This is a genomic window from Synechococcus sp. CS-197 (assembly GCF_025128215.1).
Lineage (GTDB): Bacteria > Cyanobacteriota > Cyanobacteriia > PCC-6307 > Cyanobiaceae > Synechococcus_C.
Genome location: NZ_JAHLZC010000021.1, coordinates 324,773 through 382,290 on the forward strand (window position 1 = coordinate 324,773; position 57,518 = coordinate 382,290).

Here is a 57,518-nt window from a genome sequence, read left to right on the forward strand (position 1 = left end):
TTTCCATGGGATTTCAACGAACAAGCCCTGACCAGAGCGCGTCTCATGCATCGCGATTGGGGCCAAGCCTGGGTCTTGCTCGGTGAATCAGGTGAGACAGTTGCGCTGTCTGATTTTGCAGATCTTGTTTATGGGTCTCAAGATCCCCTGCACTGTGCGTCCGCTTGGTTGAATCTCGAGTCAGGGCATGATCTTTTCCGCCTCAAGCAAGGCTTGGTCAGTGCGCGGCTGCTGGATGAGATCCGCTCCCGACGGCTCGAGAGGCGACGAGAGCAACTCGGGCAGGCCCGATTTCAACGTTGGCTGGATTACCTCGGCGCCAAAAAAGGTGTGGAACGGCAGGTGCTGGATCCACTCCATCTCGAATGGATTGAGCAACTGATTGGTTTCTGCGCTGGAAGCAACAGCTTCGACGACCTCACGGCTGGGCTTCGACAGTCGCTGACACAGTTGCGCTTCGATCAAAACCGTGGGGATGTTCGCGAGCGTCTCGTGACCCTGGGTCATCTCGATCCTCATCAGCTTTCATCCATCGCCGGAACGCCGTGGTCTTACGGATTCAGCGCGGAGCTCACAGCTGAAGCGGAACGCTTGATGCGTTGCAGCATGCAGGCTCAGCCTGGTGATTCCGAGCGTCGCGATCTCACCCACCTTGCCTGCGTCACGATCGATGACGCCGAAACAAAAGATATCGATGATGCCCTAGGGCTTGAACGACTGGCCAATGACCATCTCCGAATCTGGATTCACATTGCCGATCCCAGTCGGTTGATCACAGCAGGCTCTCCCCTCGATCTCGAGGCGCGCCGCAGGGGAAGCAGCTTGTATCTCTCCAGGGGACTCTTGCCCATGTTCCCTTCAAAGCTCTCAAGCGAAGTGTTCAGCCTGAAGGCAGGCCAGCGCAATCCAGCCTGGAGCACCTGGGTGGATCTTGATGCCTCCGGTGACGTCACAGCCAGTGGACTCTGCCGAAGCTGGGTCACCCCGCGCTATCGGCTCACCTACGACGATGCCGACGAATTGATTGATTTCGCGCCACCGGAAGAGGCCGATCTCTCGGATCTTCATGACTTGCTGACCACCAGACGTCAGTGGCGCGTGCAACGGGGAGCGTTGTTGATGGATTTGCCGGAAGGTCGCATTCGCTGTCGGGATGGTCAACCAACCATCGAGATCACCGAACCAAGTCCATCTCGGGACATGGTGGCCGAAGCCATGATCCTTTGCGGCAGCGTTGCGGCATCCCAGGGCATCGAGCACGACCTGCCTCTTCCCTTTCGAAGTCAGCTTCCTGCTGAACTTCCATCAGCGGCTCAACTGGAGGGCCTTGGTGATGGTGCCGTGCGTTTTGCAGCCATCAAGCGCTGTCTCAGTCGCGGGTTGATGGGCACCACTCCCGCAGCCCATTTCAGCCTTGGTCTTTCCGCGTATGCACAGGCCACATCCCCGATCAGGCGCTACAGCGATCTGGTGGTGCAGCGTCAGTTCGCAGCCCTGCTCTACCCACATGCAAATGAAGAGCCTCTGAACACCGAGTCATTGCAAACCCTTCTCCAGCAGATCGACACAGCCGTTCGTGAAGGCATTGCCGTCACCCGGGAAGATCAGCGCCACTGGCAGCAGGTTTGGTTCGAGCAACACGCCAACGCGCGTTGGCCGGTTGATTTTCTGCGCTGGCTGCGCCCTCAGGATCGCCTGGGGTTGGTGCGCCTCGAAGAGTTGGCCCTTGATCTTGCTGCTACCTGTCCAGCTGGCAGCGAACCCGGTGATGCCCTGGTGCTTGAGGTGGCAGGTGTTGACTCCATCCGCGACCAGTTGCATCTCGTCGCCAACGTCTCTAGCGGTCGTTGACCATTGCGTCAGGCCAGCAACGCTCGCAGCCGGCGAGCCAACGCTTCGAGCGAACCACCATCATTGGGGGCTGTGCACCGCTCACCTGTCTCCCCGTTCATCCACACAGGGTGCTGTCCGTGCCAAAGGATCGGTCGTGTGGGTTGATCGGCCCATGAAAGGGTCAGATTGAGATCGGATCCGCTCTGGTAGAGCTCCAGCTCGAGATCATTGCGTTCGAGACGAATCCCGTCAGCATCACGGCACTCGATCCTGCAGCAGTAATCCTCAGGGGTTGCATCCTCAGCGGAAACAACCGCATGAAGCCAAGGCTTGCAACACAGATCAGCTGCTGCTGCGATCAGGATTTCCAGGGGCGCACAGGACGCCATCTCAGAAGGCTTCGATGGAACGGATCAACAACGCAATCGATCCTGATCGGAAGCCGGGGTTGGCTTCGCCATCGTCGCCGAATCGGGAATGCAGCAGTTGAAGCCGCGTGATGCAGGTGGGATCAAAGCGGAGTGGCAACTTGATGGGGCTGGCCCTCACAACGGGCTTGAGCTGATCAAAAGGAATGTCAACCACGGTGGTGCCTTGCGATTGAGTCGGCACGGTGGACACCCATCGCAACCCGCCAGGGATGAGCTCTGTTAATCCGAGCACGCCATCGCGGCACGCCACTGCAAACTTGAAACTCCGTCCCTGCCCATCCAGGGACAGACGTAGCCCTCGGAACGCAGACAGATCCAAGGGCGGTTTGTAAACCGGAGAGCGGCAGCTGACAAAGCCGCCACCCTCGCTCACGACGTTGCCTTCCAGTCGAAGGCCCTCATCGGTGACGCGGCAGCCAGCCCTGCTCGACCCGCCCATGATCGTGTCATTAAGGCTGGCCCATCCATTGAAGGAGGCGCCGGAAGCAAGCACACGGATCTGGGGAGCGGGCTGGGATGGTGGCGTCGTCAAAGACCTTGGGAAGCAGCCTGATCAGCAAGCACAAGAATTTCCGTGCTCGGAGTCACCAGTTTGGCAGGGGTTCGTTCAGACGATTCTGAAGGGTCAATCAGGCGCGACAGTGCCTGATGCTTGCCTTCTCCACTCACAAGGAACAACACTTTCCTCGCGGCACTCAGAACCGGTGCTGTGAGTGTGATCCTGTCGAGTCCCTTGCCTCGACCGACCGTGCTCCATTGATCCTGCACCTTCGGAGCATCCGTTCCTGGGAACAGCGATGCGGTGTGACCGTCATCACCCAGACCGAGCAACATGAGATCAAACACCGGCGGATTTCCCTCACAGACCTTGGTCAGCAGGGAGGCGAAAGCCTCCGCACTGGCTTCTGCAGTGGGCAACTCCACGGTGGGAACGGGATGAAAGCAGGCGTGGGAGCCTGGTTGTCCTGCTTTAAGAAGCGTGTTGCGTAGCATCCGGGCATTGCTGGATTCATCATCAGCTGCAACCCAGCGTTCATCGCCAAGCACGACATCCACACGGTCCCAGGGAAGATGCTCTTGAGCGAGACGCTCGTAGGCACGGGCGGGTGTGCTTCCTCCTGAGAGGGCAATCTGGGCGCGATCGCGCTGATCAAGAGCCAAATCGATGGCAGCACCGATGTGCTCAGCGGCGAGGCGGGCCAGATCCTGAGGATCTGAGGCCCGCTCGATGCGATAGGAGGTCATCGTTCTGAGCTCAGTTCAACCATTCAGTGTGGAAGATTCCGTCCTTATCGACACGCTCATAGGTGTGTGAACCAAAGCAGTCGCGCATGGCTTGCACCAGGTTCTGAGGCAATCGCGCCGTGCGATAGCTGTTGATGTAGTCAAGCGTGCTGCTCAAGCAGGGGACAGGAATTCCAGCTTCGGCAGCTCCGGCGACCACCTTGGCCAGACCTGGAAGCCTGCGGTTCACCTGCTCCGCAAACCAAGGATCGATCAACAGGTTGGCCAGCTGAGGATCAGCATTGAATGCATCCTGAATGCGTTTCAGAAGCCGAGCACGGATGATGCAGCCACCCTTCCAGATCTGAGCGATCGAGGGCATGTTCAGGTTGTAATTGTGCTCAGCTGAAGCAATGCGCAACAGCTCCATTCCCTGGGCGTAGCTCGCCATACAAGCCAAAACCATGGCATCCATCAGTGGAGCCATTCCATCGGCTGGGGTCCCCATATCAAACGACTTGATCGCCGGGCCCTTGAGGATTGGCTCCGCCTTGATCCGCTGCTCCTTCATCGAACTCATCACTCGTCCGTTCAAGGAGGCATAGATCGTGGGGACAGAGGCCCCCATCTGCAGGGCACTCACAACGGTCCAGAGCCCTGTTCCCTTCTGCCCGGCCTTGTCTTGAATTTTTTCCACCAAATCGGCGCCATCGTCGGGATCCTTGGTGCGCAGGCACACTTCTGTGATTTCAACGAGGTAGGAGGACAGCTCTTCGGTGCTGTTCCAATGGGCGAAGACGTCGGCCATCTGGGTGCCGTTCATGCCACCCACGCGCTTCATGAGGTCGTAGCCCTCGGCAAGGATCTGCTCAATCCCGTATTCAATGCCGTTGTGGACGGTTTTCACGAAGTGGCCAGATCCCCCTGGACCGATGTAGGTCACGCAGGGGCCGTCCTCCACTTGGGCAGCCATTTTGCGAACCAGGCTCTCAATGGCGTCGTAGGACGCCTTGGTCCCGCCTGGCATCATGCTTGGCCCCTCGAGAGCACCTTTGGCGCCACCGGAGACGCCCATGCCGATAAAGCCGAAACTTTTGCTCTCCAGCTCAGCGACTCGGCGTTCGGTGTCGTGATACTCGGAATTTCCACCATCGATCAGCAAATCTCCCTCTTCCAGAAAAGGAGAGATCTGCTGAATCACCGCATCAACCGGTCCCCCAGCCTTCACCATCATCAGGATGCGGCGGGGGCGCTCCAGCTTGCTGACGAAGTCTTGAAGGTCGGTGGCACCCTGAATGTTTTTACCGGCTCCCCGTCCAGACAAGAACTCCTCTGTCTTGGCGTAGGTGCGGTTGTAGACGACGCTTGAAAAACCGTTGCTCTCTGCGTTGAGGACAAGGTTTTCCCCCATCACACCGAGCCCGATCAGACCGAAGTGGGCCTTAGACATGGTCACACAAACGACACTCTGGCGTCAGTGTGACCACGTAATCAAGGTTCGGCTGCAACCTGGATAACCTCTGTGAGGATTAGGGGATCAGATCACCGTTCCGTCGGGGATCGAGGCGTTTTTCACCACAACAACAATTCCGTTACGGATGTAGAAGCCGTGCTCGGGACGGTCGGCTTCTTCAACGTGGTCCTTGTTGACGATGGTGACGTTGCTGCCGATGCGGGCGTTCTTATCGAGGATTGCTCGCTTCACAGTGGTTCCTTTGCCCACACCCAGAGGGATTCCCCCACGCTCCCTCAAGACGGCTCGTTCGCTCGATGACTCGAAGAAGTCCGAACCCATCAGCAGCGAATCTTGAAGAACCACCTCGTCTTCAACACGGCTTCTCACCCCAAGCACTGAATGATGGATGCTGCAGGACTTGAGGATCGAGCCCTCACCGATGATTGAGTCGGTGATCTGAGAATCCACAAGCTTGCTGGGAGGCAAGTAACGAGGACGGGTGTAGATCGGAAACTCAGCGTCGTAAAAACTGAACGGCGGAGTTGGCTGCTGGGTCAACGCCAGGTTGGCTTCGTAAAACGCACCGATGGTGCCGATGTCTTCCCAGTAATCATCAAAGACATAGCTCTTGAGACGATCGCCACGCTGAAGCGCTTCAGGGATCACCTCTTTGCCGAAATCCTTGTGGGTTGGATTCTGGTGAAGGAGATCAAACAGGGTGTCACGACTGAACACATAGATCCCCATGGAGGCCAAGTAAGGGCGCTCTTTGGCTGACTCAGCACTGAGCCCGAACCGAGACGTGTCGACCGCCATCTCCAAGAGGGAATCACCCTTGGGCTTTTCCCTGAATTCCAGGATGCGGCCATCCTCGTCGGTGCGCATTAAACCGAATGCCTCAGCCTGCTTGGCGTCAACGGGGAGAGCCGCAACAGTCAAGTCTGCGCCAGTGCTGCGGTGGTGATTGATGAACAGGCTGTAGTCCATTCGGTACAGCTGATCACCCGAAAGGATCAGATACTCATCAACGTCCCACTCTTGGAAAAGCCATTGGTATTTGCGAACAGCATCCGCTGTCCCCTCGAACCAGGATGGACTTTCCGGGGTCTGTTGGGCAGCCAGGACCTCAACGAAACCCTGACCAAAACCCGCTGAAAGGTTATAGGTCTGGCTGAGGTGCCTGTTGAGTGAGGCGCTGTTGAACTGCGTCAACACATACATCTTGTTGATGTTGGAGTTGATGCAGTTACTGATCGGTATATCAATCAGTCGGTACTTACCAGCGAGTGGCACTGCGGGCTTGGCCCGCATCTTGGTGAGAGGGTAAAGGCGCGTTCCAGCGCCTCCCCCGAGAATGATGGCCAGAACGCGCTTCATGCCGCCCCCGCAGATCGGCGTTGCGGAGCAAACTTACCGGACTTTTCCCGATCTCAACCGGGGAATGGGCAAGATCCAGCAAGAATGGTGCGAATCAGTTCTGGACTGAGTCTTCGTCGGCTTGCAGATCAAACAAGCGCTCCACGACTGAAAGGGCGTTCTGACGATCGGAACGTGGCTGAGGGCTTCTCAGCGCCGTGACAGGAGTGTGCAGGATTTTATTGATGATGCCCTTGCTGAGAGCCTCCACCACCTTGCGTTCCCGCGCTGAAAAATCAGGACCCATGCGGCTCAGGGCTTTCATCAGCTCCTCCGAACGGATGGATTCCATGGAGGAACGCAAGCGATTGATTGTGGGGACAGCCTCCAGGGAGTCCCACCACTCAAGGAACTGCCGTGCTTCACCATCCAGAAGACCTTGGGCTTCCCGGGCCACCTGCTGACGGGCCTCTTGGTTGCGCTCAACCACCTCTTTGAGGTCATCAACGTCGTGGGCATCGACTCCGCCAATGCCCTCAACATCGGCTGCAATATTGCGGGGAACGCCGATGTCGATCAAACGCAGTGAACTGCGTCGATTCAGCTTGGATAGCCGCTCTGCATCAATGATCGGATCATCAGCAGCCGTGCTGGTGAAAATCAAGGAGCAAGTGCTCAGGCAGTGATCGAGATCCTTGAGCGGTCTGCATTGCACAGGCAGGGTTGGGAAGTCTGCAGCGAGAGCTTCCGCTCGCGCCACTGTGCGATTGAGCACAACCACCCCTGAAGCACCTTTGGCCTGCAGATGTTGCAACAGCAAACGACTCATCCGGCCTGCGCCGACAACGGCGACCTGCTCATCCTCGAGGGTGACAAGCTCGTCAAGACCACGGCTTTGGCCCAGCTTGAGTTGGGCCAGTTCAACAGCGGCAGAACTGATGGAGACGGCTCCAGTGCCGAGATTTGTTTCTGAACGGACGCGTTTGCCAGTGCTTACAGCCTGGGTCAGCAGACGATTCAGGATCGGGCCAAGGGACTTGTGTTCCTGCCCAAGGCGCATCATTTTTTTGACTTGGGAGAGGATCTGTCCTTCTCCAAGCACCAGACTGTCGAGGCCAGCAGCGACTCGCAGGAGATGCCCCACGGCATCTTCGTGGTGATAAGCAAACAGGTGGGGTTTCAGGTCCCCAGTTTCCAAACCGGAATGGCTGCTTAGGAATTCGCGAACAGCACTGATTCCAAGCTCGGGATTACGAACCAGTGTGTAAATCTCAAGACGGTTGCAGGTGCTGAGGATGGAAGCCTCAAGCACCTGATCATGACCGCGCAGGTTCTGAAGAGATTCCTCCATGGTCTGCTCAGGGATGCTGAGCTTTTCGCGCACTTCAACCGGTGCCGTTCGATGACTGAGGCCGACAACGGCGATGTGCATGGAGGAATCCCTTGTTGCGTGTACGAAAAAGTCAGCTCAGCGCGATGCTCTGAGCTCCGTCCTTGATGTGCACCGTGTTGGTGAAGCGGCAGGTGTTATCGAGATTGCTGATCACCAGGCTGCTTGTGCGCGTGCAGTCCGACTCGAACTTAACGCCATGGAAAAGCAACCCGTCAGTGATTCCACTGCCGGCGAACACCACGTGCTCCCCAGAGGCCAGTTCCTCGGCTTCATAGATCTTGTCGGGATCAGCGATACCCATTTCAGCCAAGCGGGCGAGATTGCCCTCTTTGGTGAGATCAGCCCATTCCTTGGTCTGCGCGACGGCGGGGTCGTAGACGAGCTGGCCTTGGAAGTGTCCGCCGAGAGCACGCATGGCAGCTGCGGAGATCACGCCCTCGGGAGCTGCGCCGATGCCCATCAGACAGTGGGTGCCAGTGCCAGCAAATCCGCAAGCGATTGCGGCCTGCACATCGCCATCGGAGATCGGTTGAACCCGAGCGCCTGTGGCACGGATCTCAGCGATCAAGTCCTTGTGGCGAGCACGGTCCATCACCACGATTGTGAGCTCACTCGCCGCCATTCCCAGACACTCGCTGAGAATCTTGATGTTTTCGGTGGCCGACTTGCGGATATCCACCTTGCCCTTGGCAGCCGGAGGTGCAGCCAGCTTCTTCATATAAAAGTCTGGAGCGTTGAAGAGACCACCGCGATCGGAGGCAGCCAGAACGGCCATGGAGCCTCTCTGGTTGTTGGCGCACAGATTCGTGCCTTCGCAGGGGTCGACTGCGAAGTCAACGCCCGCACCTGATCCACTGCCGACTTCCTCACCGATGTAAAGCATGGGAGCTTCATCACGCTCGCCTTCACCGATCACGATGCGGCCCTGCATTTCGATCTGACCCATGCGCTGACGCATGGCCTCGACAGCGGCAGCATCGGCTTCATCCTTCTTGCCGAGACCAGTGAGGCGGGCTGAGGCGATAGCCGCCTGCTCAACGACCTCGAGAATTTCCTGGATGAGAGTGCGGTCCACGGGAGTGCGGCGGGGGGGACGGATGCGATGAGTGTCAGCTCACTGGGCTTGGTGCCACTGGGCTTTTCACTCAAAAGCGCGGCTAACTGTATCAGCGACTTCCGCACTCTTTACAATCTCCTGGTCTCAGCAGTCTTCCCGTCATGAGCACCAAGTCCCTGGTGGTCTCTCCATCCATCCTTTCTGCGGATTTCTCACGACTCGGCGAGGAGGTCAAAGCTGTTGACCAAGCCGGCGCTGATTGGATCCACGTCGACGTGATGGACGGTCGCTTCGTTCCCAACATCACGATCGGTCCTCTGATCGTTGAAGCACTGCGACCAGTCACGACCAAGCCCTTGGACGTGCACCTGATGATCGTTGAACCCGAAAAGTACGTTCCCGATTTCGCCAAAGCCGGTGCCGACATCATTTCGGTTCAGGTTGAGGCCTGCCCCCACCTGCATCGGAATCTTGCTCAGATCAAGGACCTCGGCAAACAGGCCGGTGCCGTTCTGAATCCCAGCACGTCCTTGAGCACCCTGGAGTATTGCCTGGAGTTGTGTGATCTCGTGTTGATCATGAGCGTCAACCCCGGGTTTGGCGGTCAAAGCTTCATCGAAAACCAGGTTCAGAAAATTCGCGATCTCCGTCGCATGTGCGATGAAAAAGGTCTTGATCCCTGGATCGAAGTGGATGGCGGCGTGAAGGGTGGCAATGCTTGGAAAGTGATCGAGGCTGGAGCCAACGCCATTGTGAGCGGCTCAGGAGTGTTCAACCAACCCGATTACGCGGCTGCCATCCAAGGCATCCGTGACAGCAAGCGTCCTGAGGCCGTCCTGGTCTGAGATTGACGTCCGGACACCCTTGGCGGGCCGATCGCTCAAACGCTGTCGGCCCCAGCAAGGTGTTGTCTGCGGGATGTTTAAAGAAAATCGCAGTGATCGTTATCACTTTCAGCTTCTCTTGCCTGAATCGCCAATGCGGAGAGGGGTAAGAGCATGGCCAATCCGATGAACAATTCCATGGTGCGGATGCATCAACAACAGCAATGATCGACGCGTGAGATTCTGAAGTCTGAATCAATCATTACCGTTCTAAACTATGTTTTGAAGCGAACACCTGAATCTGGGTTGTATTATTCATTTTCCATCGGTTGTAATTGATACATTCAATCAATAAAAGCTTGCTTACGTTTAAATGAGATGATTTGGTCTTGTGCCCTGGAATCCTAATTTGATCTTCAGAATCTCTGAATCGGACAGCATGCGGATGTCAGGAGGTGACTACCGGCACTGTGATGAACATCATCAATGCAGAGTCGTAAGCGTACAAAGGTTGACAGGTGCTTTTGAAGACTTTCAAAACAGCAGTCATTACAGTGCCTATCCCAGTGATTGATGTTGTCATGCCTGCAAAAGGTTGATAGCGCAAGACGTTGTTCTTGCTACGCATCAAAAAACCAGCCATAGCTATGCAGTCCGATACCCAGCAAGTTGACGCCGATATAGCAAACCACAATCACGACCAAACCCAATGATGCAACCATTGCTGGTCTCCGCCCTTGCCAGCCGCGACTAAGGCGCGTGTGCAGGTAAGCCGCATAAACCAACCAACAGATCAGAGCCCAGGTCTCCTTGGGATCCCAGCTCCACCAACTTCCCCAAGCCTCGTTGGCCCAAACGGCTCCACTGATAATTCCCACTGTCAACAACAGGAAACCCACAGTGATGGTTCGATAACTGAGACTGTCGAGCTGTTCACTCCGACTGAAATCGATCGATGACAACTGCAGTTCGGGCGCAGCTTGCACTCCAACGGCACTTGTCTCACCTGTGATCGACACGGCTTTTCGGAATGCTCCGCTTCCAATGGAACTGCTGCGAAGCTCCAGTTGCTGACCACGATCCGTCATCAGAACAGCAACCGAGAGCAGAGAGCCCACCAGAAGTGCCGCATAACTCACCATGATCACACTCACATGCATCACCAGCCAGCTGCTGCGCAAAGCAGGAACCAAGGGCGATGCTTGCTGCAATTGATCCGGCAAAGCGAAACTGGCAAAGGCAATACACCCGAGCCCCATGGGTGTGGCGGAGGCCGCCACAAGTGGTGAAGGCCACTGACGTTCCACTAAGAGCTGGGTCAGGGTGCACGCCCAAGCCAGGAAGCACAGTGATTCGTAGAGATTGCTGATCGGGAAATGCCCTGATTGCCACCAACGCAACACCAGCTGTGCGGTTAGCAGCAGATTCGATAAGCCCAAAAGAGAGCGAACCCCACTGGAGCTGCGGCCGTTGGACACGGCCCAGAAGCACCACGGAAGGGCTGTGAGCAGCAAAGCAAACGCTGCCAATCCCAACAGCAGCACCGGTTCTGAAGTGATGGATTGCAGGTCGAAACTCCCCAAAGCAGCCAATAGACGATCAAGTGTGTCTTGATTCTGCCGGGAAGGAACAGCGCCTGGCTAGATCAGATGAGAATCCAGTCGTTAACGGTGCTCGCAAGCGTGGTTCAAGAGCGACGATCAATCCTTAACAGGAATCCCTTTGCCTTGGAAAACAGAAAGAAATCTTAAGCTTGTTAGAGGCGCGTGGTTTGACACACGTGTAAATCGCAGAACCATCTTTAGGAAATGTGTAAAAACCAGTTGACTGCCATATCGCCGTAGGGCAATCAGAATAGGCCTGGATTCTATGGTCTGTACATGTTGTTCAACTTGCCACAGAAACTTCAGAGCCTGAAAATGGTCGCTGCGGTGTCCAATTTTTTGGAGAAGCCGGATCTCGATAATGTTTATGGGGTAGGGGCCAGCCTCCAAGGTTCAGAAATGTCGCGCCAGATGGGCCGACACTTAATGGACAACTCTCGCTTCCGTGCACTTGTTGAAGAAAATTGGAGACCGCCTGCGGTTCAGCTCAACGAATTATTAGCGATGCCAGCGGGCAGCTTAGGTCAAGTTTATGCCGATCAACTCTCTGTTCAGGGACTAAACCCAGAAAGCACAATTGATCACTCCGAAATCACTTCACCATCGAGTTATATCAAACATCGAATGCGTGAAACTCACGACATTATTCATGTTTTAACCGGCTTTGGTGTTGATGCCGCAGGTGAAATGGGTGTATTAGCATTTGGCTTGGCCCAAAATCGTCATCCCCTAGCTGTACTCCTTATTCTTGGAACCCTTTTGAAAGCGTTACAAGAAGACGTTGACTTAGCACCAATATTGAGGGCCATTAGCAAGGGCTTCAAGCTTGGTTTATCTGCACAGACTGCAGTGGCATTTAAATTAGAGGACGCTTGGCAGCGCCCAATTGAAGAATGGAGAGACGAAATCGGACTTCCCCGCAATCCTGAGTCAGCTTGATTGATCAATGCCAAGAACTTAATAAAGAAAGGGTGGCTAACTTGCAGCCACCTTTTTTATGGTCGATTTTCCGCGCCACACTGAGACCAAAGAGAAGGGAGCGATGCTGCTCACTAAAGAGTTGTTATCTCCGGAAGGGAGAATGAATTGAAAGTTGCCTGCCGATCGTACTTGTCAATCGACGTCCGCCTTTGGATTGCATTAAGAGGACGAAGAAAGCGAGCATGTATAAGACGATTGCTAATATGTAGAACTCTCGATATCCATCAACAAATGCGACTTTTGCTGCTTCAATTAGGGTGTTACGTTCGTTGAATGGCAACGAGTCAGCAACCCGAAAGGCGCCACCGATTGAACCGGTCGCATTCAACTTCGCCGACTCACCGAGACGAGAGAGAGTTTCGCTCATCATTCTGGACAAATTGCCCGAAAGAACCACGCCTGATAACGCGATACCAGTGGACAAGCCATATCGCATCACCATGGCATTGAGAGAGGCACCGAAACTTCGCTGATCTTCGTCATAGGAGGCGAGAACTCCATGCACCATGACTGCTGGTTCGATACCAGCACTGCCGGAAAGGATGAAGCCAAGGGTTAAGACAATCGGGTTTGGGGTAACACCGGCAAAACCAATCAATCCATAGCCTAAAGATGCGGTTAATAAGCCCAGCATTGCTAAACGGTAAGAACCAATGCGCTTGCTGAGTACTCCAGAAAAAGAGCTACAAAGAATCCACACAAACGTTGCTGCTACAACGAGTAATGCTGCCGTGAAGGCCGATAATCCCACCACCAACTGCAAATATTGCATGTTCAGAAAGATCATGCCTCCATACACTAATTGAACAATCCAATTGATACCCGTTGGGACAAGAAACGTCCGTTTACGAAGTTGCTTGAACTGAAAGAGTGGATTTGAACAACGAGCTTCGTGTACAACTAAAGTGATAAGTGACAAAACGGCGATGCCAATTGAGCTGAAAAAAATAAATTGATTTGCTGATGCGTTCGTCAAGTTAACCATAAAGAGCAAGCTACTGGTGCCAAACAATGCGGTAAGTGCAGCTCCGATCTGGTCAAACGTTCGCTTTTCCCCTTTAGGACCTGCCCGCTTCGGTATTTCTGAGTAAACAATCAAAATCGAAACCAAGAGCAAAGGCGCCACAGACAACAAAGCTGCTCTCCAGGACACAGTCGTAATCAAATAGCCAGCAAGTAGAGGTCCAAGGAGACCACCAATTGCCTGAGCTGCAGTAACAAGTCCAATCGCAGTGCGACGACGGGATTCATCAACAACTTGATAGGCCAAGACCAGCGCTGAAGGCATGACAAGAGCACTTCCAAAACCGGAAAATGTTCGAAATGCGATCAGTGTGTTTACATCCACAACCATCGAAGCTCCCACAGCCGATACCGTCAGGATTGATAAGCCGATCACAAGGATGCGGCGAAAACCGTATTGGCTTGCCCAATGTCCACCAAACAGCATGAATGCTGACGCGGCCAGCGGTGTGCAATTCACGATCCAGGTGAGCTGCTCGGAATTAACCACAAGCGCCTTTGATATCGGAGGTAATGCAACGCTGGCAACGGTGGTGTTAATGGCGACTGCCACATAGGCCAGAACAAGACCCCAAAACGCAATTGGCATTTGGGGGGACAACCGTTTAAATGAAATCATGGTCACTTCACAGACCCAGGTAATTGCAAAAGACCAGACATTGCTTGCGAATACTTAAGCAATCCAGTTGTCGTCCATGCGAAGTACTGGGCTCGGAACCGAAGCGAGGATGCTTGCCAGAAAAGATCGTTTATGATTAACTTAATCAAGAATATACTTTTAAGTCGGTAACGACTGTACCAACCAAAAATTGATATTTCCAAAGCATCCACGACAGTTGTACAGCAATTTTGCCTTGTTATGTGATAAGTGAGGCGCTCCCGTGCGTAGTTCTGAAAATGGCTTAGTCTTTCATAAGAGTAATTTGTAACTTGAATTGTATGGGTAGGTTCACCGCGAAGCTCAAGATCTTCTCGGTAGGACATCCTCCAACGAGCTGGCATTCTGTAGTGTTGATCCATGCGAATTGCTCGTTTCATATTGGATGCACTGCTTTTTTCGGGATCTAAATGGGCTAAATCATTTTGAGGGCAAAAGCTGATATAAATATCGGAACCACATTCAAGGGTTGCATGGTGTGCCGTGGGGCCTGAGTTCGCTCGATGTGGCGATAACGTTGAACTAAAAAAGTTCCACAATTCAGCAATATATGGATAAGGAATCATCTGTTCACTATTCGTGAGCCATATACGGATTGTCATGGGTACTGGCTGGCCATCGTCGCCGATCAATGGACCATCGTTACGTGAAGTGGTTGGTCCGTCTGTAAAAACCGGTATTGAGGTATTTGTGAGCCGACCACGACGAAAGGCTAGACGAAGACATGAGATCGAAAAAACAATCAATACCAGAGCCAAAAACAAATTAGGTTTTTCGGGCTCTGGTATAAAATCAGCAACAAAAAAGATCGCTAAGCATAAATAGATAACCGCTTTCAGGCACTGCACTCTCCACCTTTTTGGCCGGATCATCACTGAAAAGAGTCCAAAGATGATTGCATTGATAAACAATACTGCTCCAATGATTTCTCCCCAAATAAAAATCATTATTCCGCTCTGCTGTTGCAATCGCAATATCAAAGCAAGTGCAGTAATGCTAATCAGAATAAGTCTTGGTTGGTTGAGTCGAGATCGCGCGAAGGCCGAATTACTCGGCATTATAAATCCGATCCATATCGATAATAGTAAAAATAAAGAAAAAGCGATTGCAACCGAATGAAGAAAAGGATTTGGCTCTGCGTTAACATTGAATAAGAAGAGTAAACCTAGGATTAAGCTTGCGAAAGCCATGACTCCTAGGATCGTGCGATAGCGGCCAATACCTCGAACACCCAAAAAGAGTGGTAGTAAATCGAGCATGAATGGTCTTTACAATCACTCCAACGTTAGCCAGTGATTCTCTTTTTACCAACTATTGGCAGCTAACAAATATTTGACTAGTCTTGGATCACTTGATCGATTGGTATGCTTTTCAATCTCGATAAAAAAGCGCAAGCGCTGAAGATGGTTGCGGGATTGTCATTGTGGATGAAAAATCCTGATGAGCTAAATAATGTTCGTGCCGTAGCCGGGAGCCTGCGTGGTACGAATCTATTTGCACAATCGATGGCTCACCTCCTGAAGAATTCACGGTTTCAGGCTCTCGCAGACGAGCGTTGGCGTCCTCCTACCAAATCCCTGAAAGAACTTTCTTTGCTTCCTAGTGGAAGCCTTGGGAAGACTTATGCGGATGAATTAATCAAGCAAGGATTTTCGCCGGATGAGCTTATGGACAGCGGTGAAGTGACAAATTTAAAGAGTTTTGTTTCTCATCGGCTACATGAAACTCATGACATCATTCATGTGTTGACGGGCTTTGGCACCGACCTGGTTGGAGAAATGGGTCTTCAGGCTTTTGCATTGGCGCAAAACCGTGCACCGCTTGCTGTTCTTTTAATTGCGGGCTCACTTCTGCGTGCATTGCAAAACGATGAACCCCTTGAACCTTTGTTGATGGCTCTAAGCCGTGGATTTGAGTTGGGTCTTAATGCTGATTTAGTCATTGCATATAAATTAGAAGATCAATGGAAGTTATCCGTTGAGGAATGGAGAAAAACTCTTGGCATTACGGATCATCAAAACAATTGATCGCCATCATCTTTCTTTGCCCTTGTTGTGAGCAGTAATTTACTTCAGTTCTGACTGAAGATCAACGATCACTCCTTCTGTGATCAAACGTTGGACGAGATTGATTGTATCCATATCTCCGTAGTTATAAAAACTGCCTTCATGCTTTAATGAGGCAAGTGTGTGTGTCCCGTCACAATGATTCAATAACAGCGATTCTTCATGATTTAAGCGTCGAACAATAACTTGATTCTCAAGGTCTGAATAAATTAAAAATGTAGCGATTCCTCCTTCAACCATTGGCAAGCGATGCTTTGATGCATCGGTTCCGGCAAGAGCTTTCAGTGCTTCAAGATCAACTCCTGATACGCAAAGTCTCGTACCCCGATTCAGCCTTGGACGTGCCCAAATGTGACAACGGTGGTGTAAATCTTGAATGAGTTCTTGAACAGGTTTGCGGTTGCGAGATGGTGCAAGTTTTGCCCATAAGCATCGCCAATCCAACATCCCTGCTGCCAATAACATCTGAGGGAAATTGACATCCGTGATATCGAGACTGTACGAAGCAGACAAAGAGTCAAGAGTAGACTTGTCGATGCATCCTAAAAAGCATGCAAATTCTGTCGCTAATGTTTGCGCATTGAGTGGTTCTCCAGGTGACGACTCATAGAATTTTTCGAGAATCTTTTCAAACGCTTCAGCGCCAATCAGCCATCTCACAGTCTTGAACACATCGTGCAGTGGATCGACAGTTCGTGCCATCGCTCGATGAAGGTAGATCTTGAGAATCTCTTCAGCACCCGTGAAACCTTGTGCAGGAATGATCTGATCAACAATCCAGGGTGTTGGTTCTCGATGCAAGCTCGCCAAGAATTGCTGTTGAAGACGCAGGAGCTGGGGGGACTTCATGACAAGTAAGAGCTTTGAGAGTTGAGTGGTGTGGCGTTGAACTGAGCGTGTCGTAAGGTTTTGGATTGTTGTGCTGAATGAATGCTTGAAAAGCGTTCATTCAAAAATCGGAGAGAAGTGATCGAAGCAAGCCATCGCCTATGAATTATGTTGCTCCTGGTGCAACAGATAAATCATTCAGGTAGCGGGTAATTCGGCTCACTTCTTGAAGTGTGCGTTCAAGTGGAGGAACATGATTTTCCCATTCCAACAGGGTTGGCCATGGTCCAAAGTGTCTTAGTGCTTTTTCATAAAGATCCCAAACTGTTTCATGAACTGCCTCACCGTGATAATCAATGTAGACATCTCCATCGCCTGCTTGCTGACGCGTGCATCCTGCGAGATGGTATCCCCTGACGCTGCTTTGGCGATATTCCATTAATTGGGTCAGTGGGTTCTCTCCAAAATTAACTGCATTGGCCCAAAGATTATTGACATCCATTAATACATAAGCACCAGTTCGCTCCGTTAAAGCGTTGATGAAAGATGGTTCATCGTAAGTGGAGTCACGAAAGCGCATGTAACTGCTGATGTTCTCGAGCAGAATGGGTTGGCCGATCAATTCCTGAGCCTGGTCAATCCGTTCTACCAAATAATCGAGTGTCTCATCATTCATGACCAGTGGAAGCAAATCGTGGAAGTGATGATGAGAGAGTGAGCTCCAAGAGACATGATCAGAAAAGAAGGCTTCTGGATGTTCCTTCAAGACACGCTTTACTAGCTGCAAATAGTCCTGATCCAGTGGTGCGCAGGAACCCAGAGACAAACCAAAACCGTGCAAGACAATTGGATAGGCGTGCCTGAGATCATCCAATTGGTCGCGATACGTGCCCCCTTCCTCTTGGATGAGGTGTTCTGGGTGAATCTGTAAAAAATCTAATGGCGGTCTTTGATGCCACACTTCAGATGCGTTCTCATGGCACAGGTTGAGCCCAGCGGTCGCTCTGGCAAGACCTGTGGACAGAGGAGAGAGAGACGTGGATGTTGACGGCATAACGCAGAACCGATGAATCGCAGGAAACACGACCGTCTCCGTCTTCTCATTTTGATCAAACGGCAAGCAGTACGCATCGCTCCAACGAGCTCAGACGTCAGACTGCAATGCTTTTTTCGATTTTGCTTACAATTGCGGCGCTTCAAGCTGCATCGATTGTCTCGCTTCGGTAAGCGCTCCAACGTTCTGGCGGTTCAACGACTCGCTTGTCTCAAGAGCCAACCACCACCAGCCAATGAAATCAAAACCGGTGACCAAGCGGCCAACAATGGAGGCAGGGTGCCTTTGACGCCAAGGGAACTGAAGCTGAAGCTCAACACGTAATACACAAGGATCAACACAACGCTGATTCCGAACCCTTGGCTTCGGCTTGTACGGCTATTAGGCTTCGCCCCCAGGCTGGCGCCGATCAGGCCGAAAACCAGGCAAGCCATCGGTAGCGTGAACTTCTCTTGAATTCGCACCTGAAGCCGCCGTGCTTCTTTGATATCACCCGCTTGTTCCAGCAGCTCCCGCGCACGTAGGGCTTCGGCAACCGTCATGTTGTTGGCATCTTTCGGCAATTGAGCAATGCGGATCGGCGCTGCACTGAGTGGATAGAGGTATTGATCGAAGTCAGCTGATGTTGTGCTCCCAGAAGGGGTCAACGTAAGAATTTGCCCATCAAAGAACTGCCACTTGGCTTGGCGCTCGTTCCAGACAGCTCGATCGGCTACAAGCATCTGCGTGAAGCCAGCGCGGGTGAAATCGAGAACGGTGACTCCGCTCATCACGCCATCTTTGAACTGCCTGGCATAAAACAGTTGCGCGAGTCCTTTGCTACTGCTGCCATCGGGGTCCTGAATTCGACCAAAGCGGGAATACACAATGTTGCTTCCCTTTTCTGTGGCAATTGCTTTCCCAAGCGCACGACGCAGGGTGATTTCAGCAGATCGATTGGCTCTGGGCACCACAACGTCGTTAAAGACGAAGGTGAGGCCTGACATCAACAGCGCCACAATCAGGGCGGGCACGATCATGCGCGTGGCTGTCACGCCAACACTGCGCAGGGCTGTGAGCTCGCTGTTGGCTGACAGACGGCTATAGGCCAACAAGGTTGCCATCAGAGTGGCCATCGCAAATGAGATCACTAGAAAGCTGGGGAGCCTTAGCAAAAGCACTTGCACTGCAATGGCGACAGGAAGGCCCGACTCAACGATCTGACGCACCAGTTCGAACATCACCCCAACCGAAAGGGAGACCACAGTGAAGGCGGCAATCGCAAAAAGCAGCGGACTGAGAAGCTCCCCGATCAACCAACGATCCAACAGGGGGATCCGCTGAATGAGCCGACGGATGGAGGCCTTAATGGTGTCGATCACAGCTGGAAACCCTCACCGAGATAGTGACGACGGACCAACGGGTCATGGGCGACCTGTTCAGACAATCCGGAGGCCAAGATGCTTCCATCGGTGAGGATGTAGGCACGATCTGTAATCGCGAGCGTCTCACGTACGTTGTGGTCGGTGATCAAAATGCCCATGCCCCGTTGGCGCAGGGAATGAATGAGTTGCTGCAAGTCGGCAACCGCCAGCGGATCGACACCAGCGAAGGGTTCGTCCAAGAGAAGGTAACGGGGTCCTTCCAATCCCACTGCCAAAGCCCGGGCGACCTCGCACCGTCGTCGCTCACCACCTGACAACTGATAGCCGCGGCGGTTGAGAAATGGTTCGAGATGAAAGTCCCTGATCAGTTGCTGCAGGCGTTCTCGGTACTGAATGCCACTCAGCCCACTCTGATCAAGCACCAATTTCAGGTTGTCCTGCACCGTGAGCTGACGAAAAACACTGGGCTCCTGAGGCAGATAGCCGATTCCGAGACGGGCACGCTGAGGCATGGACAAGCTGGCGACAGGATGGCCGTCCAGCAAAACCTCCCCGCAGTCTGGGCGGAGAAGGCCGATCACAAGATTGAAACTGGTTGTTTTACCGGCGCCATTCGGCCCAAGCAACCCAATCACCTCTCCAGGTTCCAGGCTGAGAGTGAGATTTCTAACCAGCGGCCTTCCCCCCAACGAAAGAGACACGCCATTGAGGCTCAAACTCATGGCGTTAGCGGGGTCTTTGCAGGCTGATCAGGACGCAGGATCATGGTTGCTCGCACCTGCGTGCCCTCACTCGGAACGGCCAAAGCACGTTCATCATCGAGGTTGTAGGTCACTCTTTCAGCTCGCAGAGTGCTGCCATCGTCTTGAATCACGTCCACATCACCACTGAGAACCAAACGCCCTTCGCGGCTGAAATATTGGGCCTGTCGCGATGTAGCCACCATTCCCCTGGCTGGATAAACGATTCGAACATTTCCCGAAGCAGTGACCACACCGGTGACATTGTCGGCGCTCTGGCTGTCCGACTCGATGGTGATCAAACCATCGTCGATCGGCCCTGACTGATTCATTGGTGCCGGCAAGGACTGGGAGCGTGCCAACCCAATGGAGCCAACCGCCACCAACGCCACAAGCCAATGTCTCAGGGCAGGGATGGCAGTCAGCGAACGAGACTTGAACAATGGTGCTCGGTGATGAACCATCAGAAACTCATGATCCCACGGCATCATTCGTATGAATAAGCTTTGGGGGCGGATCGTCGTCCGGGTTGCGTTCGTTTTGCAAGGCATGCAGGCGAACGCTTGACGCTGTGTGCAGGGCCTGGAGATCAAGCCCCAACGCTGAAGGAAGCGATGGCTTGAGACGACCGATTCCTTCCCCCATAAGGATGGTGGCCCCACGGGTGTTCCCGCGCTCAAGGTGAACATGAGCAACGGCGATTTGAAGAATTCCCTGTAGCAGGCGTCTGTTGGGATCAACCTGCTCATGCCAGAGTTCTTCAAAGGCATCGTGCGCTTCATACCAGGCCCCTGAGTTGAACAACTCAAGAGCCTTGCTGAATCGAGGATCGTCTAGCAGGTTCAACGCTTGGACTTGGCCGCCTTCTTGGAAGGAAGTTTGCGCAGACGGATCGATTCAGGCGTGACTTCGAGCATTTCGTCGGGACCGATGTACTCGAGGGCTCGCTCGAGCGTCATCTGAACAGGAGATTGAAGGGTGTCGAGTTCTTCGGCACCAGCTGAGCGCATGTTGGTGAGCTGTTTCGTCTTGCAGACGTTGATCTCCAAATCCTGGGGACGGTTGTACTCACCAATAATCATTCCCTTGTACACCTTGGTTCCAGGGGAGATAAAGAACTGGCCGCGGTCTTCGGCATTCTTGAGGGCATAGAAGGTTGCAGTTCCCTCCTCGAAGGCGATCAGCACACCATTGCGTCGGGTGTCGAAATCGCCAAGCATCGGGCGGTATTCGAAGAATGAGTGACTCATGATCCCTTCGCCGCGAGTCGCTCGGATGAATTCACCGCGGAAGCCGATCAAGCCGCGGGATGGCACCACGAATTCAAGCTGTGTGCGGCCGTCCTGACCGGTTTCCATGTTTTGCATTTCACCCTTGCGAGTCCCGAGCTTCTCAATGCAGCTGCCCACAGATTCCTCCGGTACATCCATCACCAGGGTTTCCACTGGCTCACAGGGAGTGCCATCAATCGTGCGATAGATCACCTGCGGCTGGGAGACCTGGAACTCGTAGCCCTCACGACGCATGGTTTCAATCAAAATGCCGAGGTGAAGCTCACCACGACCACTGACAGCGAAGCGATCCGGAGAGTCAGTGTCCTCAACCCGCAGAGCGACATTGGTGAGCAGCTCGCGCTGAAGCCGGTCTCTGACCTGGCGGCTGGTCACGAATTTGCCTTCCTGACCGGCAAAGGGTGAATCATTGACCACGAAGGTCATCTGCAGCGTGGGTTCATCGACCTTGATCAGAGGCAATGCCGAAGGCTCGTCAGGACAAGCGATGGTTTCACCGATGTTGACGTCGTCAAAGCCGGCGACAGCCACAAGGTCACCAGCGGAGGCCTGATCAATCTCCACGCGCTGGAGACCTTCAAATCCAAGCAATTTGCTAATACGACCTTTCTTGACGTTGCCGTCATCCTTGATCAACGCAGCATTTTGCCCCTGTTTGATCACACCATTGTGAACCCGGCCGATGATGATTCGACCCAGAAAATCTGAGTAATCCAGGGTTGTGATCTGTAGCTGCAGCGGCTTTTCGGGATCGCCGACCGGGGGCGGAACATGCCGCAGGATCGCATCAAACAGCGGGCGCATGTTTTCGCTGTCGGTCTTCATGTCCGGCTTGGCAAAACCTCCCAAGCCACTTCCGAACAGATAGGGAAAATCGCACTGATCGTCGTCAGCACCCAGTTCGATAAACAGATCCAGCACTTTGTCGACCGCTGTCTCGGGGTCGACGCGGGCTCGGTCAATCTTGTTGACGAACACGATCGGACGCAGTCCCTGCTCCAGTGCTTTCTTCAGCACGAAGCGGGTCTGGGGCATGGGGCCCTCGTTGGCGTCAACGATCAGCAGGCAACCGTCCACCATGCCGAGCACGCGCTCAACCTCACCACCGAAGTCGGCGTGGCCAGGGGTATCAACGATGTTGATTCGCGTGTCGTTGTAGGTGACCGCTGTGTTTTTGGAGAGAATGGTGATTCCGCGCTCACGCTCCAGATCGTTGGAGTCCATCACGCAGGTGGGAACGGCCTCGTTATCCCGGAAGATGCCCGACTGGGCCAGCAGAGAGTCGACCAAGGTCGTTTTGCCGTGGTCAACGTGGGCGATGATCGCGATATTGCGGATCGCCTTTTGCTGGGCGCTCATGGGGGGTCCGTGTTGGGTCGAGAGGTCGCTGGGACGCCCGCAGGCGCAGCCGGTGAAGACTATCTCAACGTGAGATCGATGGAGTTCCCTGCGCACGATCTGCGCGAAGACTGCCCCGCGTGACGCCGAGGCGATGTTCAATCTGCTCGCGGCGCCACACCTCAGCAGAGGGCATGCGTCCACCCAGGGCCTCGCCATAAAGCCGCACGCGCCGCTTGGCATCCTCGGCATCTTCATCAAGCAGGTCCAGCCGGAAATGCCTCAATCCGCGCGAGCGCATGGCTGGGAAGGCTTCGATTCCGGTTTGCGCGGTTCCGTTGAACAATGTGTTGCGACATCCGAGGTCTGCGCGCAAGGGGTGTTCAACACCGCTGCGGTCTTTCAGCAGAACGGTGTGGGACTCACAGGGTCTGCCGCAATCCGTGTGATCATGCCCATCCGAAAGCAAGGCGCAGAACAGGCAATGCTCCATGTGAAAGAGGGGCATGTGCTGGTGCAGCACGACCTCCAGCCGATCAGAGGGCGAGTTTTCGGCTAAATCCAGAAGCTGCTGAAGATTTAAGTCACAACTTGCTGTGACCCGTTGCAGTCCCCAGTGCTCGAGAAACCACAAAAGACTGAGAGGGTTGGCCACATTCAGACTGAAGTCCCCCCGGCAGGGGGCTGACTCGCAGAGACGTTCAAGCTGATCGGCGTTGCGCACAAGGAACCCGTCAGGTTTGGCACGCAGGAGCGGGTCCAACGTCCATCCCTCATTGGGACGCGTGACTTTGGGACCGGTTAGCCAAATGCCATCACTCCAGCAACCCCGTGCGATGGCAACAGCCTCCTTGAGCTCACGGGGTTGCTCCAAGTCGGCGATGACCCCTTCAATCGGCGTGTCATCGCCTAGCTCGATCAACCCCTTGAGTTGATCGAGACTTCGTACCAACACCGTGAGTCTTGCGGCCTGAGTGTGATCGGCCGTGTTGGCAGGAAAACGCCCATAGCAGCTGCGAATCAGCTGCTGACGTTCAGCACGACTCGGTATTGCCCCACAGCGTCGTTGTGACTTCAAGCGATTTACAGGCGACAGTCCGGCGTCAGCCATCGCTTGGAGCAGGGCTCGTCGGAGACGGTTGAGATCGCCGATTGGCAGGAAAAGCGACCCAGAGAGGTCCAAGTGCAGAGTCTCAAGTCGCCAGCCTGTGCCCCCAAGACGGCCTAACTGAGCCTCCAGGCGCTCCCGATCTAATCCGTGATCCTTGGCTGGCTCGAGCAAGCGTTCACTGACAACGGCGAGGGGTTGGCCCCCAGAGCTATGGGCGCCTTCAAGCTCAAGAACCAGTGGTTCACCGATTCGGCCGCGAACGACCAGAGAAAGGGGAGCCTCTTGCGGAGGCGTCTGTCGACCAGCTCGGCGAGTCCAGGTGGAGTGCCACTGAGGATCGCTTGTGAGCCACACCGGAGCGCCAGGGAGCAGTCCCCTTGCATCAACGCGACTCGGGCCAAGCTTCAGTCGCCAGCAGGCTGGTCCTGAACGCTCAGATTCCATGATTCGGCCCCCCACCTCCCGTGGAATCTGAAAAGCTCCGCCCTCGCCTGCAGCCACTTCCAACACAATGCCCTGACCGCGCTGAGGCTCAATCTCCGCCTCAACTTCGATCCAACCCCGGGGATGGACTTTGACGAGGCATCCGAAGGACGGCCCACGCTTTTTGCTCCAACGGCCATCCACGAGTTCTGCATGGTCAATGCCTTCAAGCCAACCCGTGCCCAGTCCCCGGGAAAAACCAAGTTCCAGCTGTAAACGAACGGACTCTGGATCATCGAGAACTCCGTCGAGGGCGCGGCGATACACGTCGGTCACCGCGGCGACGTACGTGGCACTTTTCAACCTCCCTTCAATCTTGAGGCTGCTGATGCCGATCCTTGCGAGTTCTGGAATCACAGACCAGGCTGCGAGGTCTTGTGGTGAAAGCAAATAACGTTGAGCGCCTAAATCACGCTCCTCACCATCAACAATGAATTGATAAGGAAGTCGACATGCCTGGGCGCATTCTCCTCGGTTGGCACTGCGTTGGCCCAACGATTCGCTCGTTAGGCACTGGCCTGAGTAGGCCACACACAGCGCACCATGAACAAACACTTCAAGTGGAACATCAAGCTGCCGCTGCTTGAGTTGATGCTGAACCCGTTCCAGATCGTTCAGCGTGAGCTCGCGCGCCATCACAACCCGCTCGCAACCAGCGGCGGCGGCCTGTGCAACACCAGCGCTGCTGGTCACCGACATCTGGGTTGAGGCATGCAAGGCCAGATTGGGCACCAGCTCTTGAGCGAGAAGGCACAGACCAAGGTCCTGAACAATTAAGGCATCAACCTCGGCTGACCAGCACTTCACCAGCAGTTCAGAGACTTGCTCAAGCTCATCGGTGAAAACCAAGACGTTCAGGGTGAGAAAGCCCTTGACACCTCGCGCATGCAACCAATTCATCACCTCGGGAAGATCTTGCACGCTGAAATTTTCAGCACGCAACCGGGCGTTGAAGAGTTCTACCCCGAAATAAACCGCATCAGCTCCACTGGCGACGGCAGCTTTGAGGGCGTCCCAGTCGCCTGCAGGTGCCAAGAGTTCGGGTCGGCAGGCCATCGTTACCGACCGTCAGCCAATTGTCGCGCCGGTTCGAACGCACGCAGAGCCTCTGACGTTCCTTCAAAACGCCAATGCCACGGTTCGTAGCTCACCCCCTGGGGATTGACGGTGGGAAATGAAAGTGTGAAGTGATAACTCGCCGCATGATCTTGCAACCAACGGAAGGCGCTCGTGTTTTCAAACGATTGCGACAGGTTGGTGGCGGGATCGTCGCCATCTCCGAGATCAACGGCGTAGCCGGTGCTGTGCTCTGAATAGCCAGGTGGTGCAGACACCTTGGCCCGTTCCGCTGCGGATTGGTTGCGCTCCGACTTCACATCAAAAAAGATACTTTTCTGTAAATCGTGGGAGCGATAACCGCTGAGAAGGCGTAGATCCACCCCATCCGCTGCTGCTGATCGACGCATGGCATCGAGTGCACGCGCTGCATCACGGTGCAGTTCAATCCCAGCTTCCACCGGTACGAGAACGTCAACACCAGCCTCGGGGTAAGGAAAGTGTCCGAGCAAACGCCCATCGCCTGAAGGGCGAGCATCGATCCCCTCAATCGGTGCCGGAGAACGTTTGGCGTTCAACAACTCCGGGACAAACAGAACCGTGGCAAGGGATGCGGAGAAAACCAGTCCACAGGCCAACAGCAGACCTAAACCACTGCGACGCTTGGGAACTGCCGATCGGCTGCGACGCGCCACCGGAATATCGTCGCGGTTGAGATCGCGGGATCTGCTGCGGCTGGCGACAGCCCGTGACACGACGCTTCTTGCAGTGTTGTTTCGATCGTAAGGGGGGGCGCCAGTGCAGCCCTCACTCGCGCCTCAACGGTGATAGCTTTTTATCAACAATCCAGCGGAGTGAGCTGAGATGCTGAGAGTTGCCGTCGTCGGAGGTGGTCCGAGCGGATCCTGCGCAGCCGAGATTCTGGCCAAGGCTGGCATCAGCACCTGGTTGTTCGAGCGAAAGCTCGACAACGCCAAACCTTGTGGTGGAGCGATTCCTCTCTGCATGGTCGAGGAATTCGATCTGCCGGAATCGATCATCGACCGCAAGGTGCGGAACATGAAAATGATCTCCCCCTCCAACAAGGAGGTGGATATCAAGCTTGATCCGCTCGGGTACGACGACAACGCTTATATCGGGATGTGCCGCCGTGAGGTTTTCGATGCCTTCATGCGCAACCGTGCCGCTGACCTTGGCACAACCCTGGTCAATGGTCTTGTTCAGAAGATCGACACCGGCAATGCACGTCAGGGTCCTTACACCCTGCATTACGCCGACTACAGCTCGGGGGGTCCGACCGGCGAACTGAAAACCCTTGAGGTGGACCTGATCATCGGAGCCGACGGTGCCAATTCCCGTGTGGCCAAAGCAATGGATGCTGGTGATTACAACGTGGCCATCGCATTTCAGGAACGCATCAAACTGCCTCCTGAAGAGATGACTTACTACGAAGATCTCGCCGAGATGTACGTCGGGACCGACGTCTCTCCCGATTTTTACGCCTGGGTCTTTCCGAAATACGACCATGTGGCCGTGGGAACAGGGACCATGCAACAGAACCAGTCCCTGATCAAGGGGTTGCAAAAGGGAATCCGTGAGCGCGCCCGCAAGCGCTTGTTCAAAGGTGAAGTGATCAAAGTTGAAGCCCATCCGATTCCGGAACATCCCAGACCGCGTCGTGTCGTTGGGCGAATGGCTCTGGTGGGTGATGCTGCCGGTTACGTCACCAAGAGCTCCGGTGAAGGCATCTACTTTGCTGCCAAAAGTGGGCGGATGTGCGCTGAAGCCATTGTTGAGATTTCAGCGAACGGCAGCCGCGTCCCCACTGAAAAGGAGATCAAGTCCACCTATCTCAAGCGTTGGGATCGTAAGTACGGAGCCACCTACGCCGTTCTCGACATTCTTCAACGGATTTTCTATCGCAACGATGCGGCCCGCGAAGCATTCGTCGAAATGTGTGACGACCGGGATGTGCAGAAACTCACGTTTGACAGCTATCTGTACAAGAGGGTGGTGTTGATGAATCCCTGGCAGCAAATCAAACTCACCCTGCGTACCCTTGGCAGCCTGCTTCGTGGTGAAGCCCTTGCTCCTGCTGGTTACGACGCTGTTCCCTCCGCTGTGGGGCGGTCAGAGGGAGATTTCCTGGCCGATGAAGCAGCCCAGGCCATTAAGGCGCAGGCTCACAACGAATCCACCGCAGAGCCGAAAGAGCGCCCCACCGTCACCACAGGCTGAATCTCTGAGCAGCTGAATCTGCATGATGCAGATTCAGCTGCAATCTCATCTTTAGCTTTGGATATGGTCGAATCGAGCCAAAACTGAGGCTTGATTGCGCAGCACTCCCAGCAGGTTGAGGCGATTTCGCCTCACTGATGGGTCTTCAGCCATCACCATCACGCTGTCGGAGCCATCAAAGAACGCTTCAAGCGCACGGGCTGCTCCTTGAAGTCTCTGAGCCAAACGCTCGTAGTCTTTCGCTTGGGCCAGGGGGCTCAAGGCTTCGAGTTCCACAAGCAGCGCAGCTTCACTCGGTGAATCAAAGAGGAAGGCATCCACGATGCCTTCAACAGAGAGCTTCGACGGAGGCAAGTCGCCTTTTTCAGCCAGACGGGATGCACGCTGGACAACAGCTTGAAGGTCTTGCAGTCGGCCAGATTCTCGCAGTGTCTTCAACAGCAGAAGGCGATCCCGTGCATCCACCGGATCCTCCAGCAAGCGCTCGGTGCTCACCCCTTCCCCACAGACGGCCTGCACCAGATCGATCGCAAATCCATCGTCTTCGAATTGGGACACCATGCGCTGACAGAGCAGCTGTCCGAGATCGTTGGCGAGGGCTTCAGCTTCAACATTGAAGGCTGGAAAACGCTCAGCCCAGTGCGTTGATGCGGTTGTGAAGAGTGACTGCAGAGGCAGTTGCCAACCCCGATTCCAGAGGATCTGAACAATTCCATTGCCGGCTCTGCGAAGGGCATAGGGATCAGAGGATCCCGTCGGTCGCTGACCTTTGGCAAAAATGCTCAGCAGCAATTCGATGCGTTCCGCTAAAGCCAACAGGGCACCAGCGTCACTGGCAGGGAGCGCATCACCGGAACCAGCAGGCAGATAGTGCTCTGCAACCGCAAGAGCCACGCCTCTGGGCTCTCCTTCTTCAAGCAGATACTTGCCGCCCATCAATCCCTGCAGTTCAGGGAATTCTCCAACCATCTGACAGACAAGATCGTGCTTGCAAAGGTGGGCGGCACGTCTGGCATGGCTGGCGACCGTCCCTTCGAGCTGAAGCGCAAGCAGCAATTGGTCCATGACCCAACTGATGCGTTCACTTCGATCGAGAAGCGACCCCAAACCCTCAGCAAAGGTGACACGCTCCAGGCTTTGCCGTCGCTGCTCACTGGACTGACGCCGATCAACATTGAGGAAGAACTCAGCATCGGCTAGCCGGGCCCCAAGAACGCGTTGATTTCCGCTGACAATGGTGTCTGAAGCGGACTCCACTCCATTGCTAACCAGCAGGAATTCAGGCTTCAGAACGTTTCGGGCCTGAAGCTGCAAAGGGTCTGAAACAGCCTGCGGGATCCGCAAAGGCACGTAACGCTGATGGGCTTGCATCACCGTGACAATCACTTCGGGTGGCAGCTCTAAAAAGCGATCCGCAATCCGGCCTTTCAGCACCGATGGGCTTTCAACTAGATCAACAAGTTCCTGAAACAGCGACTCTGGGCAATCAGCTTGTCCATCACAGCGCTCGGATTCCGAGACGATCGCCGCGCGAATGGTTTCAGCCCGTTGCTCACGGTTCACCATCACCCCGGCGTCGTTGAGTTGCCTCAGAAGGTCCTCGGCAGAGTTCACCTCCTGAAGCTGTTCATGCAAACGATGACCACGGCTTGTGCGTCCGCTGGTCACCACAGGGTCTGCAGTATCAAGAGTCACAGGAATGACGGCATCCCCCAGCATCACCACCAGCCAACGCACCGGTCGACTGAAGCGCTGCTCTCCACAGCCCCAACGCATGAATCGACGACCCTGCAGTGCATCGATCCATCGGGGAACACACTCTCCAAGCAGTGCGGAACTGGGTTGGCCTGGAGTCTTGACCCGTGCAAATAGACAAGGGCCTTTCGGCGTGTCCTTGGGCTGGAGATCTTCTGGATCGACGCCACAGCGCTTGGCAAAACCGATGGCAGCGGGTCCAGGTCGGCCATCCACTAAGGCCTGGGAAACTGGTGGACCTTTGCGGTCTTCTTCCAGATCGGGCTGAGAATCGATCAGTTCCCTGACGACCACAAGTAGTCGACGCGGTGTTCCCGTCACGGACAGTTCCCCGTGGGCCAGGCGCAGATCCTTGAGATCGCTACGAATCCTCTGCTCCAATTGCCGAAGAGCCGAGGGAACGAAATCGGCGGGAAGTTCTTCAGTGCCGATCTCAAGAAGGAACGTGTTCGCCACAGCACGCGGATATCCAAGAAGAGACTGTATTGGAAGCCGCTAATAGGAGTCGCTAGAGGTGGCCGCTTCGCTAGCTTCGAGAGGTTGCTGCAGCTCTTTGCCGGTGAGTCAGTCCAGTGTGGAATCCGCCACGGAATCAACCACTACCAGGCTGCCGAAGGCTGAGCAACGCAAGCTCGACAGTCATCACCTGCGGGACCCCCTGCTGGATGAACTCGCGAACGATCTTCCCTTCTTCAGTGAGGATGCCCTTCAACTGCTGAAGTTCCACGGGAGCTACCAGCAAGATGATCGCGATAAAAGGGAGAAGGGAAAAGACAAGACCTGGCAAATGATGCTGCGCCTGCGCAGTCCTGCCGGTCGCATCCCTGCCCAGTTGTTCCTGGCCATGGATGACCTGTCCAACCGCCTCGGTGATGGATCCCTGCGCGCCACGACGCGACAGGCCTTTCAAATGCATGGCATCCCGAAAGGGGACCTGAAAGAAGTCATTGGAACCATCGTGGAAAACATGGGTTCCACCTTGGCGGCCTGTGGAGACATCAACCGCAATGTCATGGCACCGGCTGCTCCTTACGCCAAAGGGGCTTATCCAGCGGCTCGCCAATTGGCCGACGAGATTGCCGATGTTCTCAGCCCCGAAGCCGCTGAATCCTCATACCTCGACTTGTGGATCGATGGCGACCTCAGTTACCGCATTCGTCCTTCACGATCGGTGAAGGCAGCACGCCTCCGTCAACGCGATGCCGGCGTGTTCTCCGGCAGCGACGACGAGCCTCTCTACGGAGACACCTATCTCCCCAGAAAGTTCAAAGTGGCCGTGACGGTCCCTGGGGACAACTCCGTCGACCTTCTGACCCAGGACATTGGCCTTGTGGCGTTCACCGATGCCGCAGGTGCTCTGCTCGGCTGCAATGTGTATGTGGGCGGCGGCATGGGCCGCACCCACAACAAAGAAGAGACTTTCGCGAGGGTTGCTGATCCCCTTGGCTACGTCGCAGCAGGCGATGTGCTCGATCTCGTGCAGTCGATCCTGGCCCTGCAGCGCGATCACGGTGATCGTCAGATCCGGCGTCATGCCCGGATGAAATATCTTCTTCACGACAAAGGCGTGTCCTGGTTCAGGACCGAACTCACGCAGAACTATTTCCGCGGTGAGCTCAAAGGTCTTCGCAACGAGCCGAAAGCCAAGCTCAGTGATTACCTCGGCTGGCACCGACAGCAGCCCGGTGTTTGGTTTGTTGGCATTCCATTGCTGTGCGGACGCCTTGAGGGATCCTTCAAGGCAGGGCTCCGCGACATCGTGGATCGCTACCAGCTCGAGCTGCGTTTAACACCCAATCAAGACGTGCTCCTCTGCAACATCGGCAGTGCTCAGCGCAATTCCGTGCGTGACGCGTTGTCGGATCTTGGAATGCAAATGCCGGAAGCACCCCCACCGCTGGCTCGTCACGCCATTGCTTGCCCTGCCTTACCCACATGCGGATTAGCCATTACTGAATCCGAACGCATCCTTCCCAAGGTGCTCGAGCGGCTGGATGCCCAACTCAGCAGGCTTGAAATCGAGAAGTCACTCCTGTTCCGCATGACGGGATGTCCCAATGGTTGTGCCCGTCCATACATGGCAGAGCTCGCACTGGTCGGCAGCGGTGTGAATCAGTATCAGCTGTGGCTTGGTGGCAGCGCCAATCTTCAGCGCTTAGCGAAACCCTTTCTGCAACGCATGCCATTGGATGAACTTGAAAGCACGCTGGAACCGCTGCTTGTGAGCTGGAAGCAGGCTGGTGGTCGGAGAGGTTTTGGTGATCACGTGAACCGGCTCGGTGATGAGCGCGTGGCTGAACTGCTCGCCGCAGCGCACGCGTCACCATCCACGCGGCCGTAAACAGCGATCGACTCCGCAACCGTCCAGGCCCACAGCTGATCCCCGTGGCTGAAATGCCACCACTCATTGGGATGACGCACAAAACCCGCTTGTTTCATGGCGGCATGCAAGCTGCACCGTCTCTGGTGCCAGAGAGCTTCTGGGCTGTTGGGATTGGCCTTCGCAGCGGATGCATGGTGGTCTGGCAGGGATTCAGAGCCGATGGCATCGAAGGCTCCCCCCATGTTCAAAGCCGCTCCACGCTGATCGGCCAGCGTTAAATCGATCGCTGCACCCGTGCTGTGGGGAGGCGGCATGGAGCGATCCTCGCTGGGTGGCGCCCAGAACCGTGAAACCTCGCGCTTAACCTCATCCAGTGCCGTCTGCCATTGGGGCTTCGACGGATTGAGGCCACGACGTCCACATTCCTCCTCAATCGCGTGCTCGATCATGAAGGCTTGAACACTGACTGGACGCCAGGCATCCAACACAAGGAGCTGAAGCGGGCCGACCTCGGGGTCCGGATGCTGAATGAGTTGGTTCTGCGCTCGCACCAGTCGCGCGATCACACTTGCGCGCAGCCTGAAGGGATCACCCTGATCTCCGTAGGGGGCACCGAGTTTTGCGTAGGGATGGGGCTCAAGACAGAGGAACGTCCCTCTGAGCGACTGCAGCGGTTCACCGCACTCCTTGATGGCCACATCACTCCAAGGCCGGCGCATCGTTGATCTTGCAATCAGACGAACTCTATTGATCAGCTCCTTAATTCAACTGCGCCGCAGACGTCACCCGGTTGCGTTGCGCATCCAGCAGGCTGCGCAGCACAGAGTGATCGATCAGATCAGGATCGTTGCGGAGAATATCGGCCGCTTCTTCCCGAGCTTCCTCCAAAACGGAGCCATCATCAGCCAGGCTGGCCAAAGCCAGGTCCGGCAACCCGGACTGGCGAGTCCCCAGCACCTGGCCGGGACCACGAAGTCGCAAGTCCATTTCGGCGATTTCGAAACCGTCGGTTGAGCGCACAAGCACTTCAAGCCTTTGCCGGGCCAGGGGGTTGCGACTGTCGTTGATCAGCAAGCATCGGGATGCGGCCGCACCTCTGCCAACCCGCCCACGGAGCTGGTGAAGTTGGGCCAATCCGAAACGATCGGCATGATCAATCATCATCACGCTGGCTTCCGGAACATCCACACCAACCTCCACAACGGTTGTGGACACCAGAACCTGCGTCTCACCTTTCGCGAACGCCTGAATCACCGCCTGCTTGTCCACACTTGGCAACCGTCCATGCAGGAGTCCGACCTTGAGATCTGGAAACACCTCATCCTCAAGCTGACGATGCACATCAACGGCTGAGCGCAAGTCCATTTTTTCTGACTCTTCCACCAGGGGAAGCACCACATAGGCTCTCTGACCTTTCTCCACCTCTTCGCGGATCAAGCTGTAGGCCTGATCGCGCTCAGAGCCGGCCAGCATTGTGGTCATGATCGGCGTGCGGCCAGGGGGGAGCTCATCGATCTGACTGACGTCGAGATCACCATGAAGCGACAACGCCAGCGTCCGCGGAATCGGTGTCGCCGTCATCGTGAGCAGATGGGGTTGCAGCCCTTTTCCAAGAAGTCGATTGCGCTGACGCACCCCAAAGCGGTGCTGTTCATCGACAACCACCAATCCAAGACGTTCGAAGGCCACGGGATCTTCGAGAAGGGCGTGAGTCCCCACGAGAACCTTGCAGGCCCCGGAAGCCACATCGGCGAGAAGGCGCCGACGCTTCTTCAGCGGCGTGGAACCGGTGAGCAACTCAACCGTGACATGCAAAGGGGGGAGCCATTGGCAGAGACTGCGGTAGTGCTGTTCAGCTAGCACCTCGGTGGGGGCCATCATGGCTCCCTGTAATCCAGCCTGAATGGCCTTGAGCAAGGCAGCGACCGCAACAACGGTTTTGCCGCTGCCCACATCACCCTGCACCAACCGTGCCATGGGTTCCGAGCGCTCGAGATCGGCATCAATTTCTGCCAGCACTCTGGTTTGAGCGTTTGTGAACTGGAACGGAAGATTGTTCAGGAATCGACTCAGGAGACCGTCTCGATCCGACGTGATCTTCAGGGATGGCGCTGTTCGTTGGCGCAGTGCCGCCCTGCGCTGCATCAATCCAAGCTGGAGCAGCAGAAATTCATCAAAGACAAGCCGGTGACGGGCCTGTTGGAGTTGCTCGGATGACTCCGGTCGATGGATCGCCGTCATGGCCTGGTGCCGATGCAGCAGCTGCCTGGCCTGGCGTCGTTGAGCCGGCAGTGGCTCGGGCCACAAACGGATGGATGGCAGGGTTGCCTCCACCAAGCTCCTGAAACGATCCGCTGTCAGTCCTTCGGTCAGGGAATACACCGGTAGAAGCCGGCCGATGCGTTTGGATTGCAAAGGAGCCTGGGGACTCTCCATCACCTCAATCAGCGGATCCTGAAAGCTGCGGCCGTAAGGCCCGTCCTTGACCAGTCCGCTCACTGCGACGGTGGCTCCATTCGGATAGAGCCTGGTCTGTCCATGGAGATAGGAGGGGTTGCTAAAGCGGCGACCGGCGAGGAAGCGGCTGACTTTGATCCGTCCGGTGGGATCTTGCAGCTGCAGTTCGATGATCGACAGATTGGGGTTTCTCGGACTTGTGAAACCGTGACAGCGACGGACCGTGGCCACGATGGTGGCCGTTTCCCCAGGAACTAAGGCCTCAATCCGGCGTAAAGCGGAATAGTCCACATAGTCCCTGGGGTAGTGCAGCAATAAATCTCTGACCACCAGCAGCCCGAGGCTGGCCAAGCGTTCCGCCTGCTTGGGACCAATGCCTCGAACCCGTGACAGCGGTGCGTCGAGAGAGAGATCTCCCTGCTGATTGGCTGCAGCCGCCGTGCTGCGAGTGGCAACCTTCAATTTGGGAGGTGCCATCGGTCGCGTGGGTTCTAGGCGCTGACGCAGGGCGTGAAGCCACTGCCTCACCGTTGTGACAAGGCGCCGACGCGCAGCATCACTGAGGGAGGGATAAGACTGAAATTCATGGCAGAACGCCTGAAGGCGCTCCTCGCAATCGGGCGGGAACGCGCCTGCTGGTGGAGCACCCAACTCACGGCTCATGAATCCGTGAAAGGTGTCCTGACGGCCTTGAACATTGACGAATCCACGATCCGCCTCAAGCGCCAGCGCTTGTTGAAGCGGGCGTAGCCAAATATGAAAACGTTCTAGGGACTGATGATCCAGCCCAGAACTCAATGATGCGGAGGACTCTCCGTTTGGTTGGGCCACCAATGGGTTTGAACCTCTCTGGCGCTGCTGCGACGTTGCCAGTGTCGCTCCTTCACCACAAGAGTGGAGAGTGCTCGCCGATCATTTTCTTCCGGAGGCCCGTCGCGAGGTGGAGCAACGGGTGCAGGCGGTCTCGCGTGAAGGCTTGAGGATCGAGGCCTGTACTCTCGGCAATGGAGCCGGTCGGCTGGGAGCAGCCAAGCTCGCTCTGCAACGGCTGGCTTTAAACCATTCGACTTGATCTGATCCGAGCGGTCAGATCGAGACTTTTAGCCCAATGAGTTTCCAGCTGAAACCTTCCATGACGTAAGAGTACGTGAATGTATAAGGCGGATCGATCGTGTAACGGCCTTTGATGATCAACACGTTTTGATCATTGATGATGGCTTCTTCTGTGAAGGCAGGAGTGCTTCTCGTTAGGTTATTGAGATAAGTAAGTGATTGTTTGTTTTTGCTGAGCTTTAAAAATGGTTTGAATGCTTGTTCGAGTTGATCTGGTGAGGCTTCATTTTGCCAAGTCTTTGAAATGGCATTGTAGAGCTTTTGAAAATTATTTTCTTTGATGGATGACGCAAAAAGGTCTGTTGTTTCAGCTGTAATCGCAAGAAGTTCTTTTTCGCTTGGCACGCCTTCTGACGCGCTGGAAATCACGCCAGATCGTTTTTCTTTAATTGAAAAAATTAACCAGTCAGAACCGCTTTTTTGGAACGAAATGGTGACTGGGATGGTGGTGCCATTTTCAAGGTTAATACTCCCTTCCAGTGTTCCGGTATTCGTGGAAATGGAGCGATTGCTCCAGGACGTGTTCTTGAAATCGTCTAAGGAATTTGCGCGTGCAAAGGTTTTTAGCTCTCTTTCTAGTGTTTGATCATCAACTTGTTGTGAGAATAATTGCATGGCGGCCTTTGTGTTCCCTTCTTTGAGCTCGCTGAAGAGTTTGTCTGCGGCTGCGGTTAGACCTGATGTTGCCTGAAAGATAATAGCGACTAAAATTGCAATAATGGCTGCCAGACTTCCCAGTCCGATCAAAAGGATTTGAAAGAATTTGGGCATTTTCATTGTTTAACAATCGTTCTGCAAAGATGATTTGTTGATTGGATCATTGTAGGGCAAAGTTTGGTCCTGGTTGAATGTTATTGATTGGGTTTGTCTGGCGGGCAAAGTGTCATGAGTTCCATTCCTGTGCCCTCCGCTGACTTGCTGCAACGGACGGGGGCTGTCCAGCTTGAAGCGGTCGCGCTGGGACAGACCTCTGATGAGCAGCGCGCTCATGCCCTGCAGGCGATGGCCGACGCCCTGGCTGCAGAGGCGGATGTGATTGTTGCGGCCAACCGGGAGGATCTGGAGCACTCAGCTGCCGAGGGCCTTGCCCCTGCGCTGATGGCACGCCTGAAGCTCGATCGGACGAAGCTGGCCGCAGCGATCGACGGTGTACGCAAAGTGGCGGCGCTCGAGGACCCCCATGGCCGCAGGGCGCTGCACCGGGAGCTGGACGAAGGGTTGGTGTTGGAGCGGCTGACCGTGCCCCTCGAGGTGGTGAGTGTGATTTTTGAAGCGCGGCCCGATGCAGTGGTGCAGATTGCCTTTCTGGCGATTCGATCCGGGAAAGGGGCCATCCTCAAAGGCGGCAGTGAAGCCCGCTGCACCAACAATGCTGTGATCCTGGCTCTGTAGCGCCTCGGTGGTCTCGTAGATCTGATCATGCCCCGCGGCAGCAATGAACTGGTCCGCTTCATCCAGGACAACATCCGGATTCCCGTGCTCGGGCATCCCGATGGCATCTGTGATCTGTACGTGGATGCAGCGGCCGACACGGACCTGGCGCTGCGGGTCGCTCTCGACAGCAAGACCCAGGACCCGGCCTGTAATGCCATCGAGGCGCCGACGCGCAGCATCACTGAGGGAGGGATAAGACTGAAATTCATGGCAGAACGCCTGAAGGCGCTCCTCGCAATCGGGCGGGAACGCGCCTGCTGGTGGAGCACCCAATTCACGGCTCATGAATCCGTGAAAGGTGTCCTTAGGGCCTTGAACATTGACGAATCCACGATCCGCCTCAAGCGCCAGCGCTTGTTGAAGCGGGCGTAGCCAAATGTGAAAACGTTCTAGGGACTGATGATCCAGCCCAGAACTCAATGGTGCGGAGGACTCTCCGTTTGGTTGGGCCACCAATGGGTTTGAACCTCTCTGGCGCTGCTGCGACGTTGCCAGTGTCGCTCCTTCACCACAAGAGTGGAGAGTGCTCGCCGTTGATGCTGGAGACGTCCGCGGCAACGGCGGAGAGCGTGATCATCGAATTCCAGTTCGGAGCTGCGCAGCAGCAAGCATTGCGCTTCGTAAGACTGCTGATCACCAGCCGTTGGTAGGGGCAGCTGAAGCTTCAGAAGATTGGACTGGGTGGCTTCCGATGGAATATGACCGTTCAAGGCAGCCTCCAGAAGCTGAATAGGCAACAGGCTTCGAATGATTCCCGCACGCATCAGCTCCACGTTGAGCGCATGGGACAGGTTGCGCAAACGCCGGCTGAGAGCCGCATCAATCCCCTCCATCCAGACCAGCAGAGCGCTTGGTGAGGTGGGCATCAACTGATTCGATTCAGTGCCATCCAACCTGGGAAGGGGATCTGTCGAGTCCGTGGATTCCGTGGAAGATTCTCTGGGTTCGATGGCTTCACCAGCGAGCACAAACAACGACCGGAGCAGGTCAAGCTCTGTCGTCTCCTGAGGGGGAGGGAGGTCATCTTGGGACGGCTCATCCATCTCGCAATCAGGCGACTCCTCAACGGTCTCCTGTGCAGGGAAGAGGCCTTCAATCAGGTCTGGACGTTCCAGGGGAAGGGACAGGCCGAGATGAACTTCCTCACAAACCCCGGGTGCAGCCGGTTGTTCAGCAGAAGGCTGTTCAGCAGCAGATTGTTCAACAGATGGCTGTTCAACAGCCGTGGTCAGTGCCTGGACTTGCAGCAGCCGGTTGCGTTGCGCATCGCGACGCAGACGATCGGCCGTGACCAGAAGCTGCTCAACTGTGATCAGAGACGTGGTTCTCTGTACCAGGGCATCAACACGCCGAAGCAGATCGTCCACTCCATCCGCTCTGCGGATGGTTGGATCGACACTGCGCGCACAAACAAGGTGCTTGATGGCTGTACGCACAGCTCTGGAGAGCTGATCGCGCACGATCTGAAGGTAGAGCGCCTCTTCCCGGTAAAGAACAGGTGTAAGGGAGCGACACCGGCGACCCAGACGCTCCAACTGGAGGTCTGGGTCGTGACGATGTCGGCTCTCCGAATCAGCCCCCAAAATCAGCCCTTGGTCATCGAAGCCACTTCAGCGGCGAAATCATTTTCCTCAACTTCAATGCCCTCGCCGAGGGTGTAGCGCGTGAAACGGCGAACCTTCACGTTCTCGCCGATCTTGCCGGCCGTTTGCTTCACCAGTTCAGCAACAGTGAGGGAGCTGTCTTTGATGAAAGGTTGCTCCATCAGGGCCAGTTCCTTCAGACGCTTGTTGATCCGGCCTTCGACGATCTTCTCCTTCATCTGCTCAGGCTTGCCATCGAGGTCATCGCGACCCATTTCAATGGCCTTCTCGCGTTCGCGGATCTCAGAGGGAATGTCATCGGTGTTGACGTACTCCACGCCTGGACAGGCAGCCACTTGCATGGACACGTCTCTGAGCAGTTCCTGGAACATGTCACCACGGGCGACGAAATCGGTTTCGCAGTTGATTTCGATCAGCACGCCCACACGGGCGCCTGTGTGGATGTAACTGCCGATGGCTCCTTCAGCAGCAGTTCGGCCTGATTTTTTCTCAGCACTGGCAATACCTTTCTGGCGAAGCCATTCGATGGCTTTGTCAGCATCGCCGTCGGTGGCTGCAAGTGCTTTCTTGCAATCCATCATTCCAGCGCCGGTCTTGTCGCGCAGGTCCTTAACGAGCTTGGCGGATACGGCAGCGGCCATCAGAGGAGAAGGAGAGGAGTGTTTGGACAAAAAGCCGCCCTTCCCGATTCATCGGAAGGGCGGCGTGAACTTAGCGGCTCGCGGGACTCAGCCTTCGCTGCCGTCACCACCACGCTGTTCATTCGAGCCGTGACGGCCTTCATTGATGGCATCGGCCAAACGGCTCAGCACCAACTGAACGGAACGCACAGCGTCGTCGTTGCAAGGAATGGGGACCTCACAGAGATCGGGATCACAGTTGGTGTCCAGCATGGACACCAGAGGAATATCCAATTTGCGGGCCTCGAGCACCGCATTCGTTTCCCGGCGTTGATCGACCAGCACCACCACATCGGGAAGACGGCGCATGTTCTTCAGACCACCCAGATACTTCTGGAGACGATCCAGTTCACGGCGAAGAACAGCACCCTCCTTCTTGGGGCGCATGGCGATGGCTCCGCTGGCCTCCATGCGCTCCAGGTCCTTGAGACGATCGATCCGGGCCTTCATGGTGGTCCAGTTGGTGAGCATGCCGCCCAACCAGCGTTGGTTCACGTAGGACCCACCGCAACGCAGGGCCTCCTGGGCCACAACTTCAGACGCTTGCTTCTTGGTTCCCACGAACAGGAAACGTTTGCCGCTTCTTGCAGCAGAACGCACCCATTTGTAGGCGTTGTTCATGCAGACAGCGGTCTGCACGAGGTCAATGATGTGGACCCCGTTACGCGCGCAATAGATGTAGCGCGACATTTTGGGATTCCAACGACGGGTCTGGTGTCCAAAGTGGGCACCAGCTTCCATCATCTCAGCGAGAGTGACGACAGCCATGATTGATTGAGGTTTCGGGTTGGCCTCCACCTGTCAGGGATCACGTGGCGGACTGAAGCCGGATCACGATCAGCACCCGAAACAGACAGGTGTGCGGTTTGAAAGAACAGATTGAATGTATCAAATGGGCTGGTCAATGCAGACCCATGACCTTGGCTTCTCTGTACAAAGCCTCCACACCAAGTCGGTTCAATGGAAGTCGCAAGAGCTCCAGAGCCAGAGAGGGCTGTCCTTGACGGATCAACCAGGAGAGAAGCGGTTTGAGTGTTTGCTCGTTGACCAATCCCCCGAGGGTTAAGACCCACCAGAGAATCCTGTGCATCCAAGTGAACTGAATGATCATGCGCACTCGGCGGCTCGGATGCTTTCTGTAGAAGACAAGCCCCATGCGGGCCCGCTCTCTCTCCACACGAATCAGATCGGGGATTTGTTCAAGCCGAAAAGCGGGATGCCAGTGATATCCCACGGCTTCAGGGCAGCGGACGAGCGCAACACCCATTTGTCTGAGTCGTTCACCCAGCTCAAGATCCTCCCAGCCGTAGAGCCGGAATCCAGTATCGAAGAGACCTGACTGCTCGAGAACGCCGCGATCGATGGCGACGTTACCCGTTGCGAAATAAGCCCAGGACAGGTCTCTGAGCTTGTGCCGCTCATGGGTTGGATGCTCAAAATTCGCAGTGTTGATCACTGCGCCGTAGGTAAAACAAAGGCGATGACCACTGCGATGCCACTGAGCAGCAAGGGCTCTGGCATGACTGGCCAGAAACGTTGGCGTGACGACCAGGTCACTGTCGATAAAGACAATGACATCTCCACGGGCATGGCTGACACCCCGGTTGCGACCTTCCGCAGGCCCGCCGTGGCTTTGTTCAATCAGACGCACGCGGGGGAAGCGGCTGCTTGAAGCCCTCAACCAGTCCGTCGTTCCATCGGTGGAGCCGTCATCGACGACGACCACCTCATAATTTTCAATCTCCCCACTGGGATTTTGCCCTTCCAGTGCAAGCAAGCACTTTTCCAGGATCGGGCGTCGGTTGTAGGTGGGAATGACGACGCTGATGAACATCCGCGCTTCTCGGGAATCCGATTGACGTCAGCCTAAGGGCACAAAAAAAGGGGGGAAGTCCCCCCCGCTCTGGAAAGAGCACGCGCTTAATCGGCGGCTCCGCCGTTGTTGGCGGTTCCTGTCACACCGTTGCCGGCACCCTCGCCACGGCCGTCATTGCGCATCTTGCGCTTTTTGAACTTGCGCGCATAGGCGCGGTTGCGCTCTTGCTTTTCCTTCTTGAGATTTCTGCGCTTGGCCATGCGTAGGTTGCAACTTTGGCGGTTGTCTTCCCAACTTACTCAATGGCCTGAAAGAGGCGCCCATCTTCCATGCGCACCAGCCGATCGGCAACATCAAGAATCCTCGGGTCGTGGGTGACCATGAGCACGGAGCAAGACTGTTCTCGCGCTAGACGCTTCAACAGTTCCACCACTTCTCGACCCGTCGCGCTGTCGAGGGCAGCCGTGGGTTCATCAGCCAGCAGGAGCTTGGGCCGTGCGGCAAGGGCACGGGCGATGGCCACACGCTGTTTCTGACCTCCCGAGAGATCGTGGGGAAGCTTGCTGAGCTCAGCATCGAGACCTACAGCACGCAACCACTCCCTGGCTTGATCGCGACGGGCCCGGTAGCTGAATCCAGGGAGAAGATCGGAGCCCATCTGAACGTTCTGTTCAGCCGTGAGGCAACGAAGAAGGTTATGGCCCTGAAAAATCATGCCAATCCGGCGGCGAAGCTTCTGTCGCTGCCCCCGCCCAGCTCCCTTCAACTGTTGTCCGAACACGCGAACATCACCGTCCTGCACCTGGCGTAGGGCTCCGATCAGTGTGAGAAGGGTGGTTTTCCCACATCCAGAGGGCCCCGTCAGCAGAACCACTTCACCAGCGGCAATCTGCAAGTCCACACCTTGCAACACCTGGCGACGGGTCGCCCCCTTGCCATACCAATGGCTCAAGCCGCTGATGCTCACACTCAGCTCCTGTCGTGAGCCTTGCCTGGAATGGCTTTCTGAGAGGGTGGTGCTCGACATCAAAAGATCTCCGCCGGATCGGCATCGACAAGGCGTCGCATGGCCAACCCCGCTGACGCCATGCACATGATCAGGATCATCGTGAATACAGTGAATGCTCGGCTGAAATCCATGGCAACAGGGAGTTGGGTTGCATTGCGCACAAGCAGATACAAACCTTGGCCAGCGGCATAAGCAGGAAGATATCCAAACAGGGCCAGTAGTAAGCCTTCACGCACGACAACCCCGAGCAGGTTGAAAAGCCGATATCCCATCGCCATCAACGTGGCGTATTCAGGCAGGTGATCGCTGACATCGGAATAAAGAACCTGATAAACGATCACGCAGCCAACCACGAACCCCATGGCAGCTCCGAGGGTGAAGATGAAGCCAATCGAGGTGCCGGTTTTCCAATAGTTCTGCTCGAAATCAATGAACCCTTGTTTTGTCAGAACCGTGACATCGTCAGGTAGCAAGGTCTTCAGACGCATAACCACCTCCTCAGCGTCGGCATCAGCATTGAGGCGGATCAACCCAACCTCGATGCTTCCTGGAGGCGTGTTGGGGAGCAGTTCACGGAATGTTTCGCTGCTGGTGAGCAGGTTTCCATCGGCGCCAAACGATGTACCAAGCTCAATTAAGCCAGCAACGCGAACACGTTTACCGGCAATTTCGCTTTCAACAACGCGACCTTCGCGAAACCACTCAGCAACTGGCCCGAATTCCGGTCGCGATCGTTCGTCAAAGAGAACACGGCCCTTTTGGGTGAGCTGTTTGGCTTTGGGTGCCAGGGTTGCATCCGTAAACAGAGGATCACCGGGCTCAAACCCAAGGGCCAAAATGGAGCGAGTTCCTCGGGTTTCCGGATTTCTCCAGAGGAGAAGATTCCAATTCACAGGGGTGATCCCTTCCACTTCAGGAAGGGCCATGGCCTGGACTAAACGCCTTTTCGGAAAGCCAGCCATACTGACCGAACTGGTCGATCGCGGGCTGATTAAAACAATATCGGTATCAAATAACCGATGCACAGTGACACTGGCATCAAACAATCCATCTCGAAAACCGAGCTGCATGAACATCAGAATTCCAGCGAAACTGATGCCTGCCAGAGCGACAGCCAAGCGCACAGGCTGTCGAATCAACATCAAAGAGGCCAGAGGAATGCCTCTGTTGCTCCAGAACCCACCACTCATGAGGTTTTGAAGCGAGCGATCACCTTCAGCCCCGCTAAGGATTCAACCCGTCGGGCCGAATCACGATCAAGGCTGACCTGAACCTCCACCACCCTGGCATCGGCGTCACCGGTTGGATTGGTTGACAACACCTCGCGCTGCCTCACCTGGGGGCTGATGCGTTCAACGCGCCCCATCAGACGCCCATCAAATCCACCGTTTTCGCTGACGAGCGTCACAGGATCACCGACGGCGATCCTGTTGATGTCGGATTCATACACTTCAATCAGCGCTTCCATCGATTGGCTGGCGCCCACTTCGAGCACGCCATCAGCACCGGGGCGCTCACCGACTCGGGTGTGCAGCCTGAGCACAGTGCCGTCAATCGGTGATCGCAGCTCACTGTCGACGAGATCAGCCTCGAGGGCGCGGCGCTCAGCAATCAACTCGATGCGCTTGCGCTCCACCAATGTCAAATCTTTCTGTTTCTCTTCGAGAATCACCATCGAAGCGGCACCAACCTTGGCTGCTTCTGCGTAGCGAGCCACTTCTCGACGTCTCAGGGGGATTTCCGTATCAACCGTGCGGATCTGAGCATCAAGAGACTTCAGATCAGCTTCGATCTGAGGTCGGCTATCAAAAACAGACAGCACCTGACCGCGCGTGACCGTGTCGCCCTCATCCACCAGAAGTTTCGAGACGCGCGGGGTGCCCCCGAACCTGCTCATCGGTGCGGCGAGCCGGCGAATCTCTCCGAGAGGTCGAAGCCGCCCCAAGGCAGCCACGGCCTCCGGAGGGCGCGGTGATTCGGTCTGAGGGGCTTTGGCAACAACGCGAGCAGGGCGTTGGAGAAACGCAACACCGCCAGCAATCACCAGGATCGTGAGCGTCCCTGCCCCAATCCATAGACCACGTTTGGACATCATGGACTCACCGGCTCGTCGAACAGCAGCTGTTCGATGTAGCGATCGGCCCAGTCCGTCCCGAAGGCTTTCTCCAGAACCCGGCGAGTTTTGTCGTTGCGTTTCTGTTGCTGGCAATACGACACCTGCCCGTGGTATCTGGCAATCGTAAACGGGTCGTTGCATGCCATTGGTTGGGCACGCTGCACAGCGCGGCTCAGGATATTGAGGTAGCTCTCAACCAGCTCCACAAACCATTCCTCCTCCTGGCCATTGGCAGGACGGATGAAGCGAACGAAGGGCGAAAAAATTGTGGCCCAAGCAGGGAGATCACGGACCTGTTCAAAAGCAGGCATGCCGATGCTGCTGAGGTCGGCCTCGATCGCAGCTGGCAGGTGCTCACCCACTGGCGAAAGATCAACGATGGCCGCAGAGATTCCCGCTGGACTCGCAACAATATCGGCTCCAAAAATGGGCAGATCGAAGCGTGGGTCGGGAAAGAACACGCAGTGGAGAATTTGCAGGCCCACGCCGAGTCGCGCGGTTTCGAGATGCAATTTGCGCAAACCACGGCAGCGGTGCACTTCATTGCTGATGCTCAACGCCTCACCATCAAGACTGCCGATGATCTCCTCAAGATCGGCCTGAACCGCAAGGTCCTGCAGTTCGGGAAGGCCCTCGCGACACTGACGGATGCGAGCGGCGAGAGACACCACCAACGGATGAAGCTCCGGGCCGCTTGAGGACTCAGGCATCAATCCGATCCGTCATTGCACAGAATGGGACTTTGCCACGGGACCCTGACAGCGATCTCCTCCGGTCCTGCACTGGATTACCTCACTCTCCCGAACCAAAGCACTCTGGTCTCTGCAGAACTACCGGGTGCCGGTCTGACCTGCCTTGATTTCTGGTGTCGGGGAGGAAGCTTCTGGGAACAGGCAGGCGAGGAGGGCATCGCTCACTTTCTCGAGCACATGGTGTTCAAAGGCAGTGAGCTATTGCAACCAGGAGAGTTTGATCGCCAAATCGAAGCCCTTGGCGGCAGCAGCAATGCTGCAACCGGCTTCGATGACGTGCACTTTCACGTTCTCGTTCCACCCAAGGAAACACCAGCAGCGCTCAAGCTGCTGCTTGATCTGGTCCTGCGTCCATCCCTGGAACAGGACTCGTTCGCCATGGAGCGCGAGGTGGTTCTCGAGGAAATCTCTCAGTACCGCGATCAACCCGATGATCTCGTTTTCCAAAAAGTGCTGGAACTCGCGTTCCCCAACCATCCCTACGGCCGGCCGATCCTCGGAATCGACACCAGCTTGAAGGCGATGAATCCCTCGGGAATGCGTCAATACCACCATCGCCGTTACCAGGGGCCGAACTGCTGCCTTGCTGTCGCCGGTGCGATCCCTGGTGATCTCATCAACCACGTGAGAGACAGCGCGCTTTCCGCATTGAGCGAAGGGGGTCAAAGCGCAGCACAACACCCACCTGCCGGTGAGTCCCCCTCTGCCAATCCGCTTCCCTTTCAAAAGGGAAGGGACTGCCAAAGCTTTGCCAGGCTTGAGTCAGCGCGCCTTCTCATGGTCTGGCCAACCGCCGCGGCGGCGGATCCCATCGCGGTAGCGGGCGCTGATCTGGCGACAACAATTCTGTCCGAGGGACGTCGGAGCCGACTGGTGCAACGGCTGCGCGAAGATCTTCAGATCGTTGAATCCATCGATATGGATGTGACGACCCTTGAGCAGGGAAGCCTGGTGATGCTTGAGGCATGTTGCCCGGAAGAGCAACTGGAACGGGTTGAACTGGAGATTCGACAGGAACTGCAGCGCAGCGCTGAAGCCCCCGTTCTCGAGGAGGAGCGACAGCGAGCTCTTCATTTGGTGGGCAATGGACTGCGCTTCAGCCTTGAAGCCCCCGGTGCGGTTGCTGCCTGTGCGGGCTCCCAAGCCGTTTGGGGACGGCAGCGGCAACTGCTCGACCCTCTCAACGATCTCGAACAGTGGACCCCGGAGGCCCTGAAGGACGATGTCATGCAGACACTGCAGCCCGACCAGGCCTTCACGTTGATCGCCCGCCCTGCGGAATCAGCATGAACGGCACTACTGAAGTGGTCATCGACCCGGTCGCTACCACCGGGGTTCTTTCCGCGAAGCTCTGGATCTGCCGAGGAAGCGGCGCAGATCCTTTCGGTCAGCGGGGTGGACATCAGCTCCTTGGTTCCGTGCTCAGTCGTGGCTGCGGACCTCTCGACCATCTCCAGCTGGCTGATTTGGTGGAAGGCTGCGGTGCAGGACTGCGTTGCGACACCCACGAAGACGGGATTCTGGTGAGCCTGAAGTGCGCGCAGAACGATGCCGACAGGTTGCTGCCAATCCTTGGCTGGATGCTGCAGCGCCCCCATTTGAACCCAGCTCAGATCTCTTTGGAAAAGGATCTCAGCCTGCAAGCGCTGCAGCGACAGCAGGAAGATCCATTCCAACGTGCCTTTGACAGCTGGCGGCAACTTGCTTTTGCCCAGGGTCCCTACGGGCACGACCCCCTTGGAGTCGCTGGTGACTTAGAGGGCCTTCATCACCACCACCTGGTGGACCTTGCCGCTGCACTGAACGTCGACGGTTCCGTCCTGGCTCTCTCCGGAACGATTCCCGAAACGCTCCCAGACATTCTCGAAGGTTGGGGGGATGACCCCGTGGAATCTCGCTCCCAGAGCCGCCCCCGTTGGAGCAAGGCAGAGGGAGCGGGTGACTCATCAACTCTGAACAGCGTGGAGACCGAACAGGTGGTGCTGATGCTTGGTCAGGCCACGCTCCCCCATGGTCATCCGGATGATCTGGCCTTGAGAGTGCTGCAGGCCCATCTGGGATCAGGGATGTCGAGCCTTCTGTTCAGACGTTTACGGGAAGAGCATGGCGTTGCTTACGACGTGGGACTTCACCATCCGGCAAGACAGCATGCGGCGCCCTTTGTGATGCATGCGTCCACCGGAGTGGATCGGGCTCGGCTCAGTCTCGAATTGTTGATGCGGAGCTGGGACGATCTGCTGAACACAGTGATTGACCCAGCGGACCTCGAGTTGGCGATGGCCAAATTCAGAGGGCAGCTGGCCCATGCATCCCAGACCACAGGACAGAGGGCGGAGCGTCGCGCCCAGCTCCGCGCGCTTGGCCTACCCGACGACCACGATCGCCACTGTCTCGATCAGCTCAGCAGCCTCAGCGGTGATGCACTCAAGGCCGTAGCGCAGCAACACCTGACCCAGCCGATGCTCAGCCTGTGTGGGCCAGCTGACTCCCTCAGCATGCTCAAATCAGTTTGGAACAACGGGCCGTTCGCGTCAGCTTGAGGCCTTGTCGTCACTGGGGGTCAGCGCATCGGTTCCCAACAGAAAAGTCCCTCGCGAAAAACGCACCGCCACGGTCTCTCCGGGATGCAGAGCGGTCACGGTTCCCACCTCATCAAGGTCCACCAGATCGGGTGGACGCAGCATCGGCATCGGATCCGCTGATTTCAGATAGGGCTGAGCACGAAGCAGTCGTACTTGGTCACCAATGGAAACGGCCATAGGAGCTGGGCAATGCCTCCCTCTTACAGCAGGATGGCTCCAGCTGACGACTGTCCGTGAGGGCTCTGGCCACATGGAGCGGCGCTGTCGCCGGTCTGTTTCTGATTTTGGTGGGCAGCTTGATTCAGGCGGCCCTCGTGGTTCCTCTCCCTGAGCAACCTGGAGCCGTGCTGCCATTGCCCAGCACCTGGCAGGTTCCGGCATTGCTTTTGTGCGCCCTGGTTGCAGGCCCCCGTGCCGGTGTCATTGCCTCGGTCGCCTATCTCACCATCGGCCTTGTGGATCTGCCGGTTTTTTACGGGGGCGGCGGCTTTGCCTATGTGCTCACCCCTGGGTTCGGGTACTTAGCCGGATTCATTCCTGCCGCGTGGCTGACCGGTCGGTTAGCGATGCAGAGCGGCATGAATGACATTCCACGGCTCACGCTGGCTGCCATGGCCGGTCTGCTGATTATTCAGCTCTGTGGCTTGCTCAATCTCCTCTTGGGAGCCGCACTCGGTCGCTGGCAGCAACCCCTGGCAGAACTGTTGTTTAGCTACAGCCTTGGTCCCCTGGTGGCGCAACTCGCTCTTTGCTGCGCTGCAGGCCTCTTGGCACGTTGGCTGCGGAGTCTGTTGTGGGTGGAATGAATCCAGCCGGTCGCGCAGGGCAACGAACCCGTCGGTCGCTGCGGCGCGAAGCATTGCTCCTGATCAGCGTTGCAATGGTGATCCTGGATCAGTGGAGCAAGCACTGGGCGCACTCCGCTTTGATTCTTGGCAGGCCAATGCCGTGGATTCCTGGATTGCTGCAGCTTCGCCTGGTGAAGAACACAGGCGCAGCCTTCAGTTTGTTCACAGACTCCACCCTGTTTCTCGGTGTTCTCAGCCTGCTGGTCACCCTTGGCGTTGGCGCCTGGATCTGGCGTCAACCCAAGAGAGATGTCTGGATGGGTCTTGCGTTGGCATGTCTCCTTGGAGGAACCCTGGGCAACGGCATCGATCGTTGGCGCCTCGGATATGTCACCGATTTCCTGGAATTGGTGCCCATCCAGTTCCCCATTTTCAACTGGGCTGATGTCGTGATTAATGTCGCCGTCGTCTGCTTTGCCATCGACGCCTTCCGCGAACGCCGTGGCCATGACGAATCCTGATCTGAAGGGCGCAGCCCGGCTCACAATCCATCAGCACGATCGGCCTGATCAAATCCTTGTGCTGCACGGGGAGGGATACCGAATTGGTCGCGACCAAGGTCTGGAGATCTACATCGAGCATCCCGCCGTCAGCCGTCAACACGCTGTGCTGCAGAAGCGCAAACAGCAGTGGTGTCTCGTTGATCAAGGCTCAACCAATGGCCTCTGGTGGAAGGGCCGCAGGGTCAGGGAAATCGAATTGAAAGACGGTGACCAGATCAGCCTGGCTCCCGCCAGCGAAGCCGGAGCCCCCTCCCTGCGGTTTGAAAACCCAGCAAATCGGGTTGCACAACGCATCCGGCGCTGGTTTGGCCTCGGACTTGTGCTGGCACTGGGGGGATCGGGTGCTCTTCTTGTTCTTGCTGGTCTGAATGTGCCCGTCCGTGGCCGCCTGGCCACAGTGCGTGGCCCGGTGGCCATCTACGACGGCAACAACAAACCGCTCGATTCCGTTGACTCCAGTCGTCACCGGGAACTGGACTCTCTTGCTGAGTTTTCACCGTCACTGATTAACGCCCTACTCAGCAGTGAAGACAACCGTTTCTGGTGGCACCCAGGGGTTGATCCCATCGGCACCATCCGTGCGTTCGCCACCAACATCACCGGCGGACGGGTTCTGGAGGGGGGAAGCAGCCTCACCCAGCAGCTGGCCAGAAGCCTTTACCCGGATCTGGTGGGCGAAGGAGACACCCTGGGCCGGAAATGGAGAGAACTGCTGGTCGCCCTTCAGTTAGAGAGTCGCTTCAGCAAGGGTGAGCTGCTGTTGAGTTATCTCAACAGGGTGTACCTCGGAGTGGGCTGGGGGTTTGACGATGCCTCCCGAATCTTTTTCAACAAATCAGCTGGATCACTCTCGGTGGAGGAAGCGGCGCTGTTGGTGGGCCTGTTGCCCTCGCCCAATGGCCACGACCCTTGTCAATTCCCGCAACGCGCTCTCGAAGCACGCAACAGGGTTCTCAACAAGATGGCGGACGCCGGGCGGCTCTCCCTCGATGCAGCGCGCGCGGCTCGTCGTCAGCCCATTCAGCTGGCCCAAAATGCATGCAGCAAAGAGGCCACCCGTCGCTCAGCGCCCTTCTACACCGATCAGGTGAAAAGGGACCTCACCGCTCTCGTGGGCCCTGAGGTGGCAGCTGAAGGGAACTTCCTGATCGAAACCCACCTCGATCCGGTGCTTCAAAACGTGATTGAACGACGACTGCGCAACCTGATTAGGACTGCTGGCGGTTTGGGAGTCACAGAGGGTGCTGCGGTGGTGATCGACAGTCGCAGTGGAGGCGTGCTCGCGATTGCCGGTGGACGCGACTACCGCTTCAGTCAGTTCAACCGTGCCTCCATGGCCATGCGTCAGCCAGGAAGCACCTTCAAGCTAATGACTTACCTGGCTGCTTTGGACAAGGGGATCAAGCCCACTGAGAGCATTGACTGCAGCGCCATGGAATGGGGCGGACAGCGGTTTGAAAGTCCCTGCAAGGGGCGTCTGACGCTCACCAGTGCTTTTGCATCAAGCAGCAACACAGCAGCCCTGCGCCTGGCCAAGCGCGTGGGATTGGAGCAAGTGGTCCGTCAGGCAAGGGCCCTGGGCATCACCACCCCTCTTGATCCCGTGCCTGGATTGGCGCTTGGACAGAGTGAAGTGCGCTTGATCGAGCTCACCAGTGCCTATGCCGCCGTGGTCAACAAAGGGCAATGGAAACCAGCCACAACGATCCGTCGGCTGATGGATGCTGAAACCTGCCGCCAGAACAATCTGCGTGGATGCGGCAGTCTCACTGGACCACAAGCAAACAGCCTGAATGGCGGACGTCAGGCCATCCGTCCGGACGTTGCCAAACAAATGCAGGCGATGCTGCGCGCGGTGGTGAGAAGCGGCACTGGAACCGGAGCGTCTCTCGGAGGACAGGAAGGTGGCAAGACCGGAACCACCAATGACGGGCGCGATCTCCTGTTCATCGGCTATGAACCAAGCCGTCACTGGGTGCTTGGAATCTGGCTCGGCAATGACGACAACAGCCCCTCGGCCAGCTCGAGTGCCCTGGCGGCGTCTCTTTGGGGAGAGATCATGCGTTCAGCAGGACGGGGCGGGCTGAATACGCGATAACTGGCGCATGAAACAACAGACCCGCTTGCTCTTGGCAGGAACTGCGGCTCTGATCGCACTGATGGTGGTTGGCCTGGTGCTTCAGGCTATTCGCAACCTGCTTTGGGATCTCAGTTATTGGCTGCCTCCCTGGCTTGTTGGGCCCGTGCTTCTCATCGGCGCTGTGCTTCTGGTGGCTGCGTTGGTCCAATTCGGTGTTCCGTTGGTTCAACGCTGGAAGCAGGGACGCCGGGCCCAGGGCATGGGGGCATCCAATCCAGTCCCGCCGAGCAATCGACGGGACGCCGCCCGTCAGAGCCTTGAGAGTGTGGATCGACTTCTGGCTCGACTACAAGACGATGTCGCTCGCCAATCGTTGCTGGAGGAGCGGGAACGCGTGGCCCGACAGCTTCACCGTGGCGACCTGGAAGTGGTGGTGTTCGGCACCGGATCAAGTGGAAAAACCTCACTGATCCGTGCCCTCCTGCGGGACATCGTGGGCGAAGTGGGGGCATCGATGGGATCCACCAGTGAAAGCCGCTCGTATCGCTTGAGGCTGAAAGGATTGGAGCGAGGCGTGCTTCTTGTGGATACGCCTGGAATCCTTGAAGGTGGCCAGGACGGACGCACCCGCGAGCAACAGGCCAGACAACGGGCGTCGCGCGCTGATCTGATGCTGGTGGTCGTGGATGGTGATCTGCGCAGCCAGGAACTGGCCATCGTTCAGAGCCTCTCAGGTCTTGGCAAGAGGCTTCTCCTCGTGCTCAACAAGTGCGACCTCCGAGGGGAGGACGAGGAGCGACGGCTCCTGCAGCTTCTGCGTGAACGCTGTCTGGGATGGCTTTCCCCTGAGGATGTCGTGGGGACCAGCGCGGCACCACAATCGTTGCCGAGGCCAGGGCAAAACCCTTGGCAACCTCCACCAGAGGTGGGGGCGTTGCTCACACGACTCGCCGTCGTTCTGCATCAAGACGGCGAGGAGTTGCTTGCCGACAACATCCTTCTCCAATGCCGATCGCTTGGTGAAACGGGCCGCACGCTGCTCGATCAGCAACGCGAACAGGAAGCCCGACGCATCGTTGATCGCTACACGTGGATCAGTGCAGGGGTGGTGGCAGCCACTCCCTTGCCGGGTGTGGATCTACTCGGCACAGCCGCGGTCAATGCCCAGATGGTGATGGAAGTGGCGGGTGTTTACGGCATTCAGCTCACCCGCGACAGGGCTCAGAACCTCGCGCTTTCCGTTGGGCGAACCTTGGCAGGGCTCGGTGTGGTGAAAGGAGGAGTGACTCTCATTGGCACAGCACTGAGCGTGAACCTTCCCACGCTTCTGCTCGGACGAGCCGTGCAGGGAGTCGCCGCTGGATGGCTCACCAGAATTGCAGGGGCCAGCTTCATCACGTTCTTTCAGCAGGATCAAGACTGGGGCGATGGCGGCGTCCAGGACGTCGTTCAGAGGCATTACGACCTCAACCGACGCGATCGCTCACTTCGGGAGTTTCTTGAGACGGCGCTCCGGCGGGTTGTGGACCCACTTCAGCAGGAAGCGAAGAAACGACTGCCGCCCCGACCAGGGCCTCGGGCGGAGGCGGACGCATGGGACCGCGGCTATCGAGAACCGTGATCAGCCCGAGGTAAAGCAGGCCAATCAGGATCGAGACCGCTCCTGTGAGCACTGCAATCCATCGGCCTCGCTGTTGCTGCGAGTCAGAGCCTGACATCAGTGCTCACTCCGTGCGATCGATTGGTTGATGCACATCCCCAGATGATCGATCAGAGCATTGGAGGTATGGGGATTTCCGAGCACCATTTTGATGTGGTGGAGCCCTTGGTATTGGGGTCTTGACACCATGATCTGTTCATCAAGGAGACGCTGACGCAGTTGTGCGGACCAACGTTCACTGGAATCGCAGTCAGCATTTTTCGGCGCACAGCTCAGGAGGTGGAGCGGGCCGGAACGCACATCAAGGGCTTGATCGTCGAGGCATCGTTGCAGGCGCTCCCTGCGAGCCAGAGCATTGAACAAAAGCGAATGAATCCCTTCCATTCCCAGTTGACGCAATCCAAGCCAGAGCTTGAGGATTTCCGCCGGTCTGCTTCCTTGCAATCCCATTTCGCCACCGTGAGCACCAAACGCGGCAGGCTCCATGTAGGGAAGTCCAGTTCCGAAGGCAGCTTCGAGCTTTGACACATCGCGAACCAGCAACAGCGAGGAGGTCTTGGCGATCCCGAGCAGCTTCTGCGGATTCACGGTGATTGAGTCGGCTTCACCCGATCCGTCCACCAGGGAACGGGTTTTCTCAGAGAGAGCAAAAACAGCGCCGATGGCACCATCCACGTGCAGCCAGGTGCCATGGGTTTTGGCCATTTTGGCGATCGCCCTCAGGGGGTCGATCGCACCACGCACCGTCGTACCGGCCGTGGCGACGATGGCCAAACAGGGACGTTGCTCAGTCGCGAGATTGTTGAGCTCCTGTTGCAGAACATCCACCCTTAGACATCCATGCCCATCCACGGGGATCCGCCGCAGACCATCGGCGTGAAGCCCCATCACCCTGCAAGCTTTGGCCAAGGACACGTGAGCGTCGTCGCTTGTTAAGACGACAGCGTTGGACACAGCATCCAGACCAAGAGAATGGCGGGCGGTGACCAAGGCGGTGAGGTTGCTGAGCGTGCCACCACTGGCAGCGACCCCGCCTGCTCCCTCGGGGAGATCGAGACGGGAGGCAAACCATCCACAAAGTTGACGCTCCAGCTGGGAAAGGCTGGGTGAGAGTTCCTCCGCCAAAAGGTTGTTGTTCAGTCCTGCACAGATGAGCTCTGCGGCAATCGAGGCTGTATTCGGAGGAGGATCCAGATGGGCTAAGGCTCCCGGATGGGATGGCTGGTAAGCACCATCCATCACCTGCTGAAGATCATCCAGAAGATGTTGTGCTCCAAGGCCTTCCGTCTCCGGGAAAGCATGGGGGAGTAAACGCAGCGATGGCAATGGTGATCGCTGGTTCGCAGAACCAAACCAACGGCAAAGTTGCGCGCTGGCCTCCTCCAGAAACGTCTGCAACTGAGGGTCCAGGCCATCAGGTGAAGCGAAGGGGGCCAATCGGTCCAATGCTTCCGAAGATGACCGAGCGGAGCCGTGCAAGAAACAGTCGCGATCAAAAACCATTGTCACCTTTGGTGGCACATTGGATGTCAGGCAGCGATGCATGGCCGTGCGGGCGGACCCGGTTCATCTCACTCCCCAGGCGATGAGGGCTTGGATGCAGCGGCTGCTCAACAGGGCTGAGCGCGTGGGCGCCACTGGCGAGATTCCAGTAGCGGCTGTTCTCCTCGATGAAGCAGGGCGGTGTATCGGCCATGGATCCAATCGCAGGGAATGCCTCAACGATCCCCTGGGACATGCGGAGTTGATGGCCTTACGACAGGGCGCCTGGCTGCTCGGCGATTGGCGCATGAACCACTGCACCCTGCTGGTGACCCTGGAGCCATGCCCCATGTGTGCTGGAGCCCTGGTTCAGGCCAGAGTTGGTCAGGTGATTTTCGCTGCCCGAGACAGCAAACGCGGCGGGCTAGGGAGCACGATCAATCTCGCTGAACATCAAAGTGCTCACCACCACATGCGCGTGGTGAGCGGAGTGCTGGAAGAGCAGGCATCGGCACTGCTGGCGGGCTGGTTCAGGCAGCGACGCAGGAACCTTCGCGGAAACGAGGAAGCTCAGTCTCAAACAAATTGAGCAGACGATTCACGTTTTCAGGGGTGGAGTTGTAGCCCATCAGGCCAACTCTCCAAATCTTTCCTGCCAGAGCGCCAAGACCACCGCCCACCTCAATGCCATGGGTGTTCAACAGATAAGACGAGAAGGCCTTGCCGTCCACGTCATCTGGGATGCGCACGGTCGTGAGTGTGGGCAATCGCAAGGCCTCGGGGACATGCATCTCAAGGCCAAGAGATTCCAATCCTTTCCAGAGCGCTTCCGCATTGCAGCGATGCCTTGACCAGGCGTTGTCCAATCCTTCGTCGGCAAGAAGCCGGAGGGCTTCACGCATACCGAAATTCATATTCACCGGAGCGGTGTGGTGATAAACCCTGTCGCTTCCCCAGTACTGATTCAGCAAGGAGACATCCAGATACCAGTTTGGGACTTTGTCCTTTCTCGCAGCAAGCTTGGCTTCAGCACGAGGGCCCATGGTGAACGGTCCAAGGCCTGGAGGACAGCTCAAACCCTTCTGGCTGCAGCTGTAGGCCATGTCCACCTTCCACTCATCGAGGTAGAGGGGAACACCTCCAAGAGATGTGACCGTGTCGAGCAGAAGCAGACAGTCGTGCTTGCGGCAGAGGTCACCAACACCCTCCATGGGTTGGCAAACCCCTGTGGAGGTTTCTGCATGCACCATGGCCAGAATCGCCGGCTTGTGATGCTGGAGTGCAGAGTCCAGCTCGTCGAGCGTGAACGCCTCCCCCCAGGGTTTTTCAATCACGCGAACATCGGCTCTGTAACGGCCGGCCATATCCGCCAGGCGATTGCCGAAATAGCCCTTGACTGCGACCAACACGCGATCGCCGGGCTCAACTGTGTTGGCCAGGGTGGCTTCCATCGCCGCGCTTCCTGTACCGCTCATGGGCAAGGTGAGGCGATTGTCGGTCTGCCAGGCGTAACGCAGCAATTCCTGCACCTCGCCCATCAGATCCACATACAAGGGATCGAGGTGACCGATCGGCGTTCTTGCCAGTGCAGACAGAACAGTGGGATGGGCATTCGAGGGGCCTGGGCCCAGCAGGAGGCGGTCAGGCGTACTGATGGGCTCTACAGAACGGCGATGGCGCGAATCAATCTGGGGAAGAGAGTGCGTCATCGGCAGGCCGGAAACCATTAATCAGTGGTGAAAGCCTACGCATCAATCGAGCCGGTTTGAGCTGGAAAGCCCTGTTCCGATGCCGCTTGAAACGAACAGACACTCCCTAAGAAATTCAGCGCTGACGAACATCGCTGGCGGCGAGGCCCGATGCCATGTGCTCAAAAGGAGCTCGAACCAAATCCAGACTCTTGGAGGGGACACCCTCTTCCAGGAGACGTTCGCAGAGAACATCAGCAAGCAGAACCATGCTTCTCACCGTCGGTCCGGTGGGGACGCCCAAACTTTTATAGGTATCGTCCAATCCGTTCAGAACCCGCTCATTGAGAATCGTGCTGTCACCTGCAATCAAGGCGTAGCTGGCGTAGCGAAGGAAATAATCCATGTCGCGCAAGCAGGCAGCAAGACGCCGTGTGGTGTAAGCGTTGCCTCCGGGAAGCAGCAGTTCTGGATCACCCTGAAACAGACGCTGACTCGCTTCACGCACAAGTTCTGCCGCTTCACGGTTGATCAACTCAACGGCCTTCAGCCTGATGGCGGACTCATCGAGATAGCTCTCGATCCGATCGATGGCGGAGCGATCGAGGTATCGGCCGAGCTGGTCGTACCGACCGATCAATCCGGTGATGGCATCACGCATGCAGAACTCTGGCCACGTTGGCCGGAAGCTAACACCAACATCGATCCGAAACCGCTTCCAGCGCGTGGGATCCCGGGAACTTGACAGAAACGGTTACCAAGAAAGCTGTCGATCCAGCTCAACGCAGGCTAGAGAAAAAATGTACCCATTGATACAAAACCATCCCACGGCGATCCCTACGGTCATGCGGTGACCGAAGACTCACTAACGCCAATGGCTAGCACCGCCCAGGATGTACTCCGGCAGATCAAGGATGAAGGCATTGAGCTGATTGACCTCAAGTTCACTGATCTCCACGGGAAGTGGCAGCACCTCACCATCTGCTCTGACCTTCTGGAAGCGGACTCTTTCGAGGAAGGACTGGCCTTCGACGGATCCTCAATCCGTGGCTGGAAGACCATTGACGCCTCAGACATGGCGATGGTTCCCGACCCATCGACAGCCTGGATCGATCCGTTTTACAGCCATAAAACGCTGAGCATGATCTGCTCGATCCAGGATCCGCGGACGGGCACCCTGTACGACCGCTGCCCCCGCGCCCTGGCGCAGAGAGCATTGGCTTATTTATCTGGCAGCGGTTTGGCAGATAAGGCCTTTTTCGGCCCGGAGCCAGAATTTTTTCTCTTTGACGACGTTCGTTACAACTCCAGCGAGGGAGGAAGCTTTTACAGCGTTGACACCATTGAAGCGTCTTGGAATAGCGGACGCCTGGAGGAAGGTGGCAACCTCGGCTACAAGATTCAGCTCAAGGAAGGTTATTTCCCTGTTGCACCCAACGACACAGCGCAGGACATCCGTTCCGAGATGCTGTTGATGATGGCCCAACTGGGAATCCCCATCGAAAAGCATCACCATGAAGTGGCGGGTGCTGGCCAACACGAACTGGGCATGAAATTCGCCGAGCTGATCAAGGCGGCCGACAACACCATGACCTACAAGTACGTGGTTCGCAATGTGGCCAAAAAATACGGCAAAACCGCCACGTTCATGCCCAAACCCGTTTTCAACGACAACGGCAGTGGCATGCACGTGCACCAAAGTCTTTGGAAAGCCGGCCAACCGCTGTTTTTCGGAGAAGGCACAGACGCCAACCTGTCTCAAACCGCCCGCTGGTACATCGGCGGAATCCTGAAACACGCTCCGTCATTCCTGGCATTCACCAATCCCACCACCAACAGTTACAAGCGCTTGGTGCCTGGATTTGAAGCCCCGGTCAATCTCGTTTATTCAGAGGGCAATCGCTCAGCGGCGGTGCGCATTCCGCTAACTGGACCGAACCCCAAGGCCAAGCGCCTGGAGTTCCGCTCCGGTGATGCCCTTGCCAATCCCTACTTGGCCTTCTCCGCGATGATGATGGCTGGCATTGATGGCATCAAGAATCAGATCGACCCGGGTGCACCCACCAATGAGGACCTGTTCGAGCTTTCAGCCGAACGCTTGAGCGCGATCGACACGGTGCCTGCCTCCCTCAATGGTGCCCTTGAAGCCCTGAATGCTGATCACCACTACCTCATGGAGGGCGGCGTCTTCAGCAAGGACTTCATC

51 protein-coding genes and 1 pseudogene (1 of these 52 cut by a window edge) are annotated in these 57,518 nt (G+C 56.3%); 16 read left to right on the plus strand and 36 right to left on the minus strand.

Going from position 1 to position 57,518, the window contains the following annotated elements:
• Positions 1–45: 45 nt before the first annotated feature.
• Positions 46–1,851 (plus strand): ribonuclease catalytic domain-containing protein, encoded by a 1,806-nt coding sequence (locus KQ296_RS12140; RefSeq protein WP_259726508.1) that lies wholly within the window; start codon positions 46–48, stop codon positions 1,849–1,851.
• 8 nt (positions 1,852–1,859) lie between these two features.
• Here the strand turns inward: KQ296_RS12140 and KQ296_RS12145 are convergent, their stop codons facing one another.
• The 7 genes from KQ296_RS12145 to glpX form a co-directional block, all read right to left on the minus strand.
• Complete coding sequence (locus KQ296_RS12145; RefSeq protein ID WP_011933199.1) at positions 1,860–2,222, minus strand: hypothetical protein; 363 nt, start codon at positions 2,220–2,222, stop codon at positions 1,860–1,862.
• Between the two features lies 1 nt (position 2,223).
• Entirely contained in the window at positions 2,224–2,796 is a 573-nt protein-coding gene (locus KQ296_RS12150; RefSeq protein ID WP_011933200.1) for a CIA30 family protein, read from the minus strand.
• Positions 2,793–3,509 (minus strand): 6-phosphogluconolactonase, encoded by a 717-nt coding sequence (pgl, locus tag KQ296_RS12155; protein ID WP_011933201.1) that lies wholly within the window; start codon positions 3,507–3,509, stop codon positions 2,793–2,795. Before pgl ends, KQ296_RS12150 begins: the two co-directional genes overlap by 4 nt.
• 10 nt (positions 3,510–3,519) lie before the next feature.
• Positions 3,520–4,938: an NADP-dependent phosphogluconate dehydrogenase gene (gndA, locus tag KQ296_RS12160; protein ID WP_011933202.1), complete on the minus strand. Its 1,419-nt coding sequence runs from the start codon at positions 4,936–4,938 to the stop codon at positions 3,520–3,522.
• An 87-nt stretch (positions 4,939–5,025) separates the two neighbouring features.
• Positions 5,026–6,321, minus strand: a complete 1,296-nt coding sequence (locus tag KQ296_RS12165) for a glucose-1-phosphate adenylyltransferase (RefSeq protein ID WP_011933203.1) — start codon at positions 6,319–6,321, stop codon at positions 5,026–5,028.
• A 94-nt stretch (positions 6,322–6,415) separates the two neighbouring features.
• Complete coding sequence (locus KQ296_RS12170) at positions 6,416–7,732, minus strand: glutamyl-tRNA reductase (protein WP_011933204.1); 1,317 nt, start codon at positions 7,730–7,732, stop codon at positions 6,416–6,418.
• 31 nt (positions 7,733–7,763) lie between these two features.
• A complete protein-coding gene (gene glpX / locus KQ296_RS12175; RefSeq protein ID WP_011933205.1) occupies positions 7,764–8,768 on the minus strand; it encodes a class II fructose-bisphosphatase in 1,005 nt (334 codons plus the stop codon).
• 143 nt (positions 8,769–8,911) lie between these two features.
• Here glpX and rpe point away from each other — a divergent pair, with 143 nt between their 5' ends.
• A complete protein-coding gene (gene rpe / locus KQ296_RS12180) occupies positions 8,912–9,595 on the plus strand; it encodes a ribulose-phosphate 3-epimerase (protein ID WP_011933206.1) in 684 nt (227 codons plus the stop codon).
• Positions 9,596–10,194: 599 nt separating this feature from the next.
• On the opposite strand, the gene ccsB is transcribed toward rpe, so the two are convergent.
• Positions 10,195–11,157 (minus strand): c-type cytochrome biogenesis protein CcsB, encoded by a 963-nt coding sequence (gene ccsB, locus KQ296_RS12185; protein ID WP_011933208.1) that lies wholly within the window; start codon positions 11,155–11,157, stop codon positions 10,195–10,197.
• Between the two features lie 336 nt (positions 11,158–11,493).
• Here ccsB and KQ296_RS12190 point away from each other — a divergent pair, with 336 nt between their 5' ends.
• Positions 11,494–12,117 (plus strand): Coq4 family protein, encoded by a 624-nt coding sequence (locus tag KQ296_RS12190; RefSeq protein WP_259726509.1) that lies wholly within the window; start codon positions 11,494–11,496, stop codon positions 12,115–12,117.
• Between the two features lie 124 nt (positions 12,118–12,241).
• Here KQ296_RS12190 and KQ296_RS12195 read toward each other — a convergent pair whose 3' ends face one another.
• Together KQ296_RS12195 and KQ296_RS12200 are read right to left on the minus strand one after the other, a co-directional pair.
• Positions 12,242–13,771 carry an MFS transporter gene (locus KQ296_RS12195; RefSeq protein WP_259726510.1) on the minus strand — a complete coding sequence of 510 codons (1,530 nt, stop codon included), beginning with the start codon at positions 13,769–13,771 and terminating at the stop codon, positions 12,242–12,244.
• Positions 13,772–13,803: 32 nt separating this feature from the next.
• Positions 13,804–15,099 carry a hypothetical protein gene (locus tag KQ296_RS12200; RefSeq protein ID WP_011933211.1) on the minus strand — a complete coding sequence of 432 codons (1,296 nt, stop codon included), beginning with the start codon at positions 15,097–15,099 and terminating at the stop codon, positions 13,804–13,806.
• Between the two features lie 105 nt (positions 15,100–15,204).
• Here KQ296_RS12200 and KQ296_RS12205 point away from each other — a divergent pair, with 105 nt between their 5' ends.
• A complete protein-coding gene (locus KQ296_RS12205; RefSeq protein ID WP_011933212.1) occupies positions 15,205–15,867 on the plus strand; it encodes a Coq4 family protein in 663 nt (220 codons plus the stop codon).
• A gap of 39 nt (positions 15,868–15,906) precedes the next feature.
• Here the strand turns inward: KQ296_RS12205 and KQ296_RS12210 are convergent, their stop codons facing one another.
• From KQ296_RS12210 to KQ296_RS12250, 9 genes are all read right to left on the minus strand, one after another.
• The gene (locus KQ296_RS12210; RefSeq protein ID WP_011933213.1) at positions 15,907–16,755 is read right to left on the minus strand and encodes a DNA-binding domain-containing protein; all 849 of its coding nucleotides are present in this window, start codon (positions 16,753–16,755) and stop codon (positions 15,907–15,909) included.
• Positions 16,756–16,900: 145 nt separating this feature from the next.
• Positions 16,901–17,788, minus strand: coding sequence for a DUF692 domain-containing protein (locus tag KQ296_RS12215; RefSeq protein WP_011933214.1), 888 nt, complete (start codon positions 17,786–17,788; stop codon positions 16,901–16,903).
• 194 nt (positions 17,789–17,982) lie between these two features.
• Positions 17,983–19,149: an LptF/LptG family permease gene (locus KQ296_RS12220; RefSeq protein WP_011933215.1), complete on the minus strand. Its 1,167-nt coding sequence runs from the start codon at positions 19,147–19,149 to the stop codon at positions 17,983–17,985.
• The gene (gene lptB, locus KQ296_RS12225) at positions 19,146–19,874 is read right to left on the minus strand and encodes an LPS export ABC transporter ATP-binding protein (protein WP_041428502.1); all 729 of its coding nucleotides are present in this window, start codon (positions 19,872–19,874) and stop codon (positions 19,146–19,148) included. The genes KQ296_RS12220 and lptB overlap by 4 nt, the downstream gene beginning before the upstream one ends.
• Entirely contained in the window at positions 19,871–20,356 is a 486-nt protein-coding gene (locus tag KQ296_RS12230) for an LptA/OstA family protein (RefSeq protein WP_259726511.1), read from the minus strand. Before KQ296_RS12230 ends, lptB begins: the two co-directional genes overlap by 4 nt.
• A gap of 7 nt (positions 20,357–20,363) precedes the next feature.
• The gene (locus KQ296_RS12235) at positions 20,364–20,738 is read right to left on the minus strand and encodes a DUF309 domain-containing protein (RefSeq protein WP_011933218.1); all 375 of its coding nucleotides are present in this window, start codon (positions 20,736–20,738) and stop codon (positions 20,364–20,366) included.
• Positions 20,735–22,543, minus strand: a complete 1,809-nt coding sequence (gene typA, locus KQ296_RS12240) for a translational GTPase TypA (protein ID WP_011933219.1) — start codon at positions 22,541–22,543, stop codon at positions 20,735–20,737. The genes KQ296_RS12235 and typA overlap by 4 nt, the downstream gene beginning before the upstream one ends.
• Before the next feature lie 64 nt (positions 22,544–22,607).
• On the minus strand, positions 22,608–25,172 hold the full coding sequence (locus tag KQ296_RS12245) for a U32 family peptidase (protein WP_011933220.1): 2,565 nt from the start codon (positions 25,170–25,172) through the stop codon (positions 22,608–22,610).
• A 2-nt stretch (positions 25,173–25,174) separates the two neighbouring features.
• Positions 25,175–25,927, minus strand: a complete 753-nt coding sequence (locus tag KQ296_RS12250) for a D-alanyl-D-alanine carboxypeptidase family protein (RefSeq protein WP_011933221.1) — start codon at positions 25,925–25,927, stop codon at positions 25,175–25,177.
• Between the two features lie 109 nt (positions 25,928–26,036).
• Between KQ296_RS12250 and chlP the strand changes: the two genes are divergently transcribed.
• Positions 26,037–27,410, plus strand: a complete 1,374-nt coding sequence (chlP, locus tag KQ296_RS12255) for a geranylgeranyl reductase (RefSeq protein WP_011933222.1) — start codon at positions 26,037–26,039, stop codon at positions 27,408–27,410.
• 51 nt (positions 27,411–27,461) lie between these two features.
• Here chlP and glyS read toward each other — a convergent pair whose 3' ends face one another.
• Positions 27,462–29,621: a glycine--tRNA ligase subunit beta gene (gene glyS, locus KQ296_RS12260; RefSeq protein WP_011933223.1), complete on the minus strand. Its 2,160-nt coding sequence runs from the start codon at positions 29,619–29,621 to the stop codon at positions 27,462–27,464.
• 103 nt (positions 29,622–29,724) lie between these two features.
• Between glyS and KQ296_RS12265 the strand changes: the two genes are divergently transcribed.
• Entirely contained in the window at positions 29,725–31,506 is a 1,782-nt protein-coding gene (locus KQ296_RS12265) for an NADPH-dependent assimilatory sulfite reductase hemoprotein subunit (RefSeq protein WP_050815882.1), read from the plus strand.
• Here KQ296_RS12265 and KQ296_RS12270 read toward each other — a convergent pair.
• Both KQ296_RS12270 and recG read right to left on the minus strand, forming a co-directional pair.
• Positions 31,428–32,207 carry a M15 family metallopeptidase gene (locus KQ296_RS12270; RefSeq protein ID WP_011933225.1) on the minus strand — a complete coding sequence of 260 codons (780 nt, stop codon included), beginning with the start codon at positions 32,205–32,207 and terminating at the stop codon, positions 31,428–31,430. The two genes, KQ296_RS12265 and KQ296_RS12270, sit on opposite strands and share 79 nt — an antisense overlap.
• A 40-nt stretch (positions 32,208–32,247) precedes the next feature.
• A complete protein-coding gene (gene recG, locus KQ296_RS12275; RefSeq protein WP_259726512.1) occupies positions 32,248–34,743 on the minus strand; it encodes an ATP-dependent DNA helicase RecG in 2,496 nt (831 codons plus the stop codon).
• A 103-nt stretch (positions 34,744–34,846) separates the two neighbouring features.
• On the opposite strand from recG, the gene KQ296_RS12280 reads away from it, so the two are divergent.
• Entirely contained in the window at positions 34,847–35,017 is a 171-nt protein-coding gene (locus tag KQ296_RS12280; protein WP_011933228.1) for a hypothetical protein, read from the plus strand.
• A gap of 14 nt (positions 35,018–35,031) precedes the next feature.
• Here the strand turns inward: KQ296_RS12280 and KQ296_RS12285 are convergent, their stop codons facing one another.
• Positions 35,032–35,829: a hypothetical protein gene (locus tag KQ296_RS12285; RefSeq protein WP_259726513.1), complete on the minus strand. Its 798-nt coding sequence runs from the start codon at positions 35,827–35,829 to the stop codon at positions 35,032–35,034.
• A gap of 114 nt (positions 35,830–35,943) precedes the next feature.
• Here KQ296_RS12285 and KQ296_RS12290 point away from each other — a divergent pair.
• Positions 35,944–36,654, plus strand: a pseudogene (locus KQ296_RS12290) (gamma-glutamyl-phosphate reductase); the annotation flags it as partial.
• Between the two features lie 254 nt (positions 36,655–36,908).
• On the opposite strand, the gene KQ296_RS12295 reads toward KQ296_RS12290, so the two are convergent.
• From KQ296_RS12295 to KQ296_RS12335, 9 genes are all read right to left on the minus strand, one after another.
• Entirely contained in the window at positions 36,909–38,075 is a 1,167-nt protein-coding gene (locus tag KQ296_RS12295; RefSeq protein ID WP_041428504.1) for a hypothetical protein, read from the minus strand.
• Between the two features lie 2 nt (positions 38,076–38,077).
• Positions 38,078–38,737: a translation elongation factor Ts gene (tsf, locus tag KQ296_RS12300; protein WP_011933233.1), complete on the minus strand. Its 660-nt coding sequence runs from the start codon at positions 38,735–38,737 to the stop codon at positions 38,078–38,080.
• An 87-nt stretch (positions 38,738–38,824) separates the two neighbouring features.
• The gene (gene rpsB, locus KQ296_RS12305; protein ID WP_011933234.1) at positions 38,825–39,544 is read right to left on the minus strand and encodes a 30S ribosomal protein S2; all 720 of its coding nucleotides are present in this window, start codon (positions 39,542–39,544) and stop codon (positions 38,825–38,827) included.
• A 133-nt stretch (positions 39,545–39,677) separates the two neighbouring features.
• Complete coding sequence (locus KQ296_RS12310; protein ID WP_011933235.1) at positions 39,678–40,610, minus strand: glycosyltransferase family 2 protein; 933 nt, start codon at positions 40,608–40,610, stop codon at positions 39,678–39,680.
• A gap of 86 nt (positions 40,611–40,696) precedes the next feature.
• A complete protein-coding gene (locus tag KQ296_RS12315) occupies positions 40,697–40,852 on the minus strand; it encodes a hypothetical protein (RefSeq protein ID WP_006850288.1) in 156 nt (51 codons plus the stop codon).
• Positions 40,853–40,887: 35 nt separating this feature from the next.
• Positions 40,888–41,619, minus strand: a complete 732-nt coding sequence (locus tag KQ296_RS12320; RefSeq protein ID WP_011933236.1) for a DevA family ABC transporter ATP-binding protein — start codon at positions 41,617–41,619, stop codon at positions 40,888–40,890.
• Positions 41,619–42,791 carry an ABC transporter permease DevC gene (gene devC / locus KQ296_RS12325; RefSeq protein WP_011933237.1) on the minus strand — a complete coding sequence of 391 codons (1,173 nt, stop codon included), beginning with the start codon at positions 42,789–42,791 and terminating at the stop codon, positions 41,619–41,621. The genes KQ296_RS12320 and devC overlap by 1 nt, the downstream gene beginning before the upstream one ends.
• On the minus strand, positions 42,788–43,693 hold the full coding sequence (locus KQ296_RS12330; protein WP_011933238.1) for an HlyD family efflux transporter periplasmic adaptor subunit: 906 nt from the start codon (positions 43,691–43,693) through the stop codon (positions 42,788–42,790). The genes devC and KQ296_RS12330 overlap by 4 nt, the downstream gene beginning before the upstream one ends.
• Positions 43,693–44,427: a phycocyanobilin:ferredoxin oxidoreductase gene (locus tag KQ296_RS12335; protein ID WP_011933239.1), complete on the minus strand. Its 735-nt coding sequence runs from the start codon at positions 44,425–44,427 to the stop codon at positions 43,693–43,695. Before KQ296_RS12335 ends, KQ296_RS12330 begins: the two co-directional genes overlap by 1 nt.
• 24 nt (positions 44,428–44,451) lie before the next feature.
• Between KQ296_RS12335 and KQ296_RS12340 the strand changes: the two genes are divergently transcribed.
• Together KQ296_RS12340 and KQ296_RS12345 are read left to right on the plus strand one after the other, a co-directional pair.
• The gene (locus KQ296_RS12340; protein ID WP_011933240.1) at positions 44,452–45,759 is read left to right on the plus strand and encodes a pitrilysin family protein; all 1,308 of its coding nucleotides are present in this window, start codon (positions 44,452–44,454) and stop codon (positions 45,757–45,759) included.
• The gene (locus KQ296_RS12345; RefSeq protein WP_011933241.1) at positions 45,756–47,009 is read left to right on the plus strand and encodes a pitrilysin family protein; all 1,254 of its coding nucleotides are present in this window, start codon (positions 45,756–45,758) and stop codon (positions 47,007–47,009) included. Before KQ296_RS12340 ends, KQ296_RS12345 begins: the two co-directional genes overlap by 4 nt.
• On the opposite strand, the gene KQ296_RS12350 is transcribed toward KQ296_RS12345, so the two are convergent.
• Complete coding sequence (locus KQ296_RS12350; RefSeq protein ID WP_011933242.1) at positions 47,001–47,228, minus strand: DUF3148 domain-containing protein; 228 nt, start codon at positions 47,226–47,228, stop codon at positions 47,001–47,003. The genes KQ296_RS12345 and KQ296_RS12350 overlap by 9 nt on opposite strands.
• Positions 47,229–47,284: 56 nt before the next feature.
• On the opposite strand from KQ296_RS12350, the gene KQ296_RS12355 reads away from it, so the two are divergent.
• From KQ296_RS12355 to KQ296_RS12370, 4 genes are read left to right on the plus strand one after another with little or no spacing between them, the layout of a single operon-like run.
• On the plus strand, positions 47,285–47,857 hold the full coding sequence (locus KQ296_RS12355; RefSeq protein WP_011933243.1) for a biotin transporter BioY: 573 nt from the start codon (positions 47,285–47,287) through the stop codon (positions 47,855–47,857).
• Positions 47,854–48,360, plus strand: a complete 507-nt coding sequence (lspA, locus tag KQ296_RS12360) for a signal peptidase II (RefSeq protein ID WP_011933244.1) — start codon at positions 47,854–47,856, stop codon at positions 48,358–48,360. The genes KQ296_RS12355 and lspA overlap by 4 nt, the downstream gene beginning before the upstream one ends.
• Positions 48,347–50,500, plus strand: a complete 2,154-nt coding sequence (locus KQ296_RS12365) for a transglycosylase domain-containing protein (RefSeq protein ID WP_011933245.1) — start codon at positions 48,347–48,349, stop codon at positions 50,498–50,500. Before lspA ends, KQ296_RS12365 begins: the two co-directional genes overlap by 14 nt.
• Before the next feature lie 7 nt (positions 50,501–50,507).
• Positions 50,508–52,103, plus strand: a complete 1,596-nt coding sequence (locus KQ296_RS12370; protein WP_011933246.1) for a GTP-binding protein — start codon at positions 50,508–50,510, stop codon at positions 52,101–52,103.
• A 96-nt stretch (positions 52,104–52,199) separates the two neighbouring features.
• Here the strand turns inward: KQ296_RS12370 and KQ296_RS12375 are convergent, their stop codons facing one another.
• Complete coding sequence (locus tag KQ296_RS12375) at positions 52,200–53,645, minus strand: aminotransferase class V-fold PLP-dependent enzyme (protein ID WP_083833674.1); 1,446 nt, start codon at positions 53,643–53,645, stop codon at positions 52,200–52,202.
• A gap of 94 nt (positions 53,646–53,739) precedes the next feature.
• Between KQ296_RS12375 and KQ296_RS12380 the strand changes: the two genes are divergently transcribed.
• Positions 53,740–54,213: a nucleoside deaminase gene (locus KQ296_RS12380; protein ID WP_311133870.1), complete on the plus strand. Its 474-nt coding sequence runs from the start codon at positions 53,740–53,742 to the stop codon at positions 54,211–54,213.
• On the opposite strand, the gene KQ296_RS12385 is transcribed toward KQ296_RS12380, so the two are convergent.
• Positions 54,155–55,351 (minus strand): alanine--glyoxylate aminotransferase family protein, encoded by a 1,197-nt coding sequence (locus KQ296_RS12385; RefSeq protein WP_011933249.1) that lies wholly within the window; start codon positions 55,349–55,351, stop codon positions 54,155–54,157. The genes KQ296_RS12380 and KQ296_RS12385 overlap by 59 nt on opposite strands.
• A gap of 97 nt (positions 55,352–55,448) precedes the next feature.
• Positions 55,449–55,973 carry an allophycocyanin subunit beta-18 gene (locus tag KQ296_RS12390; protein WP_011933250.1) on the minus strand — a complete coding sequence of 175 codons (525 nt, stop codon included), beginning with the start codon at positions 55,971–55,973 and terminating at the stop codon, positions 55,449–55,451.
• A gap of 213 nt (positions 55,974–56,186) precedes the next feature.
• Between KQ296_RS12390 and glnA the strand changes: the two genes are divergently transcribed.
• A protein-coding gene (gene glnA, locus KQ296_RS12395) for a type I glutamate--ammonia ligase (protein WP_011933251.1) crosses the window boundary here: on the plus strand, positions 56,187–57,518 show its 5' portion. The gene runs 90 nt beyond the window's last position; the window shows 1,332 of its 1,422 coding nt (coding positions 1–1,332); its start codon is at positions 56,187–56,189; its stop codon lies beyond the right edge, outside the window.

What these genes read in the sequence shown, in the direction of transcription:
- KQ296_RS12340 (WP_011933240.1), top strand. Translation starts at nt 44,452, where the DNA reads ATGGGACTTTGCCACGGGACCCTGACAGCGATCTCCTCCGGTCCTGCA.
- KQ296_RS12390 (WP_011933250.1), bottom strand. Translation starts at nt 55,973, where the DNA reads ATGCGTGATGCCATCACCGGATTGATCGGTCGGTACGACCAGCTCGGC.
- KQ296_RS12270 (WP_011933225.1), bottom strand. Translation starts at nt 32,207, where the DNA reads ATGCGCCGGCCTTGGAGTGATGTGGCCATCAAGGAGTGCGGTGAACCG.
- KQ296_RS12370 (WP_011933246.1), top strand. Translation starts at nt 50,508, where the DNA reads ATGAAACAACAGACCCGCTTGCTCTTGGCAGGAACTGCGGCTCTGATC.
- KQ296_RS12315 (WP_006850288.1), bottom strand. Translation starts at nt 40,852, where the DNA reads ATGGCCAAGCGCAGAAATCTCAAGAAGGAAAAGCAAGAGCGCAACCGC.
- KQ296_RS12195 (WP_259726510.1), bottom strand. Translation starts at nt 13,771, where the DNA reads ATGCCAATTGCGTTTTGGGGTCTTGTTCTGGCCTATGTGGCAGTCGCC.
- KQ296_RS12310 (WP_011933235.1), bottom strand. Translation starts at nt 40,610, where the DNA reads ATGTTCATCAGCGTCGTCATTCCCACCTACAACCGACGCCCGATCCTG.
- KQ296_RS12210 (WP_011933213.1), bottom strand. Translation starts at nt 16,755, where the DNA reads ATGAAGTCCCCCCAGCTCCTGCGTCTTCAACAGCAATTCTTGGCGAGC.
- pgl (WP_011933201.1), bottom strand. Translation starts at nt 3,509, where the DNA reads ATGACCTCCTATCGCATCGAGCGGGCCTCAGATCCTCAGGATCTGGCC.
- tsf (WP_011933233.1), bottom strand. Translation starts at nt 38,737, where the DNA reads ATGGCCGCTGCCGTATCCGCCAAGCTCGTTAAGGACCTGCGCGACAAG.
- KQ296_RS12215 (WP_011933214.1), bottom strand. Translation starts at nt 17,788, where the DNA reads ATGCCGTCAACATCCACGTCTCTCTCTCCTCTGTCCACAGGTCTTGCC.
- lspA (WP_011933244.1), top strand. Translation starts at nt 47,854, where the DNA reads ATGAATCCAGCCGGTCGCGCAGGGCAACGAACCCGTCGGTCGCTGCGG.
- KQ296_RS12245 (WP_011933220.1), bottom strand. Translation starts at nt 25,172, where the DNA reads ATGGCCTGCCGACCCGAACTCTTGGCACCTGCAGGCGACTGGGACGCC.
- chlP (WP_011933222.1), top strand. Translation starts at nt 26,037, where the DNA reads ATGCTGAGAGTTGCCGTCGTCGGAGGTGGTCCGAGCGGATCCTGCGCA.
- KQ296_RS12140 (WP_259726508.1), top strand. Translation starts at nt 46, where the DNA reads ATGCATCGCGATTGGGGCCAAGCCTGGGTCTTGCTCGGTGAATCAGGT.
- KQ296_RS12165 (WP_011933203.1), bottom strand. Translation starts at nt 6,321, where the DNA reads ATGAAGCGCGTTCTGGCCATCATTCTCGGGGGAGGCGCTGGAACGCGC.
- KQ296_RS12230 (WP_259726511.1), bottom strand. Translation starts at nt 20,356, where the DNA reads ATGGTTCATCACCGAGCACCATTGTTCAAGTCTCGTTCGCTGACTGCC.
- KQ296_RS12285 (WP_259726513.1), bottom strand. Translation starts at nt 35,829, where the DNA reads ATGCCCAAATTCTTTCAAATCCTTTTGATCGGACTGGGAAGTCTGGCA.
- KQ296_RS12330 (WP_011933238.1), bottom strand. Translation starts at nt 43,693, where the DNA reads ATGTCCAAACGTGGTCTATGGATTGGGGCAGGGACGCTCACGATCCTG.
- KQ296_RS12365 (WP_011933245.1), top strand. Translation starts at nt 48,347, where the DNA reads ATGACGAATCCTGATCTGAAGGGCGCAGCCCGGCTCACAATCCATCAG.
- KQ296_RS12380 (WP_311133870.1), top strand. Translation starts at nt 53,740, where the DNA reads ATGCAGCGGCTGCTCAACAGGGCTGAGCGCGTGGGCGCCACTGGCGAG.
- KQ296_RS12345 (WP_011933241.1), top strand. Translation starts at nt 45,756, where the DNA reads ATGAACGGCACTACTGAAGTGGTCATCGACCCGGTCGCTACCACCGGG.
- lptB (WP_041428502.1), bottom strand. Translation starts at nt 19,874, where the DNA reads ATGAGTTTGAGCCTCAATGGCGTGTCTCTTTCGTTGGGGGGAAGGCCG.
- devC (WP_011933237.1), bottom strand. Translation starts at nt 42,791, where the DNA reads ATGAGTGGTGGGTTCTGGAGCAACAGAGGCATTCCTCTGGCCTCTTTG.
- KQ296_RS12170 (WP_011933204.1), bottom strand. Translation starts at nt 7,732, where the DNA reads ATGCACATCGCCGTTGTCGGCCTCAGTCATCGAACGGCACCGGTTGAA.
- KQ296_RS12350 (WP_011933242.1), bottom strand. Translation starts at nt 47,228, where the DNA reads ATGGCCGTTTCCATTGGTGACCAAGTACGACTGCTTCGTGCTCAGCCC.
- rpsB (WP_011933234.1), bottom strand. Translation starts at nt 39,544, where the DNA reads ATGGCTGTCGTCACTCTCGCTGAGATGATGGAAGCTGGTGCCCACTTT.
- rpe (WP_011933206.1), top strand. Translation starts at nt 8,912, where the DNA reads ATGAGCACCAAGTCCCTGGTGGTCTCTCCATCCATCCTTTCTGCGGAT.
- KQ296_RS12320 (WP_011933236.1), bottom strand. Translation starts at nt 41,619, where the DNA reads ATGTCGAGCACCACCCTCTCAGAAAGCCATTCCAGGCAAGGCTCACGA.
- KQ296_RS12385 (WP_011933249.1), bottom strand. Translation starts at nt 55,351, where the DNA reads ATGGTTTCCGGCCTGCCGATGACGCACTCTCTTCCCCAGATTGATTCG.
- KQ296_RS12200 (WP_011933211.1), bottom strand. Translation starts at nt 15,099, where the DNA reads ATGCTCGATTTACTACCACTCTTTTTGGGTGTTCGAGGTATTGGCCGC.
- KQ296_RS12375 (WP_083833674.1), bottom strand. Translation starts at nt 53,645, where the DNA reads ATGGTTTTTGATCGCGACTGTTTCTTGCACGGCTCCGCTCGGTCATCT.
- KQ296_RS12145 (WP_011933199.1), bottom strand. Translation starts at nt 2,222, where the DNA reads ATGGCGTCCTGTGCGCCCCTGGAAATCCTGATCGCAGCAGCAGCTGAT.
- KQ296_RS12335 (WP_011933239.1), bottom strand. Translation starts at nt 44,427, where the DNA reads ATGCCTGAGTCCTCAAGCGGCCCGGAGCTTCATCCGTTGGTGGTGTCT.
- KQ296_RS12190 (WP_259726509.1), top strand. Translation starts at nt 11,494, where the DNA reads ATGGTCGCTGCGGTGTCCAATTTTTTGGAGAAGCCGGATCTCGATAAT.
- typA (WP_011933219.1), bottom strand. Translation starts at nt 22,543, where the DNA reads ATGAGCGCCCAGCAAAAGGCGATCCGCAATATCGCGATCATCGCCCAC.
- KQ296_RS12205 (WP_011933212.1), top strand. Translation starts at nt 15,205, where the DNA reads ATGCTTTTCAATCTCGATAAAAAAGCGCAAGCGCTGAAGATGGTTGCG.
- gndA (WP_011933202.1), bottom strand. Translation starts at nt 4,938, where the DNA reads ATGTCTAAGGCCCACTTCGGTCTGATCGGGCTCGGTGTGATGGGGGAA.